Here is a 55,105-nt window from a genome sequence, read left to right as displayed (position 1 = left end):
CAAGATCGCCGATATCGAGCGCATGCAATCGGACATCGTCGCGGGGAAAACCGCTAAGCCACGCGGCGAGGGCCGAGGCGGCGCGACCACCGGGGGGCCTGGCGTCGCCGCGCGCACCGTGTCGACGTTGCAAAGCATCCTCGGGCACGCAGTACGCCTCGATCGCATCGAAGCTCATCCGAGTAAGGGTGCGCGGAAACTGGCCGGGAAGAAGAAGAACCGGCGTTTGAGCGTTCCCGAGATCGTGAAGCTCGGCCAGGCGATGCGTCATGCGGCGCTCAAGGAGACCGAAAGCCCCATCGCGCTCGCCATCGTGCGGCTTCTGCTTCTGACTGGGTTTCGGATTTCCGAGGGGCAAAACCTCGAACGTGAATGGGTCGCCGCCGCGGAAGGCTATGTGGGCTTCCCCGACACCAAGGGCGACGCTCAGGTCAGGGCGATTGGCTCCTCTGCCGTGAAGCTGATCGCACAGCAGCCGATGCGTGTGAATTCGCCTTATGTGTTTCCGTCTGAGGTCGGCGAGGGGCACTACACCGCCGCCAAAGCTTGCCTAGAGCGGCTGTGTGCGTCGGTCGGTATTGAAGGCGTTACGCCCCACACGTTGCGGCACACGTTCGCGAGCGTCGCGGGAGACCTGGGCTTCTCGGAACTGACCATTCGGGCCTTGCTCGGTCACGGCTCCCAGAGCGTGACCCAGGACTACATCCACATCGACGAGGCTCTGAAGTTGGCCACGGCGCGCACATGCGAGGAAATCGCGTCGCTGCTGGACAAGGGGGAGTCGGCCAAGGCTGCCAGCGCCTCCAAGAAGGCCGCCTGACCTTGCGGCTCAACAATCTCTTGACCCGACATAGCTTAGAAGCTATATAAATGGCGTGGGATGTTGCTTTCCATGACGAGTTCGTCCCGGAGTTCAAAGCGTTCGAAGCCTCTGTCCAGGATGGTTTGCTTGCTGTTGCCAAGCTGTTGGCCGACTACGGCCCCCAGCTCGGCCGGCCGCATGCGGATACGCTCAAAGGGTCAAAGCACGCCAACATGAAGGAGCTGCGGTTCGAGGGAGCAGACGGCGAATGGCGCGCTGCGTTCGCTTTCGATCCGGAGCGGCGGGCGATTCTGCTCGTCGCGGGCGACAAGTCCGGCGGAAGTCAGAAACGCTTTTATCGTCAGCTTATCGCCAAGGCCGATTCCCGGTTCTCCGCTCATGTGGAAAGCCTGAAGGCCGGAAAGAGGAAGGTGTGAGATGGTCCGGAACCTGAACGATATGCTTGCCGACCTTCCGCCTGAACGCCAGGCGGGGGTGGAGGCGCGCTACCAGGAACTCAAGCAGGAAGTTGAAGGCCTGCGGGAGCTGCGGCAGATCGCCGGGAAGGCGCAACTCGAAATCGCTGAGGCGTTGAACATCAAACAGCCGTCCGTGTCGAAAATCGAGAAGCAGGCCGACATGTATCTCTCGACATTGCGCAGCTACGTCGAGGCCGTCGGCGGGAAGCTGGAGCTGGTCGTGAAGTTGCCCCGCCGCCCGGCGTTGCACCTCCAGCATCTGGGCGAAGCGTCAGCCACCCCTTCGTCGTCAGTCGCTAAGCCGCGCGGCCGCCGCCGTGCCGCCGCATCCTGATCGTCGCACTACACCGAACCAAGTGCGGCCGCCAAACGCCCACATAGCATCGTGGTTCCCGGCTGAGCGTCGCCGACACCTTCCTGTGCCATTCTCACATCGAGAAACGGCGGATGGAGGCGCAGATGTGCCTAGGATCACGCTTGCGGCCACACCCAAAGCCTGACCCTTCAGGGGTGGCTGGAAATCCCGCTCTTCACGGCACCGAGCGAAAATGGTCTGATCGCAGATCAGCCGGCGGGAAGGTACTTATCCCAGTTTAGCATGACATAGTCCGCCATTCCCTTCGCGGGCGCATAAGAAGGGTAAAGCGTCTGAAATGCCCGCACTGCCTGTATGTGCTCCTTCACACCAAGGGCATCAGTATGCTTCAGCAGATACAAAAGCGCGATTGCGGGCGAGCGTGACATACCCTGGTTGCAGTGAATCAGAACCCTTGACGATCCAATATTGTCCCGGACGGCGTTCAGTGCCGCGTTGATAATTTCCGGCGCGATGAAGCTTACCTTGTCAACGTCGACCAGGTTCAAGATCAGGCAGCCTGGACGCGCAGCGAGTAGATATTCCGGATGATTCTTCGGCGCACCGGGCGTGGTGTAGCCGAGAGCATGCCGATGATAGGGCTCCTTGCACGCGTGAATAACGAACCAACCGCTCTGGCCGCGAATGGCGACCTCGTCTGTCTGCGCGCCCACAAATAGATTCTGGTAAACCTCAATCATGTGACAGCATGGCCTCCAGCCGAACTGGGAAAGGTTGGCGGGCGCGCAGGCGCCAGACGCAGTAATGCGCCAACAATGGGCATATGCACAAAGAGGTCAGCACAGCGCTGTCCTGTCGCCGCCTGCACGGCCTCAGCGTAGAGAGCCAGTTGCGGCGCGTATCGGAGCGCCCGCTCGGTCCACAGATCCGGCGCACCGGGAAAACTCTTGTGATCGATGATCGCAAAGCCGCTCGAGGTTTCTGCCAACAGGTCGATCCGTCCGCGGACCAACTGATCGCCTAGCGTGGCAACGACGGGAACCTCACGCGTTAGCTTGGCGCCCGGCCAGCGCCCCGCCAATGCTGCATGGAGTCGATCTGACGCCGCAATCGCGTCGACGGCGGAGAGGCCCAGGATTCCCCAGCGTTCAAGTGTCGCCTGAGCATCAGCCCAGCGGATTTCCACCGACCGAGCCGGGTCGTCGTAAGCGAGGATGGCATGCACGGCCTCGCCGAGACTCGCCATGTCGGTAACGCCATCGATGCGTAGGCGGCCACCGAGACTCATGCTCTCGACAATGGTCCACTCGGCCTCACTCTGGGTCTCGCTAGGGCGTAGGTGCAATGGCCTCGGCACGCTCACGTCGGCGGCGGGCCACCGCACGTGCGTAAGCTGAATCGCCCGTAGGGTCTCCTCCTCGGAGGCCGCAAGCCGACGAACGTCCGCGACAAACGTCTCGGCACCCACGCGGATAAGGTTGTCGCCCTCGGCGGGGAAGTTCACATGCGGCGAACCACCTGGATCATCGAGGACCTTCAGCCAATTCAGCGCGCCTTTCGCCGGTGGGGCCAGCACGAGGTAATCGCGCGCTCGGGTGACACCAACATAGAGCAGGCGCGTGTCCTCTTGCGCGGCTCGGCGCCATGCTTCCTGTCCCGGTTGCGAGGCTGCGGCGTTCACGTCCAAGTCGCAGCCGGATCCGGACAGCCCATAGGGCCAGGGCCAATAACGGATCCACCGGTTCGCCAGGGGACAGCGCCAATCGAGCTCTCCATCGACTTCTGCGGTAGGCTCGAACAGCCGTGCCCTGGGCTCCCACGCCAAACCGGTAAGGACGACCATCGGCCACTCGAGGCCTTTGGCCCCGTGATAGGTCATTATCTGGATCGCATCGGCGGCAAGACTCGGCGGCCGCTGCGGGTCGGCGCCCTTCAGCGCGAGCAACAGGCCCGACGGTGTCGCCGGCGCACCCGAGGCCATACACTCCGCCTCGTAGGCGTGCGCGTAGCCGCGTAGCGCCTCCAAGTCGTCTAGGCGAATGGCATGGTCGCCCCAGCGCTCGATTCGGCCGACCACCTCCGGCAAGACCAAGACCGCGTCCAGGAGTTCGGCCGGCGTCAGGTTCAATATCTGATCGCGAAGGGCCGAGAGCGCTGAGGCGATGGGGACCACGGCCTGCAGCGCATCATCCGACTCCTGAGCGGCCGCCTGCAGCCACGCGTCAGATTCCGGATCGACGGCGAAGAACCGAGCCAATTCCGCAAGCGCTAGGCGATCGGTGCGGTCGGCAATCCAACGATAGGCCGCCAGGGACAATTCCACGTGCGGGGTACGCGCCAAGCCTGTCCTCTCGACAGCCACCGGCAGTCCTTCGCGGCTCAAAGCGGCGGCATAGCGCGCAACATCGGTATTGGTGCGGCAAAGGACGGCGATGTCGCCGACACGTAACGGCCGATGGACCTCCCGGGGTTGTTCGACGCTCCAAGACGCGCCTTCTGCGAGGACGCCGCGCAGTCCCTGTGCCAGTGCGGCCGCCTGCTCGTCGACCTTGCCGATCAACGGCCAGTAGCCCAATGCATGCCGGTCGAACCCGTTATCCGACCGCGCGGCGCGCGAAAAGGCATGGCGCGTCACAGGTAGCCCCATACGTTCGAAGGCCGGCCCAAACGCCGCATTGGCGAGGCGTACGATGTCCGGCCGACTGCGCCACGAGACGGACAACACATCGCTCGTCGCTGAATCGGCCGCGCCGGCGAAGGCTGACTGCGTAAGGTCGGTGTCAGCACCGCGAAAGGCGTAAATCGCCTGTTTGGGGTCGCCGACCCATGTGCTGGCCTCGACAATCTCGGCCAAGGCGGTGAACACCGCGAGTTGGAGCGGGCTCGAGTCCTGAAACTCATCGACGAAGACCCGACTGATCCGTTCACGCAAACGCGCCGACAGCGCAGGATCCTGCAGTACCTGCAGGGCAAGCGCCTCCTGGTCCGTGAAATCCACAAGGCCGCGCTCGGCTTTATGCGTCTGGTAGGCTTGCAACGCCTCCGCCGCGCACAGGAAGATCTCACGAATGAAGCGGGCGCCGTCGGTGCAGAGACGAGGATGCTCGCCATGTCGGCCTGCGGCGGCAGCAACCTGGGCCAGGGCTTCGGCATAGCTGCGACCGTCCTTGGTCGGGGCGCATTTCACCTTGGTCAGAGCGGCCCAGGCTGACCAAGTCAGTCGTTCATCGCGTGAAAGTCGCGCGTGGGCGGCGCGCAGGGCAGGCAGGCCCCCGCTATTGGCCGTGGCACTCGGCGTGGTGGGGACGGCGGCGACCGCGGCGGCCACAGCATCGGCGAGCGCCGCATCGAGCGTTTCGCCGCTTGCCGCCGCCGGCGGGAACAGTGCTAAGAAGCTCTGCTCCGACCGCTGGGCGGACCTCGCCAAGGCTTCCGCGTTGATTCCGTTGGCGCGGGCAAGGGACAGCACCGAACGGACGGTTCGCCGCCAGTCCGGCGGCTCCTTGCCGGGCGGATGAGGGTCGTCGTGCCCGAAGGATTCCGCCAAGTCATTGAGGAGCGGTGCGTGGGCCCCGATCGCAGCATCGGCAGCGATGGCGAACACCAGGGATTCATTGGTGTCGGCGATCACATTCGTCGAAGTAGAGCGTCCGAGCTCCAGGGCGTACTCCGCAACGATTTGGCCACAGACCGCGTTCACGGTGCCGAACCGAGCGCCCAACAACCGCCCAGCTAGGTCGACCCGGCCCTGGCGGAACAATTCAGAACGCGTGCGCTGCACCAGCTCGTCAGCCGCCCTGATGGTGAAGGTGGTGGCAAGAATCTCTTCGGGCGGGCGGACGCCGACGTCCGCCGCGATATCGTCAACGATCCGTGTCGTTTTGCCGGCACCCGCAGCCGCAGTCACCACCTGGATTGTGCCAGACATCAGACCGCCTCCACGCGCACCCGGCACAGGCCGGTCAAGTCACAGAATTTGCAAGGGTCCTTGGAGGTCTCAAAAGCCAAGCCGGCAGGCCGCAAAGCATCCGCTCCGTCGACCCCGGCAGCGACGACAACGCCCTGATCGAGGAGGCCTCGCCATGTTCTCCAGTCGTCGATGACATCGCGAAGGGTGTCAGCCTGATCGCGTACGGTTTCGATGTCCTCGTCGGCCAGAAGAGTGCCCCGCCCGGCAAATAGCCTTCGCTGACGCAGGAGGAAGTATCCGCCTGTGGCCATGGCCGGCCCGTGTGGGTTGGCAATCGCGCCATAGACTGCAAGCTGCACTGCGCGGCCTTCGGCGATCTCATCGCGGTAACGTCGCACCGAGCGTGTCCATTTGAGGTCCACGATCGCGGAGGTGGACCCGCGGCGCACCAACAGATCAAGGCGGCCCTGCAGGGCCAAACCATCGGATGTTCCTTCCCGATCGAGCTCGGCGCCCACCACTTCGAGGCCGCGCTCGTGGAGCATCCGCACAAGCGCTTCTAGCGCGGCCGGCACGCGTTCGCGGGCGGCAGCCAGTTCACCGGCTAATTCGGGCTGCTGCAGAGGCGCGGCCATCCGAGGGAGAAGATCGTCGAACAGCGCGGCGGCGCGCATCCGGACGTCCGTCAGTGGTGGCGGCGGCCCGGGCGGCAGGAGGCGGTTAGCGATCTCATGGGCGAGGTTGCCGAACAGTTGGTCGGCACCCGGGATTTCAGCGAATCGGCCAAGCCGCAGGCGCAGAACATCTTGCGCGAACCAACTCAACTGGCAGTTCAAAAGACGCCCGAGGGCGGTGGCGCTTTCGCGCCGTCCCTCCAGACGGACCAACGCCGCGGCCGGTACGCCCCAACTGGGGCGGCCGAGGGGCGCGTCGATCAGATCCACCGGTTGGCGTGTGAGAACACGTCTCGCCACCTGGCCTCTGGCCTCGCTTAACAGACTTTCCGCCCGCCAGCGCACCCGCTCGTCCGCGGACTCGGTGAGGGGATGGAGCTGATGTGCAAGCGGATGGGCCACAGTTTCGTCAGCGCCCGAGAGGGCGGGCCGTACAAGCAAGACGCGCTCGGTGACCCGCATCAAGGCGTCAGTATAGCCCGCCCCGATTCGGCGCGCGGCGTTGGGCGCAGTCTCCAACTCGACGCCAGCCTTTGCCCAAGCCGCCAGTTCAGATCGACTCCACGGGATTGGCGCTACTTTTTCGCCTGGGCCGACAAAATTCCACCAGACCAGCCGCTGTGCCGGTGCCCAAAGTGCTCCAGGCGCATGTACGGCTCGGAGACCGCCAGCCTCCGCCACATGCTCGGGATTGGCCACCCCTTCGGCCAGGACGTCGCCCAAAATACGCTCGATCAACAGGGCTGGCAGCAAGTCCTGGCGCAGCGTATCGACCGCACGGACGAAACCGGCGGCAGCAGCGGCGACAGCGAGGAATAGGCGGTCGCCGTTGCCGGCATCGGCCGCCATTGCCCAGGCGGCCACACGTCCGGCGATCTGGCGGGCGTCGGCGGCGCTCATGCCCTGAACCCGGTCAAACTCGCCACCGGCCGTCCAATCGCGCCACCGCGCCATCTGGCGGGCGATTTTGCGGTCCGCTTCGGCGGCGTCGGCGTCCGTCTCGCGGGCGAGCAGATACGCCGAGATGTCCTCCCACGCCTGCGTCCAAGCTCGCCCTCCAAGCCCGGGCTCGGCCACGAGCGCGCGTGCCAGTCGCCCGGCCGCAAAGCCACCGATCGGCGGGCGTGGAAGCATCAAGAGGTTCAAGAGTGTCTTCGGGTCGAAAGGTCGCCAAGCGACGGCGAAGGCGAGCGGTAGGACCTGAAGCGCGCCCCGCCAAGCCGATGGGCTGGAAAGGCCAAGCGCTGGAAGTCTGCGCGCCGCCAGCGCGCGGTCCAGAAGGGCCGTGTCTCCATCGGGCGCCAATACGACCGTCCCGGCGAGTTCTTCCTTCGGCCCTGCGGCCAACCAGTCGGCGACCGCCTCCGCCGCCATGAGGGCGGTGTCCGCCTCGACAAGCGTGAACGAGCCGTCGCCGAGCAGAGGCTCGGCCGCCGCGCCGCCCAAGGTCGCCTGGACGCGAGCGAGGTCCGAGCCGGGCGCGGCCGATGGGGTCGCCGGCCATTCCTCGATCGGCACACCGGCGGCTTCGAGGGCATCCACCAAGCGGCGCCAGGGCGGCGCCAAGCGGACGCGCGGCTCGATGAGGGTCAGGCGCTCCAGGCGTAACCCTGGCCGGTTGCCGATCGCCGCCAGCACAGCCGTCAGACGATCGGCGAGGCCCGGCGGCAGAGGCGCGCCGGCCCGCTCCACGGCCGCAAGATCATCCGGCCGCGTCGCACCGGCTGGCGCGCCTGACCAGCCCCCCGCCACAAGCGCGTCGCGCCAGCCAAGCAAGAGGACGGCGGTGGACCAGGCATCCTTGGAAAACGATAGGGACCAGAACTTGCCATCACCCGCGGCACGAAGTTTCGCGAGGTAGGCGGCGATCCGGACCGCCTTGGGCGCCACTGGACCGAGTAAGCCAAACTGGGCTTCCAGCGCCTCCACCAGACTGGCCGGCCCGACGAGCGCGCGGTCTAGCGCCCCATGCTTCGCGCCAGCGTGGTCCGGATAGGTTCGGCCATCGGCTGTGGCGCCGAAGATCAGTTGCATCGTTCACCCTCCCCCGTCAGGATTCATACTCCTCGGCACAGGTTCAATCCACGCGCGCTGCATTGGAGCCTGCTTCCTCGCCTAGTCGCTTCGACGCCTTCCAAAAGGCGCGCCCGATTGTGCAACAGGCTGCTGCACAATCGTTTGTCCCTAGGAAACCTCGTGCCGCGCCGCGCCTAACAGACGCTCGAAGAAGTCATTGCCAGCTACCGCCGCCACGAAGTGCTCCTCCGCCGTCAGTTGCGACCGATGATCTTGAGAATCCGCTTCCAAAGACGATGCCAGAAGCCCCGGTCTCGATCCAACTTGGCGTAGTATGCCACGCGCCGGGCCTCCTCTGCGCGACGGCCTGCGATCACAGCGTCCTCGGACCACGCGCCTGCCCACTCGATCCTCCCGTTGGTGATGACGTAGTGAGACCGGCAAGGCAGCTGCCAATTTCCGATGGACGGCCGCAAGGTTGGTCGCCCTGCCTTTTCGTGAAAGGTCCACTCTGTGGGCCCCAGCGGCACTATGACCTTGTTGCCGCAGCCGCAGGCGCAGAGGTGGCCGGCCACGCCATATTCCTCCGATACGTAGAGCACGCCGGGGGACAAATCCCTCGGCATGAATTCTACGCGCTTCAGGACAAGGGTTTTCACTCGGTACGCTCGGCGAAGATCCGCAGACTCTCGACGCCCATCAGCACATGGTATGCCGCGCTGTCGTCGACGTAAAAGCCCCGAAGCTGTTTGTACCTGATGATGGCGAGGCAGGCGTTCAACGCATTCAGCTCAGAGATCTGAACTGTCGTTCGATACAGGTCTTCGGGATGATCTGCCATTTCAGCCAACTGCATGTCTCGCACTTGCGAAGCCGTCGCCGTCGAATAGTAGGTGGCGCGCAGCGTGCCGGATAGTGCTCCCTGCTTCCGGTCAAGACCCATGCCCACGTCGATAAATGGGATCTTCAACCGGATCAGCAAATCGAAGATCTCTGAACGAGCGGACCCCTTGTCTACGCAGACGAACGCAAACGTCACGTCTACGAGTTCGTTCGCCGACTCCTCTGTGATGTACATTTGATGGACAGTCAGGCCTTCGCGGAAGTTTTCGTAGCGGAGACGGTAGACATCCGCCTTCCCCTTGCCGAGCTCGTCTTCTTGCAGCCGGCCAGGAGAGCGATAGGCGTTGTGGACATAGTAGGCGTCGCCGTCGAACCCCCGGATCTCCTTCACCGGTGTCTTAACAAGGAAGTCGAGCAGATAGGCGCCTGTGCCACCAAGCCCGATCACCGCGACGATGTCGTTCTTAAATACGGCGGCAAGATCGCCGAGCTCCGCCCGGCTCGTGAGAGTGTCATGGAACTTAAATGCCGATCCGGCGGCGACGTCGTGATCAACCCGGAAGGTCAGCGGGGTCACGTCATGCAGTGACATCGCCGGCCCCGAAATCAACTGCACGTAGTGCTCGATCTTGTCGGAGAAGTTCGCGAAACCTCCGGACGGCTTGTTCGAGAACGATCGCTGAACGACAACATCATTCTTCTCGAGGGGGATGCGACGTGGCCCGCCGGCGAGGTTCGGAACGGGCTTGCCGTCCAAGCCATGGGGGACGGATCCTGCAAAATAGACTTGGTGGTCGTCCTGCTGCACCCGAACCTTATCGATGAAGACAAGCTTCGCGACGAAAGCGCCCCATTGCAGCGCTTTCGCGGCGTCAAGGTAGGGGATGTCCCTTACGACCAGGGAGCCTCCGTCGACCCTTAGAGCGTAGCCCTTGTCCAAGAGTCGACGGATGTCTTCGTTATGATTGGCCAGTTCGATTAACACGGAACACCATGCCTTCCTTGACCTTGACGCTGCCACCCGGAGACAGGATGCCTTCGGGCTTCTCGACGGGCCCCTTGGTGTAGGTGACCGAATACGTGATTTCGGGGTGCTGCGGGTAGTCAGGGTAGGCCAAGGTCACAACCTCGGCGTAGGTGATGTGTTCGCGCCGCCGAACCTGATGCGGCGTCCCGTCGACGATGATGGTAACCGTGGGCGGGTGGCGAAGCGCCTCAAGCTCGTGCTCGGCTTCAACAAGGTCCTCAGCCTGCTTCTCAACGGCCTCTTTCGCGATCTCACCTTCGCGCGCCGCGTCTTTTAGCAGCCGCTCGACATCCTCTAGTTCCTTACGTTCAGCGCCGTCCTCGGCGTCATCGTCGATCATCTCCCGATCTCCTGATCAAGGTGGGCCTGGGGCGACGCGGGACCGCCCCGCGGCGTGAGACCTATATCGCCGAGATTCTTGTTGTCGTCAATAGTCACATATAGATGTGCTTGTTAATCACAATTGTGCGCACCATTGACAGTCCCTTCGGCTGAGCGCAAACATATGGAATGATCAGAAACCCGATCAACGTCGCCTTCGGTAGGGCCGTCGCTCAGCGCCGCGAAGAACTAGAGCTGACCCAGGCCGATCTTGCGGGCTTGGTCGGGATATCTCGAGCGTCCGTAGCGAACATCGAAAAGGGGAGGCAGAACGTGCTCTTGCATCATGTCTACGATCTCGCCACGGCTCTGGAGATGCCGAAAGTGGGAGACCTTTTGCCCGCACGGCCGAAAGCGGCGCTCGGCCCGTTGGAGGTAAACGTCACAGATGGTGCTATCTCGTCCCGCGACGTGGCTCAGGTTAGCGACTTGGTCGCGAGCGTTCTCGCCACCCATAGCGCTAAGGGCAGGCGGTGAGACAAGCAGATCCCACCACTGCGCGCGCGGCTGCATTGAAAATTCTCGCCGATTTTCCGGTTCGCGCGGTGCCGGTCCCAGTGGAACGGATAATCAAAGCCCGTAACATTGTGCTGCAATACGCTCCGCTCGCCGAAGAGCTTTCCGGAATGGCCTACATTAAGGATGGAGTAGCCATCATCGGTGTGAACGCGCTGCACCATCCCAATCGCCAGCGGTTCTCCGCCGCCCACGAACTCGCCCACCATGTCCTGCATGTGCCCGAAATCTCCGCTGCGGTTCACGTCGACAAAGGATTCCGTGTCCTGCATCGCGATGAGCTAGCCGCGCAGGGAACAGATCCACTTGAGATCGACGCCAATGCGTTTGCGTCAGAACTGCTCATGCCCCGCCAATTCTTGCTGGAGGCGGTGGGAGATGCGGGGCTCGACCTTGATGACGACGCCGCGATTGAGAGCCTCGCGAAAAAATTCAAGGTGAGTGTGTCCGCCATGCGTAACCGCCTCAGCGGCGGCTGGTTCTGAGGGGCCGCGCGCCATGGGCTATGTCTTCTTCGACACCGAGACGACAGGCCTAGATCCGGCCTTTGATCAGATCGTCCACTTCGCCGCGATCCAAACGGACCATGACCTGAACGAATCGGGCCGGTTCGAAATGCGCGCTCGCCTTCAGCCTCATGTGGTGCCGCATCCAAGCGCACTGCGCGCCAACGGCCTTCCCATCACGCGCTTGAACGACCGCTCAGAGCCCTCCCACTACGAAATGATGTCCCAGATTCGTCGGCAGCTCATTGCTTGGTCGCCTGCAATCTTTGTTGGATATAACTCGATCGGCTTTGACGAGCACATGCTGCGCTACGGCCTTTTTCAATCTCTTTTTCCTGCCTATCTCACGAGCCACCATCAGAACGGGCGCGCCGATGCCTTCGGATTGGTTCAGGCCGCTTGTGCGTTGACGCCTAGCTGCCTGATCGTTCCGCGAAAATCGGACGGTCGGCCCAGCTTCAAACTCGATCAACTGGCCCCCGCCAATGGCGTCGCGCATGCGGGTGCTCATGACGCGATGTCGGACACACTAGCGGTCGTCGATCTTTGCCGGCTGGTGAGGAGATGCTCAAACGAAGCGTGGCAGAGGTTTGTTCGGTTCTCAAATCGGGCGGCGGTCGCCGAATTCGTAGATGGAGAAGATGGTTTCGTCCTCACGGAGTTCTTTGCAGGGGAGCCGATTCACCGGGCCGTCGTCTGCATCGGCCGTAATCCCACCAACTCGAATGGACGGTTCTGCCTCGATCTCTCCATCGCCCCGGAAACGTGGCGCAGCATGACAGACGTCGACATCCGAGCCGAGATCGCGCGCAAGGGAACGCCCGTCCGGCGCATTCGCGTAAACGGCGCTCCGACCCTGACCAGTTTCTATGACGCTACCGATGGTCTGTTAAACGGGGTTGATCCCGCGATCGCTGAAAGGCGAGCGCTACAGTTCAAGAACGATCCTGGTCTCTGCGGCAAGATCATTGCTCTCTATTCGGCATCTTGGGCAGACGTCCCGCCGTCACCCCATGTTGAAAGGCGTCTCTATTCCGACGGGTTTCCCTCGGACGCTGACCAGCAACGCATGTTCGATTTTCACGATGCTAACGGATGGGAGAGGGTGCAGATCGCCGGCCACTTTGAAGACCAACGCCTGCAGGCCTTCGCCCAGCGCCTGATCCATTACGAACATCGCTCGCTGCTCGATTCAGACTCCCAGCGAACGGCAGACGTTCGCCTCGCCCGGCGTCTCATCGAAGACAGCGGTGGACCGCTGACCCTTCCACATGCTCTTGCAGAGACCGAGAGACTGATAGCCGATCCGATCGGAGATCCGCTCGGCCTTTTGATGGATTATCGCGACTACCTAAAGGCGCGAATTGATAAGATCAGCGCCTTCCAAGCCATCCACAGCCAATTGACCATCGTCTAAACCGAACCTGCGCTTGCGTCGGCCGCGATCGATTGCCACAACCTTTACGTCAGCGGACGCTAGGCGCGCTCTCATCTCGGCAAACTCCGCGGCCCGATTGCGTTGACCGACCTCTCCGCTTTATTGATCGACGTCTGAGAAGACCGACCGCTTCCCCTTGTCGGTAGGCAATCGCGCGGCTTGCCTCGGGGCCTGGGGGGCCGACGCCATGTAGGTCCACTCCTTGGAATGGTCCTCCTCTTCTTGTTCCTTAGCTCGTTTGCGCTCCTCGAGATCCGTGATAGCTGCCCTAACGGCATCGCGAGCCTCTTTGATCAGCTCGGCGGTCGACAGATCCGACGACGCCAGGTCCTCCAAAGTGCTGAGAGCATCGTTGATTCGCTCGAAATGGCTTTCTGGATCTTCTGATAGGTCCGCTTCCTCACCGGTAGTTGAAATTTGCTCGTTAGCGTTCGGCAGTAAATCGGTCCTGAGGCGAATGCCGAGCGAGACGAGGTCCATCGGAGGAATGAGCGCTAGAACGTCCTTTCGATCGAAGAAAGAGAGATCGAAATCCTGGAGCGCGCTCGATTCCAGACGCCGAGCGGCGTCCTCACGAAGCTCATCGGAGAGCAACCCGAACTGGTGGGCGCGGGCCAGCGTACGGAGTTTCGGATCACCGCCGGTTCGGTAAAACACCCAAGCTTGACGTTGCAGAATCTCAGGGTCGACCGCCAGAAGGCGTTGGACGACATCGTCACTCGCGCGGTGGGCCAAGAACGAAAAGAGTGTCCAGTTTGATGAGGCGCTGTCCTCGCAGGCCGACAAGCGTTTTACCAGAACCTCGTTCAGGGTCGCAGGGACGACCGGTGCGTCGAGCACAAAATCAGCTCCCTCACAGACGAACCCGTTTAATATCGTGTCGATTGGCGCGCCCCGGAGAAGGGCGGCGATCATATGAGAACGGTCCTTCAGAATGTCAGTGAGAGCTGGCCGGGTTCGTCTGGACAGATTTCTGCTCTTGATAAGTGGGTTCTCTGCCGGTTGGCGTCGCGGTGTGCCGTTGTCGGGTCGTCACGCAGGGAGGGCGTAGCCCGACGGGAGTGACGACCCGACAACGGCGGCAAAATTTTCGGGGCCACCTGTCGGGTCATGCTGCCGCCCGCTGCGGCAGGTGGTTAAAGTAGGTTTGGTCCGGCGTCCGGGCGTCAAGGCTCGAATGCGGGCGCTTGGCGTTGTAGAAGCCCAGGTACCGGCCGAGCGAGGCCCGTGCCTCGCTGACGCTGTCATAGGCCCGCAGATAGACCTCTTCGTACTTCACCGAGCGCCACAGCCGTTCGACAAAGACGTTGTCCCGCCAGGCGCCCTTGCCATCCATGCTGATGGCGATGGCGTTGTCCTGCAGCAGGCCGGTGAAGGCGGCGCTGGTGAATTGGCTGCCCTGGTCCGTGTTGAAGATCTCCGGCTTGCCGTGCTTGGCCAGCGCCTCCTCGACCGCGTCCAGGCAGAAATCGACCTCCATCGTGATCGACAGGCGCCAGGCCAGGACCCGGCGGCTGAACCAGTCGACCACGGCCGCCAGGTAGACGAAGCCGCGCGCCATCGGGATGTAGGTAATATCCATCGCCCAGGCCTGGTTCGGCCGCTCGACCGCTACGTCGCGTAGCAGATACGGGTAGATCTTGTGGCCCGGCGCCGGCTTCGACGTGTTCGGCCGGCGATAGATCGCCTGGATGCCCATCCGCTTCATCAGCGTGGCGACATGCCGGCGGCCGATCCCGACACCCTCGCCACGCAAAAGATCGCGCAGCATCCGGCTGCCCGCGAACGGATAGTCCAGATGCAGCTCGTCCATCCGCCGCATGATCGCCAAGTCGGCCGGCGACACCGGCCGGGGTTGGTAATAGAGCCCGCTCCGGCTGAGCTTCAGGATCTCGGCCTGCCGCACGAGCGGCAACTCATGCTCTCGCTCGATCATCGCTTTGCGCTCAGCAAGCCGGCCTTGGCGAGCGCGCCGGACAAAAAATCATTCTCCAGCGCCAGCTCCCCGATCTTGGCGTGCAGCGTCGTCAGATCCACTGCCGCGGCCGCCGCCGGGATGGCCGAGCCGCCGCTGAAAACCCCAGCCGCCCCGTCCAGCAGCTGCGCCTTCCAGCTCGTGATCTGGTTCACATGCACATCGAAGTGCTGCGCCAGATCGGCCAGCGTCTTGTCACCCTTCAACGCGGCCAAAGCCACCTTCGCCTTGAAAGCCGGTGTGTGGTTCCGGCGGGCTCGCTTCGCCATCTTCTCTCCTGATCCGCAGCAAAGATCGCCGCATTCAGGCAGAAAATCCACTTATCCTACCGTCCAGATTTCCTGGGCCGGCTCTGTGAGCGCGTCGGCAATTGTCGGATGGGCAAACCCCCACACGTCTTTGCCACTCACTCGCGCTACCCGGAGGAATGACCCCTTCAGCTCGGACATGCGCTCATGAATGCGCGGGAGCGATTCGCCAACCAACTCCGCGACAGCTCTACAAGCTTCGTCGTCACCCTGGTCGCTGCTCAGCGCCCCCTGATGGACGTAGACAAGGATCAGTGCCGCCCGGAGTGGTTCGTCGAGCGCATTGATTGTGTCGATCAGATGCTCGCGGGGCTCCTTCATGAAGCGGATCAACTCGCGCTCCGAAGTGCCGAGCCCCTTCGTGAACGCAGGATCGCCGAGACGTTCGGCGATGCCGGGCAGAAATCCCTCCACCTTCGCAACGGCGTCTAGAAAGTCACGCACCGATCTCTTCCAGCTCTGCGTCTGCGCTCCGTACGTGATGTGGTTATAGAGAATTTGTGTCTTCTCCTCGGAGGAGAGCTCACCGACATCAACGACCGCGCGACCATCCAGAAAGGCCGGATGGTTTCGTTGACCCAGGCCGCGTTTGGCAGCCTCATAAATATGCCGACGCGAAGTCAACACGAAGCGATTCCCATGCCCGATGGCCGCTTGCACCTTTCGGAATGCTGAGGTCCAGTCTCGCACATACTCGTCACGCACTGCATTTGAGCCGAAGGCGTCATCGACCCAAAAGAAGCGCTTGCGGTCCGCCGGATTCCAGTTCGCTTCGAAGTCACGTGGGCTGGTGAGGTGTAGGACGGTATGGTCGGCGTCTTCGCTCGCGATCGTAGAAAGGATTGCCCCGATCGTTGATTTGCCAGTCGACGGATTGCCGAGCAGGAGGACGATCCCGTATTCCGTCAACGCGCGAACGGCTTTTCTGTGCGCTGATGTTGGGACATAGAGCTTCAGTTTCTGAATCCAGTGGTCGAGCAAGGCTCTGGTCTGCTGAATCAGCCGCTGATCAAGGATCGCGCCGAGATCGCCAAGGCCGTAGACCTGCGGGACAAGTGCGCGGAGGCGAGCACTTGCTCGGATTGCTCGCACAAGGTACTCGCGGCCGAGTACATGCGGCTTTCGAACCCCCAGCGCCCGTAATTTCGTGCGGATTTCAACAGCAACAGCGGCATCGACGCCCATGCTGGTTATCAAGAAGTAGGTATCAGCTTGGTTGGCGGCAACCAACTCGGCGACCGTGTCGAATTCGCCATTGAGATCTCCCGCCTTAAGCCGCCTGCGCGGATCAGCGGAGTGCTTGCACTGCACTGTCGCATCGACCGCCCCATTCGGCCCCTCCACGATGAAGACTGCATCCTGACCACCGTCCTGAGCCTCCCGATAAATCTGCACCGGCCTTCTCAGCACCTCCTCGCAAACCTGCGAGCAGAGATCCTGGAAGGCTTTCCAGCCGATAGTTTCCAGAGCAAGACTCGACCACGGCCCCTCGGCGCGCGCGCCAGAAACATCGCTCTCCCGGCCTCCGTCCCTCACGCCCATTTACCCTCTCCTGACCGCAATGCTATGTCCTCTGGCCCAGGGATTTGTAGTAGCGAGGTGGGCTGCCAGGGGGATCGGAGAATCGAAAGCAATCGGCATAAGCATCGATCGCGCTCATGACACCCAGGAGTGCTCCAGCACTGAAGCTATGGGCAGAGCCGGTTCCCCAATGAGCAAGGTAATTGCCGGTAATGGTCGCGACGTGTGTAGACAGAGAGGCTTGCTGGGCAGCGTCCAAGACTATCGTGCCGGCCTTCCTGTTGAGTTCGACGGCAGCGTCAATGGCGTCGAGATAACCTTGGGCGAGCTGCTTGTTCTCATTAAACGCCAAATCAAGTGGGACAGGAATCCGGCACCTTTGCGCGACTTCTTCAAGCCTAAACTCGAGATATTGCCGGATGTAAGGAGCGGCATCGTCGACCCGACCAGCATTGAGGAAGTCCCGCGTTCTGTCCCCTACCTTATCGACGGCATTGTTCTGCGGGAGCACTGCCGTTCGTGCTGTTCCCTGCAACCTCTGATGCCACCAGCCTCCGGAGGTTACATTCTTGTTGAACAGCTTTTCGAGGAGCGTGTCGTGGCTCAGAAGGATCACCTGCGGGCCGGTGGGAACGACTGGCCTCGCAAACTGCGTCCGAATGACCTCAACCAGATGGTATTGATGGCCGGCGTCGAAGCTGGAAGTGATGTCGTCGAGAACAAGAAATTTCGGAGCCCCACCGTAAAGCTTCGCGGCTGCTAGATAAACGGATGCCGAGAAGGCGTTGCGAAAACTTTCGGAGAGGAGAGCCTGCGCTGAACCGCCGTTCAACGAAAAGAACTTCGATAGCGATATAGACAGCTCTTCGGTGCCCGCCCGCTTCTTGAGGGCCGGAACAACGGGCTCGTGCATGATCGCGGCGAAGAGGGTCTGGCAGAGAGGCTCGACGGCCGCGAGTCTCCGCACGCCTGCGTCCGATTCTGCCGTTGAGAACAAAGTGCAGGCTTTGTCCAGGAAGCCCTTGAGCCGCGCTGTCCGTTCGGCCCACGTGGTCTCTAGCCCCAATTCAGCTTCGGCTTCTTCCAATTGAACCCAACTGCGCTGGAGGCGACGCGCCGCTTCAACCGTTTCTGTTACTGCCACCAGCGAAGGGGGCAAGCTTGCCGACAGCGCCTCGTGTTCATTGGCCAGGGCATCTTGCGCCTCCTTTGCCCGAACCCGAATGATCGACAGGCGCTCGGCAAGCGCATCGACTTCAGTTTCGGTCAGACTGCGTTCGCTTATCGTTGCATCTACAGCCTTAAACCGGTTTGTCTCACCTTCGGCGAGAACCTTCTGTTCGAGGTTGGCCAGAGCAGGCCAGCCATCGCCGGCCCATGCGATAGAGAGCTCCTCGGCCGCCGCCTCAACGGCGGTGTAGTGGTCCAGTTTCTCTCGGAGGGCCGCGAGAATAGATGTATCACCATGATTGTCACAGGCGGGGCACAGGTTCTTGTTGTTCCAGGCATCGTCGCCAGTGATCTTCTCTCCAAGCTCGTAAAGCTGGCGAAGGAGGTCCCCCTTAGTGCCGGCAAGAGCCAGATCTCTTTTGCGCGCGAGCTGCTTGAGACGATCAACAGCTCCCGAGTCGGGTTGATCGCTGACGAGTAAATTCCAGGCCCCCTCTTGCTGAATGATCTGCGCGAGTTTCTGTCGGTCGGGGCCGGCTTCCGCGTCCTTGATAGCGGTCGTGCATGCGTCTACGTCAATTTCCTTGAACAGCTTTCCTTTGCAATGGTCCGCAAGCAACGCGATCTGGGCCAGGGAGCTGTGCGCTCTGTCATGAGCCGCCTTCGTGGAAGCGACGTCGGCGATCGGCTCTTTCACCAAGGCCAGATAATCCGCGGTCACGGCCTGTCTGTGTTGCGCGACGCGTCGCTCGGCGCCTGAGCGTGCGGTCTTGTGACCTGCGTCCCCAAAATGGTTGTTGAACGCACGGGTGTTTGAGATCGACTGCAGCCCCTGCCGCAACGCTGAATATGAGGCAAGACCGAGAAGACCCGCGAAGCTACGCCCACGATCCAAGGGGGCGCGGGATATGAAATTTTGAAATGTCTCTGCATCAAGCAGCACGAACTCACGATTAAGTTCGGCGAGCGCCGCTTCTGCATCTGCCCCATCAGAGCAGGAACTGGTTCGTGACCCATCCGCAGCGCGTGCGACTGTTATGGTCCGACTATTTCCACCGAGGTCAGGTACGAGGGTCAGCTTGATCGTGCCGATCCCACCGGAGTGAAATTTATTGAGATAGTAACTGCTGCCAGCTTCAGCCGCTGGAAGGTCTTCCAGCTTAGGAACACGGCCCGTCAACGCATACGTGAGTGCGTCGAATATGGAACTCTTGCCTACCCCGTTGGGAGCGGAGATAGAGTTGACCTTGTCAGTCTTAAATTTGAGGACTAACGGCGCGTTTTCATTGTTGATGCCCCGAAATCCTTCGATTTCGATCTCTTGGAGAAGCCAGCCGGTCATTGAGACGGTTCCTCCCTTTGGTCAGAGTCAGGTTTGACTTCAACGTCGAGAACAGCTCTCAACTTGGTAAGCATGGCGCTCTTGTCGCCGTTAGGCTCCTTCATTAGGGACGGCAGGAGGCCCGCCAGCAGCGGACCCAGCTCAGGATCGATCTCTTTGAGCTTTTCTTTGTAGGCTTCGACATTTTCCAAGACTGATTTATCGTCAGAAATGTCGTAACTGATTACAGGCTTGGCCAATTTCGCTCCCCCACTATTTCGTCTATCGTAACTCAGTCGGCAAATCGGATCATCGCCTCAACCCCATAGACACGATAGCGGTGCTGCTGCCAGCTTGTCGCCGAAGGGCACGACATCCGTGCTGTCATAGAGCACCACGCCATAGGCGAATCGCTCCTTGCACGCTTCGGCCAATGTGCGCAGCCCAGCGAAGTCGCCGGATTTCACCGTTGCGGCCGCCTTCACCTCGATGCCGACAATCATGCCGTCGTCGCGCTCCAGCACGAGATCTACCTCATGCATCTGCTGGTCCCGGAAATGATACGGCGTCAGCCGCAGATCTGAGCCGGTCATGAGCTTCAGGACCTCGGAAAACACGAAACTCTCGAGCAAAGCGCCGAACTCGCTGCGGTCGGCCTTCACCCGCTCGAAGCTCAATCCGCGCGTGGTGGCGAGCAGCCCGGAATCGAGGAAATGCAGTTTCGGCGTCTTGGCGATCCGCTTGAGAGCGTTCGTGTACCAGGGCTGCAATGTCGCAACGAGGAACACCTGTTCGAGCAGCGCGACGTAGCGCTGCCCGGTCTTGTGGCTGACATTGATGCTGCCGCCGAACTGCGAGTAGTTGACCAATTGCCCCGAATGCTCCGCCAGGAGGCGGACGAATTTCGGCAGCTCCGTCAGCTTCTCGATGTCAGCGATATCTCGCAGGTCGCGGGTGAGAACTGAGGTCAGATAGGACCGCATCCAATCCTGGCGCCGCCGCTCGCTCTCGCGGCTGATCGCTTCAGGAAAGCCGCCGACAAGCACGAGCTTGACGAGATCGTCGCCGACAATCGCTGCCTGGTCGCCCTGCAGCTTGCCGTCGAACAAGCGTTCCAGGAATCGCGGCGTCTTGCCTGTCACCTCGGCGCGGGCCAGCGGCAGCATGTGGATGGTTTCCATCCGCCCGGCCAGGCTGTCGGCGACGCGCGGCAGCGTGAGGATGTTCGCGGAGCCGGTCAGCAGGAAGCGGCCAGGGCGATAGTCCTCGTCCACGGTTTTCTTGATCGCCAGCAGCAGGTCGGGTGCCCGCTGAATCTCATCGATGATCGCCTGGTCCAATCCTCGAATGAATCCCACCGGATCAGACTGTGCGGCGTCGAGCGTCGTCTGATCGTCGAGGGTGATATATGTCCGCCCGGCGTCGCCCATCTTCCGCACAAGCGTCGTCTTGCCGGCGCGGCGCGGGCCGACGATCAGCACCACCGGGGTGTCTAAAAGGGCTTCCTCCGCCCGCCGTTCCACAAATCGCTCATACATGCCGATTCCAAGGTCCAGTAAATTGGAACTATGAGCCATGACAATTGGAAGTCAAGGATGTGATCGTTGGAACCGGAGTCACTGCGATTTCGAAGTGAGCCTGTTGGGGGAAAGCTTTCCCCCTGACCGGCGCCGCGGTCGCCGGCACACCCCTTCTGGAAGGACACCCCGCAACGCCCCGACGCGCACGGGGATCAGGGACACGCTGTCACCGCCACCAGAGCTTACATCCCTGATCGCACCATCGTCCGGCTCCCGCTGGCGCTCACGCCGGGCCGGTTTCGCTAAGGGCTCCGCCCTCGCGCGGGCAAGGGTGAAGCTCCGGCAAGCCGGCGCCGTCCAGGGCGGTCTCCCCAGCCTTCCGCGCGGATACGACTTTCGGCACTTCTGTAACTGCGGAAATCCGCTTGTGCAGGCCGGGTGATCCCCCTCCGCCCCGGCCGCCCTTGCCCTTGCTACCCCGGTCTCGCCGACGGGCAGGGTTGCAGCGCGCGCTGCAACCCAAACCCATAGGAGAAAGACCATGACTGACACTGTGAACATTGAAACCGTCACCGTGAGCGGGACGGAAATCTTCGTGCCGCTCAACAAGCTGAAGAAGTCGCCCCGGAACGCCCGGAAGACCCCGCACAGCGAAGCGCATATCGAGGCTCTGGCGGCGAGCATCGCCGTGAAGGGGATGCTGCAAAACCTTGTGGTCGAGCCGGAACAGGACGCGGACGGCGGGCCGACCGGCAGCTATCTCGTCACGATTGGCGAAGGCCGCAGGCTGGCGCAATTGCTGCGCGCCAAGCGCAAGCAGATCAAGAAGACCGAGCCGATCCGTTGCGTTCTCGACACCGAGAACGACCCGCAGGAGATCAGCCTGGACGAGAACGTCACGCGCGAGGCCATGCACCCCGCCGATCAGTTCGAGCGCTTCCGGGAGCTTTCCGAACGGAAGGGCTGGGGCGCGGAGGAAATTGCCGCCCGCTTCGGCGTGACGCCGCATGTGGTGCGGCAGCGCCTGCGCCTCGGCGCGGTATCGCCCCGCTTGATGCAGGTCTATCGCGACGGCGGGTTGAGCCTCGACCAGTTGATGGCCTTCGCCATCGTGGAGGATCACGACCGGCAGCAGCAGGTTTACGACAACCTGTCCTATAACCGCGATCCCTCGCTGATCCGCCGCGACCTGACCCGCATGAACATCGCGGCGACGGATCGGCGTGCCGTCTTCGTCGGCCCGGATGCCTACACGGCGGCGGGCGGGACCATCCTGCGCGACCTGTTCACCGAGGATCGCGGCGGTTTCTTCGAGGACGTGGCCTTGCTGGACCGGCTCGTCATCGAGAAGCTGGAAGGCATCGCCGCCGAGGTGCAGGCGGAGGGCTGGAAGTGGACCAGCGTTCACATCGACTATCCGCATGCCCATGGCATGAGCCGCTACTATCCGGAGATGGTGGAGCTTTCGACGGAGGACGAGGCCGTCCGCGAGGCCGCGCAGATGGAATACGACTCCATCAGCGAGGAATATGACGGCGCAGACGAGTTGCCGGATGATGTAGACGAACGGTTTGCGGAGTTGGAAGCCGAGATCGAGCGTATCGACGCCAAGCGCCATGCCTACGATCCCGACAACATCGCGCGCGGCGGCGTGTTCGTCGTGTTGAACCATGACGGGACGGCCCGGATCGAGCGGGGTTTCGTCCGAGCGGAGGACGAGGCGCCCGAGCCGGAACCGGAGGCCGAGCCGGAAAGTGAAGGCTACGCCGTCACCGAGGATGGCGAGATCGTCGAGAACGGCGACGACGAGGACGGGACGGCCTCGGAGGCTGAGGACGAGGACGCGGAGGACGACGGCAAGCCGCTGTCGGACCTTCTCGTCCGCGACCTCACCGCCCATCGCACCCTCGGCCTACGCCTCGCCTTGGGTGAACAGCCGGACATCGCCCTGATCGCCGTCATCCATGCGCTGGCCGCGCAGACCTTCTACCGGGCGTCGGAAGCGCATTGCCTCGATATCCGTCCGGCGAGCGCCTACCTCGCCGGCCACGCGGACGGGATCGAAGACACGGCGGCGGGCAAGGCGCTGGCGGATCGTCATGCCGCCTGGGCGGCGGACCTGCCGCGTGACGTGGCGGACCTGTGGGGCTTCATCGCCGGGCTGGATCAGGCAAGCGTCATGGCGCTGTTGGCGCATTGCGCCTCCCTGACCATCAATGCGGTGAAGCAGCCTTGGGAGCGCAAGCCCCGCGCCCATGAGACGGCTGACAGGCTGGCGACGGCGCTGGCCCTCGACATGACGGCGCATTGGACGCCCACGGTGCGGACCTATCTCGGCCGCGTCACCAAGGCGCACATCGCCGCCGCCGTGCGCGAGGCGGTCAGTGATGAAGCCGCTGACCGGATCGCGGGGATGAAGAAGCAGCCAATGGCCGAGGCCGCCGAGCAGTTGCTCGCCGGGACCGGCTGGCTGCCCTCGCTCATGCGGACGCCGGAACCCGCGTGGCTGGCGGCGGAGCAGCCGGAGCCTTCCAAGGCAGAGAATGTCTCGCAGAGACAAGACGGTGACGGCTATCCCATCGCCGCCGAGTGAAGGGCGAGCCGGGGCCGCACAGGCGGTCCCGGCTTTCCTTCCCGGCAGATGGAAATCCGGCCGCGCGGCTTGGGCCGCGCGGCCGGATGACCTCGACAGCAGGACATCACCATGCCGACTCATACGAAAGGGTGCGCTACGCTGACGCGCCTGGAGAGGGCGCGCGCCGAGACCGCCCGCCATCTCAACATCATCGAACACCAGATCGCGGCCCGCGCCGAGCGGATGGTCATCACCTTCCGCACCAAGGCCCGGCAGTTCGGACGCGGTAAGAGCACCTGGACACCGCCGGATGAGCACCTCTATCGCGAGAATCTCGCCATCTTGCGCTTCGAGCGGCGGGCCGAAATCGACGCATTGGCCCGGAAACTCGCCCGGCAGAGCGCCGCCATGGAGGCGTTTCGGTTGCGGCCGCACCCCGATCCAGGGGCGATGTCACAGGGCAACGCCACCTTTCCAGTCGACAGAGGCATCCGTTGGAGAGAGAATCTTGCCGTTCAATCCCAAGCAAGTCCGACCCGGCGAAAGGCGGTCGGCGGCAGTAAAGGAGGCGGATTATGATCATTGCGATCATCGCGTGTGTGGTGCTGATCGGCATGCTTTGCATGCTGGCCTTCAATCTCGCCACCTACGCCGTACCGTTCATGGCCGGACTTGCGGCCGCCCGGTTCGCCTATCACACCGGCTCCGGGCTGATCGGCGCGGGCCTTGTCGGCTTCTTTGCCGGACTCGCCGTGTTCGGGGTGTTGGTGTTCCTGTTCGCGGCCCTGCGCCCGCCGATCCTGCGCATCGCCATCGCGCTGATCTTCGCCGCACCTGCCGCCGTCGCGGGCTATCAACTCGTGTGGGGCATCGCCCACGAATACGTCCCCTCGGCCATCTGGCAGCAACTCTTCTGCATCATGGGCGGTGTGTTCGTGGGCGTCTCGGCGCTCTTGCGATTGATGGCTGCCGGCGATCCGCTTGCGGACCAGAGGCTGAGCCGACCCTGACATAGAGCAGGTCGCGGTTGGGCGTTGCCCTTCGGGCCGCGCTCTTGGCTGCGCCGGAACCATGTAGGCGTGTTTCCGCCATTCGGCTTCGATCGCTAACGCACGGGTAGCGGCCGGGTTCTCTCGCATGACGAAGCCCCACTCGGATGATCGAGCCTTTGGGGTGTTTGGCCTCAATCGCCGTTGCGACAGGACTCATGAGATCGGAGCACGCCATCCTCGGCCTCGACCAGGCTGATGTAGAGCGCCGCGCAGCGGACCGGCAGCAAGACGGGACGAGATCGTGGCCGCAACTCGCGGACATCTTCTGCCGCATCACCGCACTCGATGGCGCCGCGAAAGCATCATGCCACGACCGCGCTCTCATTCGCTCAAGCATACGGGGTCTGCTCTTGTCGTTAAAGGCCAGGGTCTCAAACCAGCTCGGTTCCGCCTGCCGGTCTTGGAGGCAACCGATGTTGTTGCCTGTCGTGTTTCGGAGATTTCCATGCGCGCCGCCCATCTGCGGCCTCGAATGGATTGGGTCTGACCGAAGACCGGCTGCGCCTCGCTCGTCTTCCCGCAACTGCCGTCGCCAACTTTTTTCCGCCGCCTGCGGCTTTGCATCGCGAAGCAAAAAAGCCGTCGCCGGCCGCCTTTCACTGACGTTCCAGCCCTGCCGGGTGCGGGCCGATCGTCCCCGGTCGGCCGACCCCCATCGAGGCCGCGATGGGCGCGGTCCGAATGGAAAAGGAACACGACAATGGCAACCATCGGCAGCTTCACCAAGACCGACAATGGCTTCGCAGGATCGGTCAAGACCCTGACCCTTAACGTCAAGGCCAAGTTCGCCCCCGCCGAAGGCGAAAACGAGCGCGGCCCCGACTACCGCATCTTCGCCGGCGCCACCGAGTTCGGCGCGGCCTGGAAGAAGACCGCCCGCGAGACGCAGCGCGAATACCTCTCCGTCAAGCTGGACGATCCGAGCTTCCCGGCGCCGATCTACGCCAGCCTGGTCGAGGCCGAGGACGGCGAAGGCCACAATCTCATCTGGTCCCGCCGCAACGGCGACTGAGGCCGAATACCTCAAGGAGCCCCGCTCACCCGAGCGGGGCTTCGTCATGTTCAGAACCCCACCGCCTCTCAGTGAATACGGAAATCAGGATGTCAGGTTTTGCGCCGTCCCGGCTTTGCACATCCTGATCGGCTCTTGATCCCGGCTCCCGCCGGCCCGGATTTCCTAGGGGCTCCGCCCCCGCGCGGCGCAAGGGATCGCTCACGCTCGGCCGGGACGGTCTCCCCAGCCTTCCGCGGCTTCGCCTTGTGCAGGCCGGGCGATCCCCCTCCGTCCCGGCCGCCCTTGCACCTTGCTACCCCGGTCTCGCCGACGGGCAGGGTTGCAGCGCAGCGCTGCGCTTCAACCCAAGCCCACTAGGAGTAAAGACCATGAACACCTTGACCCTAAACCAGCAGCCTGTTTCCTCCGGCTTTCGCGTGGACGTATCGCGCGGCGAGCGGATCGGCCGCGTTTCCTCGGAATGGTTTTCCCGGCCCGATGACGAGCGCTATCTGAACCTCACCGAGCTTTACGACACGGTACGCCGCCGCGCCGAGCGCGCGCATGCCCGTACCGTGGAGAGCCGCGCCGTGCGAGTGGAGGCGAGCCGGGACGATGCGGAACGCTTGTCGCTGATCGTGCCGGGCCGTGACGAGCCGGTCTCCCCGACGCATTGGAGTTTCGGGCAGTTGTGCAGCCTTGTGAGCGCGCCCGCGTCCTACATGCGCCAGCTTCCGGCACCGCTGGCCGGGATCAACCTGCAGCATGGTTTGCTGTCGCATCGCGCCGAATTGGTGAAGACGCTTGAGGCAGACGATGGGCGGATAGAGCTACGCGCCGTGACCGGCCCGGATTATGGCCGCATCTGGGATCATGAGCTTGTCGCCGCCGTGATGAAGATCGCGGGCAATGGCACGGGCGATACCCGCTGGAAAGTACCGGGTGTGCTGGATTGGGCGACCATGATGCACAATCCGTTCGTCGACGTGACGAAGGACACGACGACTCTGTACGCCAGCGACCGCGATGTGTTCCTGTTTCTGGTCGACGACACCCATCCTATCGAGGCGGGCCGCCTGCCGAATGGCGAGCCGGACCTCTATTTCCGGGGCTTCTATGCGTGGAATAGCGAAGTCGGATCGAAGACCTTGGGCATCGCCTCTTTCTATCTCCGCGCGGTTTGCCAGAACCGCAACCTGTGGGGCGTCGAGGGTTTCGAGGAAATCAGCATCCGACATAGCAAATTCGCCGCGCAGCGTTTTGCTCATGAGGCCGCGCCCGCGCTGACCAGCTTCGCCAACTCCTCCCCCGCGCCGTTCGTCGCCGGGATCAAGGCGGCGCGGGAGCGTGTCGTCGCCCGCACCGACGAGGACCGGGAAAGCTTCTTGCGCAAGCGGGGGTTTTCCAAGCCGGAAACGACCAAGATCATCGAAACCGTGCTGGACGAGGAAGGCCGCAAGCCGGAAAGCATCTTCGATTTCGTGCAGGGCATCACCGCGCTCGCTCGCAGCAAGACCAATCAGGACACCCGCCTAGACCTTGAAGGCAAGGCGAAGAAGCTGTTGGACCGCGCCGCCTGAATTCGGCAGAGCCGTGCAGCCGTAAACCCGGTTGCACGGCTTTACGCCTTTCAGCTTCCCCGCATCATCAAATTTTCCGCCGATCCGCAAACCCGGATCGGCGGGTACGGCCGCGCCCGTGCCACGGCCGCCGCTCGCCGGGCTGCGCCCGGCTCGCGAATGCACGTCGCTCACGCTTTGTACTTATGGCGACTCGGTCGGCGCCTTCGGCGCCGACCGCTGGATCAGTTCAGCCGCTTCAACATGGAGCGCCTGCGCGATCCGTCCCAGCACCGTCACGCTGGCGGACACGTCAGCACGTTCGATCGCGCCGACATACCGGGCGCTCAATCCAGCACTCTCTGCCAGCTCTTCCTGCGTCATTTGTTTCGCATGACGTAACCGACGCAGATTGATCGCCATGACCTCCTTGAGATCCATGGCGACAAGGGAGCCGAATTAGGAACTATCGTTCCAGGAACGATAGTTCCGATTCGTCAGGAGCCGTGCTAATCTCGACCGAGCCGAACGCCGCTCTTGTCGGCATTGGTGATGCACGCGATGCCTCATACGCATCAGTATAGTGCCTCGAATCGGCACATCACTTGCGTAGTGTTGTGATTATTTTGTGGTAAAGTTTTGCTGATTGGACCTTGGGGGAGGCCCGACATGGCGACGCTATCCTTCGACGACCACCCACCCCAGACAGAGCGCGTGAACGCTTACGACGAACGGCACTTCGTGACCTATCTCCGGCTCCTTGACGCCAATGAGGAAGGCGCGGACTGGCGCGAAGCAGTCCTGATCATCTTCGGCCTCGACCCGGCACGCGAACCGGATCGGGCCAAAAGGGTCCACGACAGCCACTTGGCGCGCGCCCGCTGGATGACGGAGTGCGGTTACAGGCATCTTCTTGAACCGCGAATGCAATAGCCGCCGACAATCCGAGTTGCTGTCGGCAACTTTAAGTATGTTACGCAACCGGCAGTCGCGCGCGATGCAACCTTCGGGTCTAGTTTCAGCTCGCAGTTTCAAGATCGTGGGTGTTTCCCCTCGCCGAACGAGGGGCCAGTCAAGGGAGGCACCCATGCCCATATCCTTCTGGCGGTCATCGGATGCGATCGAACAACTGAACCGCCTCGAACGTCCTGGCTTCGCGCTCGAATTCCTGCGCCGCAACGCCGGCTATCGTCACGACTACAAGCGCACCCTTCGTCAGATCGCGCGCGGCCAGGCCGATCCGGGCAGCGCCCGGCCCGAACTGGCGCGCCGCTGGGGGTTGCGGTTTCGTCCACGACCCTGACGCGCTCGCCGGGCGGGAGCCGGCGCTCTGGCGGCCGGAAGTCTCGCCCGGCACATTGATCCTCACGCCGGCCCCGCCGGGGTTCGATACCGTCGCCGTCTTCGACCCCGCCGTCCTGGGACCGGTTCTCGCCGATCATATCGACGCGGATGGTCGCGAGGTGACTATCGGCGCCCCCTCTGGCGAGCTGCACATCTGGCTACAGGACGCCCATGCTGCGAGCCGCCCGGCCGTGATCCTTCCGGTCGACAGCATGTTCGAGATGCGCCTCGACATCGCCCTGCGCCTCGTTCGGCGGCTTCGGGGCCGGCGGATCAGTCTGATGCCGCGCGCCCTTCATCTCACCCCGATACAGAAAGCCCGGCTGATCCAGCTCCTGCACGCCTTCGACCTGCGGGCGGAGGGAGGCAAACCGCGGGATGTCGCCACGGAGGTGCTCGGCGCGACCGTTGACGCGGCCCTTCCCTCGATCGAATGGAAAAGCTCGGCCGCCCGCCGAAAGGCGAACCGCTTGATCAGCGATTCCGCCGCCCTCGTGAACGGCGGCTATTTGCGCTTGCTGCGCGGCGACTGACACCGGGTTCGCATTCTCCCCTCTACACCATTCTTCTACGCCGGGCCGCGTCGGGATCTGCCGAAGCCCCCACGTATTGTCCTGGCCGCGCGCCAGGGGGGACATCACTCCGCGAAAATCTTCGTCCTCCTCCTGCGCCTGTCTTCTTCGCCACCGTGATCCCGACACGCCGCGCTTTGGCTGCGGCGTCCTCGACAGACACGGAGGCTACCAATGCCCGACAGGCTCGCGGAGATCTCGGCCCGCTACGTCAGGACCCACGAGGCGGCGCGCCTCCTCGGCCTTTCGGCACGCACGCTGGAGAAATATCGCTGCCACGGCAGCGGCCCGACCTTCCGCAAACTCGGCGGGCGCGTCGTCTACGCCATCGACGATCTCGAAGCCTGGGCCGACCAGGCGGCGTGCCGTTCGACCTCCGACCCGCGCTACGACGAGGCGCGCGCCGCCGGGCGGGTCGATGCGAATAGCCAAGCCGCCGGCCATCATCCCAAACCATCGGCGCCGGCTTCCGCCGGCCAATATCGCCGCTGAGGACGCGCACCGATGTCGCGCCGCCTCATCACGCCCAGCGAGCGAAGTAAACTCGACCCCTTCGTCGTGGTGACCGGCGACGCTTCGCCGCGCGATCAGCGCGACTTGATGGAGCGCCCGTTCTTCTCATTGGGCAAGGCCAAGCGCACCACGCCAATCCTCTATGAGGCCGGCGGCGCGCGCGTCGAGGTCTATGCCGTGCCCGAGCATGGCATGGCGACCATTTGGGACGCCGATGTGCTGATATGGGCGGCCAGCCAGATCGTCGAGGCCGAGAACCTCGGCTTCAAGACGTCCCGCTTCCTGCGATTCACGCCCTACCAGCTCCTGATGGCGATCGGGCGGCAGACCGGCGCACGCGACTACAAGCTCCTGAAGGGAGCGCTCGCCCGCCTGCAATCGACCGTCATCCGCACCACCATTCGACAGAACGAGCATTGGCGGCGCCACCAGTTCTCCTGGATCAACGAGTGGGAGGAATGCACGACCCGCGAAGGCCGCGTCGAGGGCATGGAGTTCGTGCTGCCCGACTGGTTCTACCGCGGCGTCATCGACCGCTCGCTGGTTCTGACCATCGACCCGGCATATTTCCGGCTGACAGGAGGCATCGAGCGCTGGCTCTACCGCGTCGCCCGCAAGCATGCCGGCCGCCAGAAGCAGGGCTGGCTCTTCGACATTCCCCATCTCCACGCGAAATCCGGCAGCCTGGCGAAGGTCGCGGATTTCGCGTTCGACATCCGCCGCATCGTCCTGCGTCAGCCGCTGCCTGGCTACCGACTTCGGATCGAGCGCGACGGCCGGCGCGAGCTGCTGCGCATCCTGCCCGCCCGGTTATCCACAGGGCCTGTGGATGGCGCTGTGGAAACGCTCGGGACTTCGGGCGTGACCGCTATCGGGACTTCGGGAGTGGCCCTATCGGGATTTCGGGAGTGCCGAGGGCAGTTAACGCTTTGGCCCGAAACGGCGATTCCGGGCCTTAACTTAGAGTCTAACCAAGAATCTAACTCTTCTTTGTTGTTAGGCGATGTGGAAAACATCTCCACCCGGCGTCAGCGCAAGCCGGACGCCGTGCCGGAAAGCAATGCATCCGACACGTCTTTCCGTAAATCCGGTTTTACGGCTGACAATACTTCAGAGGCGTCGCGTCTCTCCTTCGGCCCAAAGCCGGGAGGAACGAAGTGATCGTCGCGCTCCTCAACCAGAAGGGCGGTGTCGGCAAGACGACGCTGGCGCTACATCTCGCCGGCGAATTGGCTCTGCACGGCCGGCGCGTCACCTTGATCGATGCCGATCCCCAGGGCTCGGCTCTCGATTGGTCGCAGCAACGCGCTCGGGAGAACCTCTCACGGCTGTTCGGGGTGATCGGCCTCGCGCGGGACACGCTTCATCGCGAGGCGCCCGAACTCGCGCGAACCGCCGACCACATCGTCATTGACGGGCCGCCGCGCGTCGCCGGTCTGATGCGCTCGGCGCTGCTCGCTGCCGACCTGGTGCTGATCCCGGTGCTGCCGTCGCCATTCGACGGCTGGGCCTCGGCCGAGATGTTGGCGCTGCTCCGCGAAGCCCGCATCTATCGACCCCAGCTTGCCGCCCGCTTCGTGCTGAACCGTTGTGGCGCGCGCACCGTCATCGCCCGCGAGACGGCTGAAACGCTCGCCGATCATGACCCGCCAGTGCTCACCAGCACCATCGGCCAGCGCGTCGCCTTCGCCAACGCTGCACAGACCGGCCGCCTTGTCTTCGAGAGCGCAGAGCATGGACCCGCCGCCCGCGAGATCGCTGCGCTTGCCGCCGAGGTCGGGAGGATCGCTCCATGACGATCTTCACCGACATGGTCGTGACGGGCGACTGCCGCGCGCTCATGCCGGCGCACCGCCCGTTCGATCTGATCGTCGCCGATCCGCCCTATGGCGACACGTCGCTCGCCTGGGACCGGCGCGTCGATGGCTGGCTGCCACTCGCTCACGCTGCGCTGAATCCGTCCGGCTCCATGTGGGTGTTCGGCTCACTCCGGTGCTTCATGGCGACGGCTGCGGCACTTCATGACGCCGGCTGGAAATACGCGCAGGAGATCGTCTGGGAAAAACAGAACGGCTCCAGCTTCCACGCCGATCGCTTCAAGCGCGTACATGAGCTGGTTGCACAGTTCTATCGCGCCGACACGGCCTGGGCCAACATCTACAACGATGTCCAGACGACATCGGACGCCACGGCCCGCACCGTGCGGCGCAAGCAACGTTCGCCGCACACCGGCCATATCGAGGCCGGTCATTATGTCAGCGAGGATGGCGGGCCGCGCCTCATGCGCTCGGTCATCTATGCCCGGAACGCACACGGCCACGCGATCCATCCGACCGAAAAACCCTCGGGCCTGATCGAAATCCTCGTCCGCACGAGTTGCCCACCGGATGGCTTGGTCGGCGATTGGTTTGCTGGCTCGGGCGCAGCAGGCGAAGCGTGCCGGCTTTCCGGACGCCGTTATCTCGGCTGCGAAATCGATCCCGACATGGCCGAGCGTGCGCGCTGGCGCATCGCCGGCGTGCTGCCCTTCCGTGACGGAGGGGCAGCATGAGTGAGCGTCCGAACAGGCGCGGCTTCGCCTCCCGACCGGGTGACGCGGAAAGTTGGATCAAGGCGCCCGATGCCTCGTCGCCTCGCGCGACTGACACCGCTGGTTTCACCGCGCGTCTGACGATCGACATCACGCCGGCGCTGCGCGGCCGGATCAAGATCGTCGCCTTCCAGCGCGGCGTCACGGTCGCCGACATGCTGCGCGACCTCTTCGCCCGCGAATTCCCCGCCGATCCTGGAGAGTCGTCATGAACGACAACGAAACGCCGCCCGTGTTGCGCATCGTGCCGCCGTCACATCGGCGCACCTTGCCTCTGACCCATGTCGAGCTGACGTGGATCGAGAAGAAGATCGAGTTCTGGCTTCGCTTCGGCCGCCGCGCCGAGGAAAAGATTCTCGATCGCCGCCGTAGCATCTCCAGCTTCAAGCCCGGCAGCATCTTCGCCTTCGTGCGATGGGCGTCGAACGACTTCGGCACGGTGCTTTCGCGCATGGACATCGTGCGCACCGTCGCACCCGGCGAGCGCTATCAGACGCTGCCTTTCGTTCGGCCCGGCGGCGAAATCCTGCTGCGCGTCGACGGCTGGCCCAAAGTCGAGCGGGTGCTGCAGTTCATCGACACGGTCGAGGCGCTCGATGTCGATCCGGCCGACGCGGCTCCCGAATATTGGCGTCACCTCCACAACCGTCTCGCCGCCGACCACGAGCCGCGCGCCTATAGCCGCGAGCAGCATGACGCCTGGCTCAAGCGCCGGAGCGTCACGCTATGACCCGCTTCGGCTACGTCATGACGACGTACTTCGCCATGCTCGCGATCGGCGTTCATCCCGCGCCCCGGCTGATCTGGAACGCCACCGCGAGCACGCCGACCGGGCTCTATGCGCTGCGTCCGGTCGGCCGCCTCCATACGATGGAGCTGGTCGCGGTCCGGCCGCCCGAACCGATCGCGAGCTTCCTCGCCGATGGCGGCTTCCTGCCCAAGGGCGTGTCGCTGCTGAAGCACGTCATGGCGCTGCCCGGACAGACGGTCTGCCGAACCGGCAACGCCATAACCGTTGACGGCGTCGCCGCCGGCGATGCGCGCGACCGCGATCATCTGGGCCGCCCGCTGCCGAAGTGGGACGGCTGCCGGACCATCCACACGGGCGAAATCTTCCTCATGAACCCGACCGTCCCCGACAGCCTGGATGGCCGCTACTTCGGCCCGCTTCCCGCCACCTCGATCGTCGCTCGCGCGGTCCCGCTCTGGACCGACGAGGACGGCGACGGCCGCTTCGTCTGGCGCGCCGCCACCGACTGAACCCGTCATTCAACTCACCGCCAAGGAGGCAAATCATGGCACAGATCGGTCAGTTCACCCGCAGCAAGTCCGGCTATTCCGGCCGCATCCATACGCTCTCGCTCGACGCCGAGCTGGTGCTCGTTCCCGCCGAGCACAGCGATACCGAGAACACGCCGGACTATCGCATTCATCTCGGTGACGGTGACGGGCCGGAGGTCGGCGCCGGTTGGAAACGTACCGGTGAGAAGGCCGGCGACTACGTCTCGCTGGTGCTCGACGATCCAGCCCTCACGCAGCCGGTCCGCGCCAACCTGTTCCAGTCGACCGATGACAAATCGATCTGGATTCTGAACTGGAACCGTCCGCCCAAGCGCGGCGAGCGGGACTGACGGCATGCGATACGTGTTCCTGATCGCGTGCGGGATGGTCCGCCGAAACCCCATCCCTTTGTTCGCGGAAAGACCGTCTCATCCCTTCGTCCCGCTCGACGATCCGTCGGCCGTCGGGCGCAGACGAGGTCAAGGGCGGCCATCGGCCGGCGCTTACGCCTTGCCCTTGACGGAGGCGAGCACGATGGCCCGCTGGCGTCGTGGCGGAGACAGGGCGTGCTTCCGTTTCGCGCTCTACCTCCTTGTCGGCCTGGTCGCGATCGGCGCGCCCATGCTGTCCGCTTCCGCACAGGCGGCGCCGGCGGAACGGGCTGCGGTAAGCGATCCCTATGCCGCGCATGTGGCGGAAGCCTCGCAGCGCTTCGGCATTCCGGCCGCCTGGGTAAGCGCCGTCATGCGCATCGAAAGCCGCGGTGACAGGCGCGCGATCTCGTCCAAAGGTGCGATGGGCCTCATGCAGCTCATGCCGGAGACCTGGGCGGGATTGCGCGCGCGGTATGGCCTCGGCCGTGATCCCTTCGATCCGCACGACAACATTCTGGCTGGCGCGGCCTTCCTGCGCGAGATGTACGACCGCTACGGTTCGCCGGGCTTCCTCGCGGCGTACAATGCGGGTCCCGGCCGTTACGAGGATTTCCGCGACCGACACAGGCCGCTGCCGCCCGAGACGCTGGCCTATGTCACGGCCCTCGTCCCTTTTGTCGAGGGCGGCGAGATCGCTGGGCCTGTCCTCCTGGTAGCCTCCGATCCGTCGTCCTGGACACAGGCTCCGCTCTTCATCGTGCGCGCTGACGGCCCAAGAAGCGCAGATCGAGCGTCGCCCGATCGTCCGTCACCTGGCGCTCCGGCTGCCGTCCCGGTCCGCGATGTCTCAGCTATCGCGCCGCAGTCGGAGGGCCTGTTCGTCGCTCTATCAACGACGGGGCATCCACAATGACCGGCCATCGTTCGCACAATCAGGCAGGCGATAAATGCGCTTCCGTCCGCATCGACGTTGCTGCGATCGTGCATGTATCCGTCGGGCCGCGGGCTTCGGCCTCCGGTCAGCGAGAATTCGTGCTCTGGCGTATATTGGCGCGGATTGGCGCAGAAGAGACAGCAGGCAGGGGAGACGAGCAGGCACCAACCGAACGAGGGCAGGATAAAAGCCGGCAATGTGCGGCTCGGTCGGGGGTTTGTTTTTCCAGGGTTTTTTCACTATTCGGGCAATGTGCGCCCGATCCGCGCAATGTGCGTGTCGATACCAACTCATTGCTGAGATTGTCCTTTCCGCACATTGCCGAGGCCGGCGATGGCGCGTGAAGACGATTTCCAGGTCCGTCCGGGCCGCATCCGATCATCCCGCGCTCAACGGACAAAGCCGTTCATCGCCCAAGCGCTCGCCGCCACCCAGAAGGCGGGCGGGCGGATCGGCCGAGATGGCTCGATAACAGGCCGTCGCGGCTCCCGATTTGGCCGGGGCCGGGTCGCTGCCGTTCAGGCCAACCGGCTGCTCACCAGCCGCTCGCGTGGCGCCGTCGTCAAGGGGCGCTTCCTGCGCCATGCGACGCAGCGCGGCAAGCTCACCACCCATCTTGGCTATCTGCGCCGCGAGGGCGTCACTCGCGACGGGGAAAAGGCGAAGCTGTTCGGTCCAGGCACCGAGGATGCCGACCCCAAGGACTTCGCCGAGCGCTGCGAGGATGATCGGCACCATTTCCGCTTCATCGTCTCGCCCGACGACGCGGTGGAGATGGCGGACCTCAAGGGCTTCACCCGCGACCTCATGGCCCAGGTCGAAAAGGACCTCGGCACGAAGCTCGATTGGGTCGCCGTCGACCACTGGAACACTGAGCATCCGCACGTCCACATCATCATCCGCGGGCGTACCGACGACGGCCAGGATCTGGTCATCGATCGGGACTACATCAAGCAGGGCATGCGCGACCGCGCCCAGGACCTGATCACGCGGGAGCTGGGGCCGCGCACCGATCAGGAGATTCGGCGGACACTCGAACGGCAGATCGATAGCGAGCGCTGGACCAATCTCGACCGGCAGCTTTCCCACGACGCTTATCGTTCCGGCGTCATCGACATGGCGCCGCATGCCGATCGCCAGCCCGATGAATTCCATGCGCTGAAGGTCGGTCGGTTGCGGAAACTGGAGTCGCTCGGCCTCGCCGATCAGGTCGGTCCGGGTCAGTGGGTGCTATCGGAAAATGCCGAGGCGACGCTGCGCGACCTCGGCGAGCGCGGCGACATCATCAAGCGCATCCACCGTAGTCTGACCGAACGCGGCATCGAGCGCGGCACGGCGAGCTTTGTGCTGGCCGGCGAAAGCCTCGACGTCCCGGTCGTCGGCCGCCTGGTCGATCGCGGCGTCGACGACGAGCTGAAGGGCACGGCCTATGCCGTGGTCGACGGCGTCGATGGCCGCACCCACCACGTCAAGCTGCCCGATCTCGACGCCGCCGGCGATAGCGCGCCGGGCTCGATCGTCGAGTTGCGCAAGTTCGATGACGCGCAAGGGCGGCGGCGGGTAGCCCTTGCTGTCCGCTCGGACCTCTCGATCGAACGGCAGATCACGGCGACGGGCGCCACCTGGCTCGACCGACAAGCAATCGCGCGGGAGCCGGCGGCCCTCGGCCAGGCCGGATTCGGCGCTGAGGTGCGCGACGCGATGGAGCGTCGTGCCGAGCAGCTCATCGGGCAAGGCCTCGCCGAGCGGCAGGCCAGCGGCATCACCTTCAGCCGCAACCTGATCGATACGCTGCGCAAGCGCGAGGTTCAGGCGCTTGGAGACAAGCTCGCTGCCGAGACCGGCCGGCCGTTCAATTCATCTGCCACCGGCGAGTATGTCGCCGGCACCTATCGGCAGCGCATCGCGCTCGCCTCGGGCCGCTTCGCCATGATCGATGACGGGCTCGGCTTCCAACTCGTGCCCTGGTCGCCGTCCCTCGAAAAGCAACTCGGCCGCCACGTCTCCGGGGTCGCCCGCGGCGACGGCGGCGTCGACTGGGATTTCGGCCGGAAGCGGGGGCTCGGCCTGTGACCAACCCACCCGTCCAGCGACTTCACGAAAGAACAACCGCCATGTCCGCCACCAAGATCCTCTGGGGCCAGGTCCTCACCGTCTTCGCCATCGTCTTGCTGACGATGTGGGCCGCAACGGAATGGACAGCCTGGCGCCTGGGCTTTCAGCCCGAGCTTGGCCGTCCCTGGTTCGAGGTGCTCCACTTCCCCTTCTATCGGCCGCCAGCCTTCCTGTGGTGGTGGTTCGCCTACGACGCCTATGCGCCGTCGATCTTCATCGAGGGCGCCTACATCGCCGCATCTGGCGGCATCATCGCGGCCGCCGTCGCGATCGGCATGTCGGTTTGGCGCGCCCGCGAGGCGAAAAACGCTGAGACCTATGGTTCGGCCCGGTGGGCGCAAACGAAGGAGATCGAACAAGCCGGATTGCTCGGACCCGACGGCGTGGTGCTCGGCCGGCACGAGCGCACCTATCTCCGCCATGACGGGCCGGAGCATGTGCTGTGCTTCGCGCCGACCCGTTCCGGCAAGGGCGTCGGCCTGGTTATCCCCTCGCTGCTGACCTGGCCGGGCTCGGCCATCGTCCACGACATTAAAGGTGAAAATTGGCAGCTCACCGCCGGCTTTCGCGCCCAACATGGTCGTGTCCTGCTGTTCGATCCGACCAACGTGAAGTCGTCCGCCTACAATCCCTTGCTGGAGGTCCGCCGCGGCGAATGGGAGGTGCGCGACGTACAGAACATCGCGGACATCCTGGTCGATCCGGAGGGGAGTCTGGAGAAGCGAAATCACTGGGAGAAGACCAGCCACGCGCTCCTCGTCGGCGCGATCCTGCATGTCCTTTATGCCGAGGCGGACAAGACGCTCGCCGGCGTCGCCGCCTTCCTCTCCGACCCGAAGCGGCCGATCGAGTCGACGCTCGCCGCCATGATGAAGACTCCCCATCTCGGCGAGGCTGGCGTCCATCCCGTCGTCGCGTCGGCTGCACGCGAGCTGCTGAACAAATCCGCCAATGAGCGCTCGGGGGTCCTGAGCACCGCGATGTCGTTCCTGGGATTGTACCGCGATCCTGTGGTGGCGGAGGTGACACGGCGCTGCGATTGGCGCATCGCCGACATCGTCGGCGGAGATCGCCCGACCACGCTCTACCTTGTGGTGCCGCCATCCGACATCAGCCGCACCAAGCCGTTGATCCGTCTGATCCTCAACCAGATCGGCCGCCGGCTCACCGAGGATCTGCAGGCCAAGGCCGGGCGGCGGCGGCTCCTCCTGATGCTCGATGAGTTCCCGGCGCTGGGCCGGCTCGACTTCTTCGAGTCGGCGCTCGCCTTCATGGCGGGCTACGGCATCAAGAGCTTTCTCATTGCGCAGAGCTTGAACCAGATCGAGAAGGCCTACGGGCCGAACAATTCGATCCTCGACAACTGCCATGTGCGAGTGAGCTTCGCGACCAACGACGAGCGCACCGCCAAGCGCGTGTCCGATGCGCTCGGCACCGCGACCGAAATGAAGGCGATGAAGAACTATGCCGGCAGCCGGCTGTCGCCTTGGCTCGGCCATCTCATGGTCTCCCGCTCGGAAACCGCGCGGCCGCTGCTCACGCCAGGCGAGGTGATGCAGCTCCCACCAAGCGATGAGATCGTCATGGTGTCGGGCGTCCATCCGATCCGGGCGAGGAAGGCCCGATACTACGAGGACAGGCGTTTCCAGGAACGAATTCTACCGCCGCCCATGCTCGCGAGGCCGAAAGCTGCGCGGCCCGACGATTGGAGTTCGCGCCCGTTGCCGCCGCGCCCGGAAATCGCGGAGCCATCCCAGGGCGAACAGACGGAGGATGACGATCCAACAACGGCGGATCGGCGGCGGCAGCCCGAGTTGGACCCGACGAAATCCGTCGAGAAGAAAGAGCCACTCGATAACGAGTTCTCGCCGGATACCGCCGACGAGCTGGAGGAGGACGCTCCGCGCGTCCGACGGATGAACGATCTCATGCAGGGCGCTGCCCGGCTGGTACCGCTCGATCGCAGCGACGATCTCGGCATGTGAGGCAAGAATGGCCGCGCCGAAGAAGAAGACTCAGCTCTCGGTCTACCTCGATCCGGAAGTGATGAAGACCCTGTCGGCCTACGCCGCCCGGCGCGAGCAGCCGATGTCGTTGATCGCCGAGGCCGCCATCGCCTCCTTCCTCTCCCCCGACGCTGACGAGCGGCGCGAGGCCGCCATTGCCAAACGCCTCGATCAACAGGACCGGCGCCTGGCACGGCTCGAACGCGATGTCGGCATCGGGGTCGAGACCCTGGCGCTGTTCGTCCGGTTCTGGCTGACCACCACACCATCCCTCCCCGAGCCGGCGGCCCAGGCGGCGCGAGCAAAGGCCGGGGCTCGATATGACAGCTTCGTCGCTGCCCTCGGCCGTCGGCTCAATCAAGGACCGAAGCTGCGGCAGGAAATTCCCGATGATGTCCAAGCATCGGCGAATCAGGATCAGAGCGAAGTATAATTTCGCGATTGCGGCGCTCGGACAAGAACTGGCTAGACCAATAACTCCACAAATGGCCGTTCCGCACCCAGCAAGTATTTTTTCTCTGCTCTACGCTGGACTCCTACGACGACTAAAACCTTGTTGATCAACCTCATTATCTGCCTTTTCTAATCATCCCCGTCGCCAATCGCATGTCGCGATTGGCCTATGACGGGGACGATCGTGGCGGTCACTCCACTTCATTCCGAGGCTTTTTCCCGAGGCGCGCGCATGCTGCGCACCGCCCTCGGCCCGGCGATCGCAACCTTCCTCGAAGACCCTTCGATCGTCGAGGTGATGCTCAACCCCGACGGTCGGCTCTGGATCGACCGGCTGTCGGGAGGCCTGGAGGATACCGGACGGACGATGTCCGCCGCCGATGGCGAGCGGATCGTTCGTCTCGTCGCCCACCATGTCGGCGCCGAGGTGCATGCCGGACGCCCGCGCGTCTCGGCCGAGCTACCTGAGACGGGAGAGCGGTTCGAGGGTCTTCTGCCACCCGTCGTCACCGCGCCGGCCTTCGCCATCCGCAAGCCCGCTATCGCGGTGTTCACCCTCGACGACTACGTCGCCGCCGGCACCATGACGGCCGGCCAAGCGGTCTTGCTGCGCGAGGCCGTCGCCGCCCGCAAGAACATCCTCGTCGCCGGCGGCACCGGCACCGGCAAGACGACGCTGACCAACGCGCTGCTCGCCGAGATCGCCGGAACGAGCGATCGCGTCGTGCTGATCGAGGATACGCGCGAGCTGCAATGCCGGGCGCCGAACCTGGTCGCCATGCGCACCAAGGACGGGGTGGCGTCGCTCTCCGACCTCGTGCGCTCCTCGCTGCGGCTGCGGCCCGACCGCATCCCGATCGGCGAGGTGCGTGGGGCCGAGGCGCTCGACCTCCTGAAAGCCTGGGGTACGGGGCACCCTGGGGGCATCGGCACGATCCACGCCGGCACCGCGCTCGGCGCGCTCCGCCGCCTGGAACAGCTCATCCAGGAAGCCGTCGTCACCGTCCCCAAGGCGTTGCTCGCCGAGACCATCGATCTCGTCGCCGTGCTGCGCGGCCGCGGCAGCGAACGCCGCCTCTCCGAACTCGCCACCGTCGCCGGTCTCGATCCCGCCACCGGCGATTACCGCGTCCTGTCCGCCGGGGCGGGCGGCGAACCCATGCTTCCTGGAGAGCCGTCATGATCCGTTCCGTTGCCGCCGTCCGCCGTGCCCATCGGCGCCTCGCCGACCTCGTCTTCATCACCGCAATCTCGCTTACCTTCGCACCGGCGGCCTATGCCTCGGGTTCGTCCATGCCCTGGGAGACGCCGCTCAACTCGATCCTGGAATCGGTCCAAGGCCCCGTCGCCAAGATCATCTCGGTCATCATCATCACCGTAACCGGCCTGACGCTTGCCTTCGGCGACACCTCCGGCGGTTTCCGCCGGCTGATCCAGATCGTGTTCGGTTTGTCGATCGCCTTCGCCGCGTCGAGCTTCTTTCTGTCCTTCTTCTCCTTCTCCGGCGGGGCGCTGATCTGATGGCGACGATCGGCGATCCGGACGTGCCCGGCTTCTTCGCGCCCGTGCATCGGGCGCTGACGGACCCGATCCTCATGGGCGGCGCGCCGCGTACTGTGGCGATTGCCAACGGCACGTTGGCGGCCGCCATCGCTCTTGGCCTTCGCCTCTGGATTCCCGGCGCGCTGATGTGGGCGGTGGGGCACACCGCCGCCGTCTGGGCGGCCAAGCGCGATCCGCAGTTCGTCGACGTGGTGCGGCGGCACCTGCGCTACCCGCCCTATTTCGGCGTGTGAGGCTCCGATGCTGAACCTCGCCGAATATCGCAGCCATCCCGCCGGCCTCGCCGATTTCCTGCCCTGGGCTGCGCTGGTCGAGAAAGGCGTCGTCCTCAACAAGGACGGCTCGTTCCAGCGCACCGCGCGGTTCCGCGGACCGGATCTCGACAGCGCCACGCCGGCCGAGCTGGTCGGCGTGACCGCCCGCCTCAACAACGCGCTCCGGCGCCTCGGCTCCGGTTGGGCGGTGTTCGTTGAGGCGCAGCGCGTTGCCGCCCAGACCTACCCGCACAGCATGTTCCCAGATGCGGCGTCAGCGCTGGTCGATCTCGAACGCCAGGATGCGTTCGAGGAGGCCGGCACGCATTTCGAGAGCCGCTATTTCCTGACCTTCGTTTGGCTGCCGCCGGCCGAGGACGCTTCGCGCATGGAAGGCTGGCTCTACGAGGGCCGCGCGCAGACCGGCGTCGATCCGTGGGAGCTGCTGCGCAGCTTCGCCGATCGTACCGATCGGGTGCTGCAACTGGTCGAAGGCTTCATGCCCGAAATCGGCTGGCTCGACGATGGCGAGACGCTGACCTACCTGCATTCCACGATCTCGACCCGGCAGCAGCGTGTCCGCGTCCCCGAGACGCCGATGCACCTCGATGCGCTGCTGGCCGACGAGCCGCTGACCGGCGGCCTCGAGCCGCGGTTGGGGCGCGCGCATCTGCGCATGCTGACCGTGGTCGGATTCCCGACCGCGACGCATCCCGGCATCCTCGACGAGCTGAACCGGCTGGCCTTCCCGTATCGCTGGTCGACGCGCGCGGTCCTGCTCGACAAGACCGAGGCGGTAAAGCTGCTGACCAAGATCCGGCGCCAGTGGTTCGCCAAGCGCAAGTCGATCGCCGCCATCGTCAAGGAAGTGATGACCAACGAGGCTTCAACCCTCGTGGATTCCGACGCCGCCAATAAGGCGATCGATGCGGACATGGCGCTGCAGGAGTTGGGCACCGACGATGTCGGCCAGGCCTATGTCACCGCCACCATCACGGTTTGGGACGAGGACGCCGGCGTCGCTGCCGAGAAGGCGCGGCTGGTCGAGAAAGTGATCCAGGGCCGCGACTTCACCTGCATGTCCGAAGGCGTGAATGCGATCGAGGCCTGGCTCGGCTCGCTGCCGGGGCACGCCTACGCCAATGTCCGCCAACCGCCCATCAGCACTTTGAACCTGGCTCACATGATTCCGCTCTCGGCGGTCTGGGCCGGCCCGGCGCGCGACGAGCATTTCCAGGCGCCGCCGCTGTTCTTCGGCAAGACCGAAGGCTCGACGCCGTTCCGCTTCTCGCTCCATGTCGGCGATGTCGGCCACACGCTGATCGTTGGCCCGACCGGCGCCGGCAAGTCGGTGCTGCTGTCCCTGATGGCGATGCAGTTCCGGCGCTACCGCGACAGCCAGATCTTCGCCTTCGACTTCGGCGGCTCGATCCGCACCGCCGCGCTCGCGATGGGCGGCGACTGGCATGATCTCGGCGGCAGCCTGTCGGCGGGATCGGACCATTCCGTCTCGCTTCAGCCGCTCGCCCGCATCGATGACGCGGCCGAACGCGCCTGGGCGGCCGAATGGGTGGCGGCGATCCTATCCAAGGAAGGCGTCGCCATCGATCCTACCGTAAAGGAACATATCTGGTCGGCGCTGAATTCGCTCGCCTCGTCGCCCGTGCAGGAACGGACGATCACCGGGCTCGCGGTCCTGCTGCAATCGACGGCGCTCAAGCAGGCGCTGCAACCCTATTGCGTCGGCGGTCCCTTCGGCCGGCTGCTCGACGCCGAGGCCGAGCATCTCGGCTCGGCCTCCGTCCAGGCCTTCGAGACCGAGGGGCTGATCGGGGCCGGTGCGGCGCCCGCCGTGCTCACCTACCTGTTCCACCGGATCGAAGGCCGGCTCGACGGCCGCCCGACGCTGCTTATCATCGACGAGGGATGGCTCGTCCTCGACGATCCCGCCTTCGCGCAGCAGCTCCGCGAATGGCTGAAGACGCTGAGGAAAAAAAACGCCTCCGTCGTCTTCGCCACGCAATCGCTCTCCGACATCGATGGCAGCAGCATCGCGCCGGCGATCGTCGAGAGCTGCCCGACGCGCGTTTTCCTCCCAAACGAACGCGCGATCGAACCGCAGATCACCGCCATCTATCGCCGCTTCGGCTTGAACGACCGGCAGATCGAGATCATCGCGCGGGCGACCCCCAAGCGCGATTACTACTGCCAGTCGCGGCGCGGCAATCGCCTGTTCGATCTGGGGCTCGGCCCCGTCGCGCTCGCCTTCTGTGCCGCGTCCTCCAAGGCCGATCACGCCGCGATCGAGCGCGTGCTCACCGAGCATGGCCGCGACGCCTTCACACCCACCTGGCTGGCGGACCGCGAACTCCTGTGGGCCGCCGATCTCATCCCCGACCTGACCAATCTGGAGGTGCAATCATGATTGCCCGCAAAACGCTGCGCGTGGGTCTGCTCGCCGCCGCTCTCTCGCTTCCCCTGTCGATGTCGCCGCTGATGGCGCCGCCGGCTTCGGCGCAGTGGATCGTCTACGACCCGACCAACTTCTCGCAGAACGTCCTCACGGCCGCGCGTGAGCTGCAGCAGATCAATAATCAAATCCAGATGCTGACCAACCAGGCCCAGAGCCTGATCAACCAGGCGAAGAACCTCGCCAGCCTGCCGATGTCGACGCTGAGCCAGCTTCAATCGACCATCGCGCGGACTCAATCCCTTCTCACCCAAGCGCAGAATATTTCCTTCAACGTCCAGCAGATTCAAACCACCTATTCGTCCACCTACGGCGCGGCGCCGACGACAGGGTCCAACGCAACGCTGTTTGCCGCCGCCCAGACGCGCTGGCAGAACTCCGTCGGCGCGTTCGAGGATAGCCTGAAGGTGCAGGCCGGCGTCGTCGGCAACATCTCCACCAACTCGACCGCCATGACCTCGCTGGTCTCGGCCAGCCAGTCCGCTTCCGGTGCGCTGCAAGCCGCACAGGCCGGCAACCAGCTCCTCGCCCTGCAATCCCAGCAGCTCTCCGACCTCGTCGCGGTGCTTTCCGCCAAAGGACGGGCCGATGCCCTCGAACAGGCGCGCACGGCCGCGTCGGAGTCGCAGGGTCAGCAGCAATACAAGATCTTCTCGACGCGCAGCGGCTACCAGCCCGGCAACGTCACCATGTTCAGCGGCAATTGAGGCGCGGATCGTGGGGCGGCCCGACCCCTTCCGCTTGGCAGCGATCGTCGTGCTGATCGGCGTCTTTATCGCGACGCTCTTCGCGATCAATCGGCGCCCTGCCACGCCCGCTGCGCCCGACGTTCAGTCCACCTTGTCGCCTGATGATCTTTCGGCCGAGCTGCGCCGGTGCAGCGCGCTCGGCCCCCAGGATGCCGAAGACCCGCGCTGCCAAGCGGTCTGGGAGGAGAACCGCCGTCGCTTCTTCGGCAGGCCGGTGCGGTCGTTGCCCCCGTCGGCCGCGCCGGCCAACCCAACACCAGGAGACGCGCGATGAACAATGTCGGCGTCATCGACACCTTCCTCAATACCTTCACGACCTACATCGATTCTGGCTTCGGCCTGATCAAAGGCGAAGTAACCTATCTGTCGTCGACGTTGATCGTCATCGACATCACGCTCGCGGGCCTCTTCTGGGCCTGGGGCGCCGACGAGGACATCCTCCAGCGGCTGGTGAAGAAGACCCTCTATATCGGCTTCTTCGCTTTCATCATCACCAACTTCAACAATCTCTCCGCCATCATCTTCAACAGCTTCGCCGGGCTCGGTTTGAAGGCTGGCGGATCGTCGATCTCGACCGCCACCTTCCTGCAACCCGGACATCTTGCCCAAGTTGGCCTCGATGCCGGTCAGCCGCTGCTCGACGCGGCGAGCCAGATGATGGGCTTCACCTCGTTCTTTGCGAACTTCGTCCAGATCGCCGTGCTGATGGTGTCGTGGCTGCTGGTGCTGATCGCCTTCTTCATCCTGGCGGTCCAGCTCTTCGTCACGCTGATCGAGTTCAAGCTGACGACGCTGGCCGGTTTCATCCTCATTCCCTTCGCGCTGTTCAACAAGACCTCGTTCCTCGCCGAGAAGGTGCTCGGCAACATCGTGGCGTCGGGCGTCAAGGTGATGGTGCTCGCGGTGATCGTGGGGATCGGCACGGGGCTCTTCTCCCAGTTCACCACCAGCTATGCCGGCGGCCAACCAACCATCGAGCAGTCGCTGTCGGTCGTGCTCGCCGCGCTGGCCATGCTTGGTCTGGGCATCTTCGGCCCCGGCATCGCGACCGGCCTCGTCTCCGGCGCGCCGCAGCTCGGCGCGGGTGCCGCCGTCGGCACCGGGCTCGCCGTTGCCGGCACGGCCATGGCAGGCGCTGGCGCGCTGGGCCTGGCCGGAAGGGGAGCGATGGCCGCGGCCTCGGGCACGGCTGCCGCCGCACGCGGGGGCGCCGCAATGGCGGGCGGAGCATCCTCCGCCTACAGCCTTGCCTCGGCTGGGCGGTCTGGTGCATCCGGCGTTGCATCCGGTGTCGGCGGCGTGGGCCGTGCCGCCGGTGCCGCGGCTGCTGCCCCCATCAGGCGGGCCGCTGCACGCGCCGCCGGGGCCATGAAAGAAAGCTTCGCCTCCGGCGCCCGCTCCAGTTTCGCCAATACCGGCGGCTCCTCGACCATGGGCACGGTCGGAGGTGGCGAAGCTTCCGGCGGCGCTTCCCCCGCGTCGTCGCCATCCGGCCCTTCCGACTCCGGGCCGCCCGCCTGGGCGCAGCGCATGAAGCGGAACCAGGCGATCAGCCACGGCACGCAGACCGCGGCCCAGGTCCTCAAATCCGGCGACAGCCATGGCGGCGGCCATTCCGTCGATCTCTCGGGAGGGGAATAGTCGATGTCGATCTTCCGCCGATCATCTGTCCGCTACGGCCGGACCCCGGAACCGGAAACCCCCTACCAGAAGGCCGGCCAGATCTGGGACGAGCGTATCGGCTCAGCCCGCGTTCAGGCCAAGAACTGGCGGCTGATGGCCTTCGGCTCGCTGATCCTGTCCTGCGGTTTGGCCGGCGGCCTCGTCTGGCAGTCGACACACGGCACCGTGGTTCCCTGGGTGGTACAGGTCGACAAGCTCGGGCAAGCGCAGGCGGTCGCGCCGGCAACGGCGGACTATACGCCGTCCGACCCCCAGATCGCCTGGTATCTGGCGCAGTTTATTCAGGATGTTCGCGGCGTGCCCGCCGATCCCATCGTGGTCAGGCAGAACTGGCTCCAAGCCTACGACTTCACGACGACGGCCGGCGCCACGGCGCTGAACGAGTACGCCCGCGCCGACGACCCTTTCGCCAAGCTCGGCAAGCAGCAGATCGCCATCGACGTCTCCAGCGTCATCCGCGCTTCGCCCGACAGCTTCCGCGTCGCCTGGGTCGAGCACCGCTACCAGGACGGCGCGCTTGCGGACACCACCCGTTGGACAGCGATCCTCACCGTCGCGATCCAGCCGCCCACCGACGCCGACCGGCTGCGCAAAAATCCGCTCGGCATCTTCGTCAACGCCATCAACTGGTCAAAGGAGCTGGGACAATGACCCCGCCGATTTCCTTGGAAGCCGGCGGTCCGGCTTCGCGCAATCTCGTAAATCAGCAGGCCCGGAAAGGCAGAGGCACGCTTTTCCGTAAAGCCGGCTTGGCGGCTTTGCTGATGTCCGTCACCGCGCTCGGTGGCTGCGCGCACCCCTTCATCCCGCCGGACATCAATTATGACGAGGCGACGCCAGCAAAGCTCACCGTCGATGCACCCGCGCCGGTGAAGATCGTTGAGCTGCCGAAGCTCTTGCCGCTGCCGGGCCAGTTAAAGCCGCTCCCCGGCAGCAAGGCACCGCCCGAGGTGGCTGATCCCACCGTCCGCGTCAACCAGGCCAATGCCGCAGCGCGCATCCAGCCCATGAGGGCCGGCTTCATCAACGCCGTGCAGGTCTATCCCTTCTCCGGCGGCGCGCTTTATCAGGTCTATACTGCGCCGGGCGAGATCACCGATGTCGCCTTGCAGGACGGTGAGCAACTCGTCGGCTCCGGTCCTGTCGCCGCCGGCGACACTGTGCGTTGGATCATCGGCGATACCGAAAGCGGGGCCGGAACGACCAAGAAGGTTCACATCCTCGTCAAGCCGACCCGGTCGGATCTGGTGACCAACCTGATCATCAACACGGATCGGCGCACCTATCTGCTGGAGCTGCGTTCGACCGACAAGACGTACATGGCCTCGGTCTCCTGGCAGTATCCCGAGGATCAACTCATCGCGTTGCGTCGCCAGAACCAGGATGCCCAGGCCGCGGCGCCCATCGCCTCCGGCGTCGATCTCGCCTCGATCAATTTCCGCTATGCCATCCAAGGCGATAGCCCGGCATGGCGGCCGCTGCGCGCATTCGACGACGGCCAGAAGGTCTATATCGAGTTCCCGAGCGGCATCAGCCAGGGCGAGATGCCGCCGCTCTTCGTCATCGGCCCGGCCGGCGGCTCCGAGCTGGTGAACTACCGCGTCAGCCGCAACTACTACATCGTCGATCGCCTGTTCGGGGCCGCAGAACTGCGCCTCGGCGACAAGGACAGCGAGCGGCGTGTCCGCATCGTCCGCACCGACGGAAGGCCGCGGTCATGACAGCGGGCGACGAACAGGAGCAACAAAGCGCCCCCACGCCCGAAGTGCCGCCAGACTTGCGGCTTCGCGGAGAACGGCCGCGAGTCACCCGCCTCTCGCGCAAGGTACTGGTCGGCATGGGCTTCATCTCAGCGCTCGCCGTCGCTGGCGCGCTCGGCTATGCGCTTCAGACTCACAATAAGACGGGTGCCGGCCAGGAGTTGCTCAGCACCCAGAATCGCCCATCTGCCGAGGGCCTGGCGGGCCTGCCGAAGGACTATACCAGCTTGCCGCGCCAGGCCCCGCCGCTCGGACCGCCGCTGCCGGGCGACCTCGGCCGACCGATCCTCAACGCGGGCGCTGCACCGAACACCGCGGTTCCGGCAACGAACCCCGACCCGGAGGCGCAGCGCCGTGCCCAGGAGATCGAGGCGGCGCGGGTCAGCCGCCTCTTCGCCCAGACCGACCAACAGCCACAGAGCGTTACCCAGGTCGTCCCGGGCGCGTCGGCGGCAGCGACGGCGACCCCAGCCACGACACCGCCGGTCGATGCCGGTTCCGCCCAGAACATGCAGGACCGCAAGACGGCCTTTCTCAACGCTTCGACCGACAAGCGCACGGTCAGCTCGGATCGGCTCGAAGCCAAGGCTTCACCCTATGTGGTGCAGGCCGGCACCGTCATCCCGGCCGCCCTGATCACCGGCATCCGCTCCGATCTGCCCGGCCAGATCACCGCCCAGGTGACGGAGGCGGTCTACGACAGCCCGACCGGCAAATATCTGCTGATCCCGCAGGGCGCGAAGCTGATCGGCCAGTACGATAGTTCGGTCGCCTTCGGGCAATCTCGCATCCTCCTGGTCTGGACGCGGCTGATCATGCCGGATGGCGCCTCGATCGTGCTGGAGCGCCAGCCGGGCGCAGACACAGAAGGCTATGCGGGCCTCGAAGACGAGGTCGACAACCACTGGGGCATGTTGTTCAAGGCAGCCGTGCTCTCGACGCTTCTCAGCGTCGGCGCCGAAGCCGGCACCGGCAGCGATGAAAACAATCTCGCCCAGGCGATCCGCCAGGGCGCATCCAACAGCATCAGCCAGACCGGCCAACAGATTGTCCAGCGTCAGCTCAACATCCAACCGACGCTCACCATCCGGCCAGGCTTCCCGGTCCGCGTTATCGTCACGCGCGACCTGGTGCTGGCGCCCTACGGGCAGGGAGCAAAGCCATGACGAAGCTAAAACTCGGGCCGCTCGCAGACGACAAGCCGGTCAAGGTCACCATTGAACTTCCCGCCGCCGTCCATCGTGATCTCATCGCCTATGCTGACGCGCTTGGGCGCACGACGGGACACGCGGTAGCGGACCCGGTAAAACTGATTGTGCCAATGATCGAGCGTTTCATGGCAACGGATCGGGCATTCGCTAAGGCGCGACGCGACTCTGCTCAGCCCAGAGCGAGAGCACCCGAGATATCTGGATAGCGCTCTCGGAGAATATCAAGAAAGGGTGCCAACGAAGGATTGCCGTTGGCTTGGCGCCAGTAGGCTCGGAAGGCCAGGCGAGCTGGCCCATTCGTGTCATGCACTTCCCGATAAGTGACGCCTGGATAAGCCGCTCCAGTCGCGCCCTCCAGTGCAAGCAAAATGCCCCAACCCGCGCCGACCAACGTGAGGAGCCGATCCAGTCCGACATCGTGCCGAAGAATGCGACAGGGATCAGGATGTCTCTTTTTACTAGCGAGCAGCTTTAGGAATTCGGAGCCAGGGCCGCGTTGCGGTACCAGCAGTGCCTCATGTCTCAGGTCACTCCAATGCACAACGTCACGGCTTGCGAGCGGATGATCTTCCGGCAGGGCGACGACGACCCGCTCGCTCCAGACCGAAAGCGACTTAGCGTCTCGTTCGGGGTGGTTATCAGCCAAAAAGGCAACATCGATGGCGGAGTTCGCGACTTCGGAAATCAAGTGTTCGCTCGATCCATCGACAAGATGAATTTCGACGTCCGGGAACGCGCGGCGGTGCTCAATCAGCGTGGCCCTGAGATTGCCAGCCGAAAGCGACGCATGAACGCCGATGGTTAGGCCGCCGCTCTCACCTCTTGACCGGGTTTGCAGGCGGGCCACCATGACCTCGGTCTCGTCGATGATCCGTCGCGCCGCCTCAAGGAATTCCTGGCCAGCCGGCGTGAGTCGAGTCCCGCCGTTCGTGCGTTCGAATAGAGTAGCGCCGACCTCCTGCTCAAGGTCACGCATTCGTCGGCTCAACGTTGATTGCCGCACATTCAATTTCTCGGCGGCTTGCCGCAAACTTCGAAATTGCGACACAGCGATTGCCCACTTCATTTTCTGAAGTTCAACAGTCACCGCGCCGCCATTTTGAATTTGTTGTCATCCGACGCTCATAGCGAGCGTTCGGCTCATCGACGTGAGATCGAGACCGGATTGTTCCGACCACTGATTCAGCGCTGCCTGGATCTTCGCAAAATCGCCTTTTCCGGTGGGGCTTTTGCTGAGCACCTGTTCGCGAATAAGAGCTTTCACGACATCGGGCATCGTGATGAAGGCTGGCTTCCCGATCGAGCGCAGGAAATGCATTCCTGTTTCGCCACCGAGCCGGCTCCCATTCTTTTTGAGAAAATCGAGAAGCCCGACAAAGTCGTCGTCGGGCCATTCCGCCAGAAACCGGGCGGCGGCGCCATGCTTCTCGGCCAGCTCCGTCAGAAAGTGCCCGTTTTCCTGCACGGATTTGATCTTCGCGCCGTTCCTGACGATATCCTTGTCCTTGAGCAGTTCGTCGAAGCGCTCCTCGGTCATCCATGCACAGCGGGCAGGATCAAACCGCTCGAAAGCGGACTCGAAAGCCTGCCACTTCGCGTTGATGACCTTTGAGGAAAAGCCGGCGCAGAATACACGCCGCGTCATGGCCGCGAGGATGCGATCGTCGGGAATCGCGGCGATCTCCTGCGGCGCCAAAGGCCGGGTTTCAGCGAGCATTTGATCGAACGTGTCTCGGCCGCCGTGGCGCTCGGCCGCCAAATCGATGATTTCGTCGAAGCGCCGCATTTCCACCTACCCGTGGATTGCTATCGCCGCGGCGGAGACCGCCATCAGGACCGCAGCGACCGGCAGGTGCCCCCAGTCGCGGCTACGGATCAGCGTCGCGACGGCGGCGAGCATGAAAATGGCGCTCGCGATCGCCCCAACCCGCGACGTCGCCGGGATCACCAGAAGTAAACCGATTACGACTCCGAGGCTGCCGGCCACCCGGTGAAACCCGGCCGGATAGCCCCAGAGCGCGAAGTTTTCTCGGGCCAATGGAGGGCCGGCGAAGTTGAGCCCGCCCGTCCCGATCATCACGACGCCAAGTGCGATCGGAAGCCCGACAGTGATAAATTTGATTACCGGCATAGTCCGGTCCCCGCTTTCAATGTTCGGGCGCAGCGGCGCTCGCGATGTGGGCATCGCCCGCCTCCGGATTCCGGTTTTGGCGCAGCTCCTCCTTCAGTCGTCCCACCTCTCGCTCCAGGCGTTCGATGCGATCGAGCGTATAATCGAAGCTGGTCGACTCCATCGCCTGCAGGAAGGCCCAGACGGCCGCAACGGCGCGGCGAAATTTCCCCGGCTCCGGGACGGCATGGTTTGCTGTGTGTGTCATCAGAGGCTCCTCGGGAAATGACGTTGGGCGCGGCGCTAAATCCTTCGGGCTAGACAGCCGTCAGGCCGCCATCGACGGGAAGGTCGATGCCAGCGACGTAGCTGCTGAGGTCTGAGGCCAGGAACAAAGCTGCGCAGGCGATCTCATCGGGGTACGCCAGGCGCGCCAATGGCGTCATCGCGACGATCTGCTTTCTGGCTTCGGCCGCGCCCTCTCCGGACGGGAACTGGCTGTCGAACATGGGCGTGTCGACCGCGCCAGGGCTCAACACGTTGGTCCTGATCCCCCGATCCTTGAGTTCGCTGGTCCAGGTCCGCGCAAATGACCGGATCGCGGCCTTGGTCGCGCTGTAGGCGCTGCGGCCCGGGAGGCCTTTGTTCTTTCCGGCCGCCGCCACGAGGATGATTGACGCACCATCATTCAGGTAAGGCAGCGCCTTCTGAACGGTGAAGTAAGTGCCGCGGGCGTTGGTGTTGAAGGTCTTGTCGAAATGCTCGGGCGTCGCTGCGGCGGTCATCGTCTTTTCGACGAAGGCCGCGCCCGCGAAAAGCACATCGATCTTTCCCTTTTTCGCGACGATCTCGTAGAGGCGGTCGAGGTCATCGAGCTTTGAGATATCCACCTTTACGCCGGTGACGTTGTCGCCGATCTCGGCGACGGCCTTGTCGATCTCGGCCTGCCGCCGTCCGGCGATGAACACATAGGCACCTTGTTCAACGAACCTCGTTGCGGTCGCGAGGCCGATGCCGCTGCTGCCGCCCGTGACGACGGCGATCTTGCCTTCCAATAACGACATGGCCCGCGTCGCCCTCATAGTTGCGACCAACCCCCATCGACCGGAATCTCAAGGCCGGTCGTGAAGGTCGCATCGAAGGCGAGGAAGAGGACGGCCTTCGCGATCTCCTCCGAGGTCCCGAAGCGCTTCATCGGGATGATGCCGACGGTGTGCTCCTTGACGTGAGTACGCATCTCTTCCGTAGGGAACACCTTGTTCAGGATGCCCGTGTCGATGGGGCCGGGCGACACCGCGTTGACGCGGATGTCCTGGGGAAGCAGCTCGACTGCGAGCACCCGAGCGAAGGATCGCAGCGCAGCCTTGGCGGCGCCGTAGGTGGCTTGGCCCGGCAGTCCCTTGACGTTGGCGACCGAGGTCGTGAGGACGACCGAGCCTCCCCGATTGATCAGCGGCGAAAGCTTTTGGACCGCAAAGAACGGGCCCTTGGCGTTCAGATTGAACATCTCGTCGTAGATGTCCTCCGTCACGTTCGCGAGAGGCGTTGGGATGCTGAACCCGGCGTTGACGAAAAGGAGGTCGATGGTGTCGAACTCGGCCTTCACCTGAGCGGCGAGGGCATCAATGTCCGTCAACGATCGCGCGTCGCTCGAAACCACGATGGCGTCCGTCCCAAGCTCTTGCCGTGCGGAATCCAGGCCGGCCTGTGAGCGACCCGTCACCAGAACGCGTGCGCCCCCCTCGAGGAGCGTCTTCGCCGTCGCGAGACCCATACCGCTGGTGCCACCGAGGATCACCACCTTTTTATCTTGATACCGTGCCATTCGTATTCTCCTCGGGACGCCCTTGGCGTCTATGGGTTTTGGACAATTTCATATGAAAAGTTTGCGTGACGCTGGTGATCAGGTGGATTTCAGACCACTTATTTTGAATGCCGAAGGCACTCCTGGGCACCTGTAGCTCCGCATCACCCGCTGAGTCGGGTCGCCGTGACCGGCGCTCCTTCAGGACACCGCGCTTAAGGTTGCGGGACGAGACAAGTCGATGCCGGAGACCTTGACGACGGCCTGCCACGCAGCTTCCTGGCTGGCGCGATCGTGGAGGTGCGGCTCGCGCTGCACCTCGACTGGGCCTGAGAACTTCCCTTTGGCCGAAGCGAAGAATTGCCCCGAGACGTCGGTTCCGAACTCGGATGCCTGGATGTACCGACTGGCCGCAGTCTCCGGCGTCTGGTTCATGCCGGGAATGAGGTTCACGATTGGGATAAACACATACTTCAACATCGGGCTAGCGCTTCGCACCACGTTGGTGGCGGTCGCCCCACCGGGCGATACGGCGTACACGGCCATGTCCGACGGCAGCCGGCGCGCCAGCGCCGCGACCCACCAGGCGATAATGAGCTTCGCGTCGGCATACGCATTGTTGGGCACGTACTTCACGTTCGGCCCGTTGCGGATCAGCTCTTCCACAGCGGCGGTTCGGTTGCCGTGATGGTATTTGGCCGCGAAGGCGGGCAGGTCGGTGTATTTGAACATGGGCACGCCCCCTCGGGCAGGCTCCGCGCCGGCGATAACAATCCGCGCGTCGGGACTCAGCAGGTTGGCGTTGAGCAACCCGACAGTCAGCTCATGATGACCAATTAGCGGGGCCTGAGATGCCTCGACGCCCGCCGCGGTAATCTCGCGCTGCTTGAAGGGAACCAGCCCCGCATTGAGCAGCAGGAAATCGACCGGCCGACCTCGTTTGACCAGCTCGGCAACCGCGGACTGGGCGCTGGCGGCCTTGTTCAGATCAAGCTCCAGCGGCGTGAACACCCGTTTCTTGGTCTCATCCGCAAGCTGAGCGGCGGTTTCCTTGGTCTTGGCCAGGCTGCGTCCCGTTACTATGACCTCCTGCCATCCCCCGTCGGCGAGCAAGCGGGCCGCGGCATAACCGAGCCCGGACGTAGCGCCGGTGACCAGAGCGATTGAATGTCTCATATTTGGTTCCACGGTGAGAGAGGTCGGTCGTGAGGCCAGAAGTCAGCTTGCGATTTTTGGACTGTTTCCTTATATATTCTTATAGATCATGCGGTCAAGGATTTTTGGACTAAATGCTGACAAATTCAAACAGGCCGCGCGGACGGCCGCGAAACTTCGACGAGAGCGAAGCGCTGAACAAAGCGACGCAGATCTTCTGGTCGAAAAGCTACGACGGTGTAGCGATCGACGATCTCATCGCAGGCATGGGTGTGGGACGGCAGAGCCTGTATTCCGTCTTCGGGGACAAGCGGACGCTCTTCCTGCGTGTCCTGCGGGCGTACGCTGAGCGGAAGGGTGCCGGCGCGGCAAAGGCACTCTTCTCGCCCCCGGCTCTTCGCGACTCGATTGCCGGCTTCTTGAGGCACGCCGTGGAAGTTGCGACCGAGGAAGGGTCCGTCCGAGGATGTCTAATGGTGTGCGTCGCGCCCCTCGTGGACGACCCCGAGGTCAAGCAGTTCCTGAAGGACGCCGCAGCTGGCGGCTTGGCGCTCGTGGAACGCCGTTTCTGCGACGGGATCAGCGCGGGAGAAATCCCGTCTGACTTTCCTGTCGGAACGCGCGCGCGCCAGGTCCTCGACCTTGCTCGCGGTCTGACGATGCATGCGCAGTTGGGCGCGCCACGCAAGGTGCTCCTGAAAGACGCCGAGGAAGCGGCCGACTTGGTGCTCCTGCCGCGGCGTGCAAATGCGACGCCAGGACGTTGATGTTGGAGGGCGTGAAGGTCGGAGCGAACAACTTCTGCTAACGCCGCCACTCTGTCTGCTCGGAGCAGCAAACGGTGATCGACGGACGTCCATATTAGCCAGTGGACTTTAGAATAAGGCGAAGTGGACGCGCTTAGTCCCAGTGTTTGATGATGAGATGGCGCGCCCGACACGATTCGAACGTGTGGCCTCCACCTTCGGAGGACAACGGTAGACGCAACGCCCAGGATCGGCCTCTGACGACCATTCTGTTGTGGGGGCAGGATTTGAACTTGCCCGGCGAGCGTCCAGTACCGGATCGGGAACCGCCTTGGCCGGCGGCAAGGCGGTAGTCGCTGCCATCCAAGCGGCCTTGGAACCGGCCGCATAGGCACGCCAGAGCACGCCCAAGTCGCACCCAGCTTTCGCTGGACTGCTTACATAGTGCTTACATTTTTTTGATAACCAGAATGTAAGCACCAAAAGCGAAGGGCCGCCTCGCGGCGGCCCTGTCA

Annotated in this window: 58 protein-coding genes (1 of these 58 cut by a window edge); 38 read left to right on the top strand and 20 right to left on the bottom strand. The window is 64.0% G+C overall.

Going from position 1 to position 55,105, the window contains the following annotated elements:
- The 3 genes in view from CWB41_RS05580 to CWB41_RS05570 are tightly spaced (at most 50 nt apart) and all read left to right on the top strand, a layout consistent with a single transcriptional unit that may run on beyond the window.
- Positions 1–820, top strand: the 3' portion of a protein-coding gene (locus tag CWB41_RS05580) for a tyrosine-type recombinase/integrase (protein ID WP_245411133.1). 446 nt of this gene lie to the left of the window's left edge; the window shows 820 of its 1,266 coding nt (coding positions 447–1,266); its start codon lies off the left edge, out of view; it ends in the stop codon at positions 818–820.
- A 50-nt stretch (positions 821–870) separates the two neighbouring features.
- Positions 871–1,239 carry a type II toxin-antitoxin system RelE/ParE family toxin gene (locus CWB41_RS05575; protein ID WP_115835199.1) on the top strand — a complete coding sequence of 123 codons (369 nt, stop codon included), beginning with the start codon at positions 871–873 and terminating at the stop codon, positions 1,237–1,239.
- Between the two features lies 1 nt (position 1,240).
- On the top strand, positions 1,241–1,615 hold the full coding sequence (locus CWB41_RS05570; RefSeq protein WP_115835200.1) for an XRE family transcriptional regulator: 375 nt from the start codon (positions 1,241–1,243) through the stop codon (positions 1,613–1,615).
- Positions 1,616–1,845: 230 nt separating this feature from the next.
- Here CWB41_RS05570 and CWB41_RS05565 read toward each other — a convergent pair whose 3' ends face one another.
- From CWB41_RS05565 to CWB41_RS05540, 6 genes are all read right to left on the bottom strand, one after another.
- Positions 1,846–2,337, bottom strand: a complete 492-nt coding sequence (locus CWB41_RS05565) for a protein-tyrosine phosphatase family protein (protein WP_115835201.1) — start codon at positions 2,335–2,337, stop codon at positions 1,846–1,848.
- Entirely contained in the window at positions 2,334–5,525 is a 3,192-nt protein-coding gene (locus tag CWB41_RS05560) for a UvrD-helicase domain-containing protein (protein ID WP_115835503.1), read from the bottom strand. Before CWB41_RS05560 ends, CWB41_RS05565 begins: the two co-directional genes overlap by 4 nt.
- A complete protein-coding gene (locus CWB41_RS05555; RefSeq protein ID WP_115835202.1) occupies positions 5,525–8,215 on the bottom strand; it encodes a RecB family exonuclease in 2,691 nt (896 codons plus the stop codon). The genes CWB41_RS05560 and CWB41_RS05555 overlap by 1 nt, the downstream gene beginning before the upstream one ends.
- Positions 8,216–8,451: 236 nt before the next feature.
- Positions 8,452–8,823 (bottom strand): ubiquitination-like system serine protease family protein, encoded by a 372-nt coding sequence (locus CWB41_RS16340; protein WP_115835504.1) that lies wholly within the window; start codon positions 8,821–8,823, stop codon positions 8,452–8,454.
- A gap of 29 nt (positions 8,824–8,852) precedes the next feature.
- On the bottom strand, positions 8,853–10,025 hold the full coding sequence (locus tag CWB41_RS05545; RefSeq protein WP_115835203.1) for a ThiF family adenylyltransferase: 1,173 nt from the start codon (positions 10,023–10,025) through the stop codon (positions 8,853–8,855).
- Positions 10,000–10,407, bottom strand: a complete 408-nt coding sequence (locus tag CWB41_RS05540; RefSeq protein WP_115835204.1) for a multiubiquitin domain-containing protein — start codon at positions 10,405–10,407, stop codon at positions 10,000–10,002. Before CWB41_RS05540 ends, CWB41_RS05545 begins: the two co-directional genes overlap by 26 nt.
- A gap of 170 nt (positions 10,408–10,577) precedes the next feature.
- Here CWB41_RS05540 and CWB41_RS05535 point away from each other — a divergent pair, with 170 nt between their 5' ends.
- The 3 genes from CWB41_RS05535 to CWB41_RS05525 are packed head-to-tail and all read left to right on the top strand — an operon-like array spanning position 10,578 to position 12,887.
- Positions 10,578–10,925 (top strand): helix-turn-helix transcriptional regulator, encoded by a 348-nt coding sequence (locus CWB41_RS05535; protein WP_115835205.1) that lies wholly within the window; start codon positions 10,578–10,580, stop codon positions 10,923–10,925.
- A complete protein-coding gene (locus tag CWB41_RS05530) occupies positions 10,922–11,449 on the top strand; it encodes an ImmA/IrrE family metallo-endopeptidase (RefSeq protein ID WP_115835206.1) in 528 nt (175 codons plus the stop codon). Before CWB41_RS05535 ends, CWB41_RS05530 begins: the two co-directional genes overlap by 4 nt.
- A 13-nt stretch (positions 11,450–11,462) precedes the next feature.
- On the top strand, positions 11,463–12,887 hold the full coding sequence (locus CWB41_RS05525; RefSeq protein ID WP_115835207.1) for an exonuclease domain-containing protein: 1,425 nt from the start codon (positions 11,463–11,465) through the stop codon (positions 12,885–12,887).
- 120 nt (positions 12,888–13,007) lie between these two features.
- On the opposite strand, the gene CWB41_RS05520 is transcribed toward CWB41_RS05525, so the two are convergent.
- The 6 genes from CWB41_RS05520 to CWB41_RS05495 form a co-directional block, all read right to left on the bottom strand.
- Positions 13,008–13,823: a hypothetical protein gene (locus tag CWB41_RS05520; protein ID WP_115835208.1), complete on the bottom strand. Its 816-nt coding sequence runs from the start codon at positions 13,821–13,823 to the stop codon at positions 13,008–13,010.
- 193 nt (positions 13,824–14,016) lie between these two features.
- Positions 14,017–15,152 (bottom strand): IS3 family transposase gene (locus tag CWB41_RS05515; protein ID WP_115835209.1). Its coding sequence is split into 2 segments (ribosomal slippage): positions 14,017–14,885 and positions 14,885–15,152, totalling 1,137 coding nucleotides; the frame shifts between segments, so codons are not numbered across the junction.
- A gap of 51 nt (positions 15,153–15,203) precedes the next feature.
- Positions 15,204–16,733 carry an nSTAND3 domain-containing NTPase gene (locus CWB41_RS05510; protein WP_181902936.1) on the bottom strand — a complete coding sequence of 510 codons (1,530 nt, stop codon included), beginning with the start codon at positions 16,731–16,733 and terminating at the stop codon, positions 15,204–15,206.
- Positions 16,734–16,755: 22 nt separating this feature from the next.
- Positions 16,756–19,224 (bottom strand): ATP-binding protein, encoded by a 2,469-nt coding sequence (locus CWB41_RS05505; protein WP_115835210.1) that lies wholly within the window; start codon positions 19,222–19,224, stop codon positions 16,756–16,758.
- Positions 19,221–19,463, bottom strand: a complete 243-nt coding sequence (locus CWB41_RS05500; protein WP_129396414.1) for a hypothetical protein — start codon at positions 19,461–19,463, stop codon at positions 19,221–19,223. Before CWB41_RS05500 ends, CWB41_RS05505 begins: the two co-directional genes overlap by 4 nt.
- A 57-nt stretch (positions 19,464–19,520) precedes the next feature.
- Positions 19,521–20,741 carry an ATP-binding protein gene (locus CWB41_RS05495; protein ID WP_115835212.1) on the bottom strand — a complete coding sequence of 407 codons (1,221 nt, stop codon included), beginning with the start codon at positions 20,739–20,741 and terminating at the stop codon, positions 19,521–19,523.
- 523 nt (positions 20,742–21,264) lie between these two features.
- Between CWB41_RS05495 and CWB41_RS05490 the strand changes: the two genes are divergently transcribed.
- From CWB41_RS05490 to CWB41_RS05470, 5 genes are all read left to right on the top strand, one after another.
- Complete coding sequence (locus CWB41_RS05490) at positions 21,265–23,316, top strand: ParB/RepB/Spo0J family partition protein (RefSeq protein WP_115835213.1); 2,052 nt, start codon at positions 21,265–21,267, stop codon at positions 23,314–23,316.
- Positions 23,317–23,427: 111 nt separating this feature from the next.
- The gene (locus CWB41_RS05485) at positions 23,428–23,877 is read left to right on the top strand and encodes a hypothetical protein (RefSeq protein WP_245411135.1); all 450 of its coding nucleotides are present in this window, start codon (positions 23,428–23,430) and stop codon (positions 23,875–23,877) included.
- On the top strand, positions 23,874–24,308 hold the full coding sequence (locus CWB41_RS05480) for a hypothetical protein (protein ID WP_115835214.1): 435 nt from the start codon (positions 23,874–23,876) through the stop codon (positions 24,306–24,308). Before CWB41_RS05485 ends, CWB41_RS05480 begins: the two co-directional genes overlap by 4 nt.
- A 742-nt stretch (positions 24,309–25,050) precedes the next feature.
- Positions 25,051–25,362, top strand: coding sequence for a DUF736 domain-containing protein (locus tag CWB41_RS05475; protein WP_115835215.1), 312 nt, complete (start codon positions 25,051–25,053; stop codon positions 25,360–25,362).
- 371 nt (positions 25,363–25,733) lie between these two features.
- On the top strand, positions 25,734–26,924 hold the full coding sequence (locus tag CWB41_RS05470) for a DUF932 domain-containing protein (RefSeq protein WP_115835216.1): 1,191 nt from the start codon (positions 25,734–25,736) through the stop codon (positions 26,922–26,924).
- Positions 26,925–27,107: 183 nt separating this feature from the next.
- On the opposite strand, the gene CWB41_RS05465 is transcribed toward CWB41_RS05470, so the two are convergent.
- Positions 27,108–27,344 (bottom strand): helix-turn-helix domain-containing protein, encoded by a 237-nt coding sequence (locus CWB41_RS05465; RefSeq protein ID WP_115835217.1) that lies wholly within the window; start codon positions 27,342–27,344, stop codon positions 27,108–27,110.
- 228 nt (positions 27,345–27,572) lie between these two features.
- Between CWB41_RS05465 and CWB41_RS05460 the strand changes: the two genes are divergently transcribed.
- The 26 genes from CWB41_RS05460 to CWB41_RS05335 all read left to right on the top strand — a co-directional run bounded on the left by CWB41_RS05460 (position 27,573) and on the right by CWB41_RS05335 (position 48,981).
- Entirely contained in the window at positions 27,573–27,836 is a 264-nt protein-coding gene (locus CWB41_RS05460) for a DNA -binding domain-containing protein (RefSeq protein ID WP_115835218.1), read from the top strand.
- 154 nt (positions 27,837–27,990) lie between these two features.
- Complete coding sequence (locus CWB41_RS05455) at positions 27,991–28,206, top strand: transcriptional regulator domain-containing protein (RefSeq protein WP_115835219.1); 216 nt, start codon at positions 27,991–27,993, stop codon at positions 28,204–28,206.
- 55 nt (positions 28,207–28,261) lie between these two features.
- Positions 28,262–28,780: a DUF2285 domain-containing protein gene (locus CWB41_RS05450; protein WP_115835220.1), complete on the top strand. Its 519-nt coding sequence runs from the start codon at positions 28,262–28,264 to the stop codon at positions 28,778–28,780.
- A 213-nt stretch (positions 28,781–28,993) separates the two neighbouring features.
- Entirely contained in the window at positions 28,994–29,311 is a 318-nt protein-coding gene (locus CWB41_RS05445) for a helix-turn-helix transcriptional regulator (protein ID WP_115835221.1), read from the top strand.
- Between the two features lie 12 nt (positions 29,312–29,323).
- Positions 29,324–30,493 carry a replication initiator protein A gene (locus tag CWB41_RS05440; RefSeq protein WP_115835222.1) on the top strand — a complete coding sequence of 390 codons (1,170 nt, stop codon included), beginning with the start codon at positions 29,324–29,326 and terminating at the stop codon, positions 30,491–30,493.
- Positions 30,490–31,128 (top strand): ParA family partition ATPase, encoded by a 639-nt coding sequence (gene parA, locus CWB41_RS05435; RefSeq protein WP_115835223.1) that lies wholly within the window; start codon positions 30,490–30,492, stop codon positions 31,126–31,128. The genes CWB41_RS05440 and parA overlap by 4 nt, the downstream gene beginning before the upstream one ends.
- Entirely contained in the window at positions 31,125–31,883 is a 759-nt protein-coding gene (locus tag CWB41_RS05430; protein ID WP_115835224.1) for a DNA-methyltransferase, read from the top strand. Before parA ends, CWB41_RS05430 begins: the two co-directional genes overlap by 4 nt.
- Entirely contained in the window at positions 31,880–32,134 is a 255-nt protein-coding gene (locus CWB41_RS05425; protein WP_115835225.1) for a hypothetical protein, read from the top strand. Before CWB41_RS05430 ends, CWB41_RS05425 begins: the two co-directional genes overlap by 4 nt.
- Entirely contained in the window at positions 32,131–32,652 is a 522-nt protein-coding gene (locus CWB41_RS05420; protein WP_115835226.1) for a DUF2840 domain-containing protein, read from the top strand. Before CWB41_RS05425 ends, CWB41_RS05420 begins: the two co-directional genes overlap by 4 nt.
- Complete coding sequence (locus tag CWB41_RS05415) at positions 32,649–33,182, top strand: S26 family signal peptidase (protein ID WP_115835227.1); 534 nt, start codon at positions 32,649–32,651, stop codon at positions 33,180–33,182. The genes CWB41_RS05420 and CWB41_RS05415 overlap by 4 nt, the downstream gene beginning before the upstream one ends.
- Before the next feature lie 35 nt (positions 33,183–33,217).
- On the top strand, positions 33,218–33,553 hold the full coding sequence (locus CWB41_RS05410) for a DUF736 domain-containing protein (RefSeq protein ID WP_115835228.1): 336 nt from the start codon (positions 33,218–33,220) through the stop codon (positions 33,551–33,553).
- A gap of 184 nt (positions 33,554–33,737) precedes the next feature.
- Positions 33,738–34,490 carry a lytic transglycosylase domain-containing protein gene (locus CWB41_RS05405; RefSeq protein WP_245411136.1) on the top strand — a complete coding sequence of 251 codons (753 nt, stop codon included), beginning with the start codon at positions 33,738–33,740 and terminating at the stop codon, positions 34,488–34,490.
- A 354-nt stretch (positions 34,491–34,844) separates the two neighbouring features.
- Positions 34,845–36,584 carry a relaxase/mobilization nuclease domain-containing protein gene (locus CWB41_RS05400; RefSeq protein WP_115835230.1) on the top strand — a complete coding sequence of 580 codons (1,740 nt, stop codon included), beginning with the start codon at positions 34,845–34,847 and terminating at the stop codon, positions 36,582–36,584.
- A 41-nt stretch (positions 36,585–36,625) separates the two neighbouring features.
- Positions 36,626–38,611, top strand: a complete 1,986-nt coding sequence (locus CWB41_RS05395; protein WP_115835231.1) for a conjugal transfer protein TraG — start codon at positions 36,626–36,628, stop codon at positions 38,609–38,611.
- Between the two features lie 7 nt (positions 38,612–38,618).
- The gene (locus tag CWB41_RS05390; RefSeq protein WP_115835232.1) at positions 38,619–39,065 is read left to right on the top strand and encodes a CopG family transcriptional regulator; all 447 of its coding nucleotides are present in this window, start codon (positions 38,619–38,621) and stop codon (positions 39,063–39,065) included.
- Positions 39,066–39,254: 189 nt separating this feature from the next.
- The gene (trbB, locus tag CWB41_RS05385; RefSeq protein WP_115835233.1) at positions 39,255–40,268 is read left to right on the top strand and encodes a P-type conjugative transfer ATPase TrbB; all 1,014 of its coding nucleotides are present in this window, start codon (positions 39,255–39,257) and stop codon (positions 40,266–40,268) included.
- Positions 40,265–40,606 (top strand): TrbC/VirB2 family type IV secretion system protein, encoded by a 342-nt coding sequence (locus CWB41_RS05380; RefSeq protein WP_115835234.1) that lies wholly within the window; start codon positions 40,265–40,267, stop codon positions 40,604–40,606. Before trbB ends, CWB41_RS05380 begins: the two co-directional genes overlap by 4 nt.
- On the top strand, positions 40,606–40,881 hold the full coding sequence (locus CWB41_RS05375; protein WP_165204030.1) for a VirB3 family type IV secretion system protein: 276 nt from the start codon (positions 40,606–40,608) through the stop codon (positions 40,879–40,881). The genes CWB41_RS05380 and CWB41_RS05375 overlap by 1 nt, the downstream gene beginning before the upstream one ends.
- A gap of 7 nt (positions 40,882–40,888) precedes the next feature.
- The gene (trbE, locus tag CWB41_RS05370; protein ID WP_115835236.1) at positions 40,889–43,327 is read left to right on the top strand and encodes a conjugal transfer protein TrbE; all 2,439 of its coding nucleotides are present in this window, start codon (positions 40,889–40,891) and stop codon (positions 43,325–43,327) included.
- Positions 43,324–44,079, top strand: coding sequence for a P-type conjugative transfer protein TrbJ (gene trbJ / locus CWB41_RS05365; RefSeq protein WP_115835237.1), 756 nt, complete (start codon positions 43,324–43,326; stop codon positions 44,077–44,079). The genes trbE and trbJ overlap by 4 nt, the downstream gene beginning before the upstream one ends.
- Positions 44,080–44,113: 34 nt before the next feature.
- Positions 44,114–44,395, top strand: coding sequence for a putative entry exclusion protein TrbK-alt (trbK-alt, locus tag CWB41_RS05360; RefSeq protein ID WP_245411137.1), 282 nt, complete (start codon positions 44,114–44,116; stop codon positions 44,393–44,395).
- Entirely contained in the window at positions 44,392–45,762 is a 1,371-nt protein-coding gene (gene trbL / locus CWB41_RS05355; protein WP_115835238.1) for a P-type conjugative transfer protein TrbL, read from the top strand. Before trbK-alt ends, trbL begins: the two co-directional genes overlap by 4 nt.
- A 3-nt stretch (positions 45,763–45,765) precedes the next feature.
- On the top strand, positions 45,766–46,455 hold the full coding sequence (gene trbF / locus CWB41_RS05350) for a conjugal transfer protein TrbF (RefSeq protein WP_115835239.1): 690 nt from the start codon (positions 45,766–45,768) through the stop codon (positions 46,453–46,455).
- Positions 46,452–47,525: a P-type conjugative transfer protein TrbG gene (gene trbG, locus CWB41_RS05345; protein ID WP_115835240.1), complete on the top strand. Its 1,074-nt coding sequence runs from the start codon at positions 46,452–46,454 to the stop codon at positions 47,523–47,525. Before trbF ends, trbG begins: the two co-directional genes overlap by 4 nt.
- A complete protein-coding gene (locus tag CWB41_RS05340; RefSeq protein ID WP_115835241.1) occupies positions 47,522–48,730 on the top strand; it encodes a TraB/TrbI/VirB10 family type IV secretion system protein in 1,209 nt (402 codons plus the stop codon). The genes trbG and CWB41_RS05340 overlap by 4 nt, the downstream gene beginning before the upstream one ends.
- Positions 48,727–48,981 carry a DUF2274 domain-containing protein gene (locus CWB41_RS05335; protein WP_115835242.1) on the top strand — a complete coding sequence of 85 codons (255 nt, stop codon included), beginning with the start codon at positions 48,727–48,729 and terminating at the stop codon, positions 48,979–48,981. Before CWB41_RS05340 ends, CWB41_RS05335 begins: the two co-directional genes overlap by 4 nt.
- On the opposite strand, the gene CWB41_RS05330 is transcribed toward CWB41_RS05335, so the two are convergent.
- The 7 genes from CWB41_RS05330 to CWB41_RS05300 all read right to left on the bottom strand — a co-directional run bounded on the left by CWB41_RS05330 (position 48,945) and on the right by CWB41_RS05300 (position 53,865).
- Entirely contained in the window at positions 48,945–49,841 is an 897-nt protein-coding gene (locus CWB41_RS05330; protein WP_181902944.1) for a LysR family transcriptional regulator, read from the bottom strand. The genes CWB41_RS05335 and CWB41_RS05330 overlap by 37 nt on opposite strands.
- A 45-nt stretch (positions 49,842–49,886) precedes the next feature.
- Positions 49,887–50,561, bottom strand: a complete 675-nt coding sequence (locus CWB41_RS05325) for a DNA-3-methyladenine glycosylase I (protein WP_115835506.1) — start codon at positions 50,559–50,561, stop codon at positions 49,887–49,889.
- 6 nt (positions 50,562–50,567) lie between these two features.
- Positions 50,568–50,906, bottom strand: coding sequence for a DoxX family protein (locus CWB41_RS05320; RefSeq protein WP_165204027.1), 339 nt, complete (start codon positions 50,904–50,906; stop codon positions 50,568–50,570).
- Between the two features lie 16 nt (positions 50,907–50,922).
- Positions 50,923–51,153 carry a hypothetical protein gene (locus CWB41_RS05315; protein ID WP_115835245.1) on the bottom strand — a complete coding sequence of 77 codons (231 nt, stop codon included), beginning with the start codon at positions 51,151–51,153 and terminating at the stop codon, positions 50,923–50,925.
- Between the two features lie 49 nt (positions 51,154–51,202).
- Complete coding sequence (locus CWB41_RS05310; RefSeq protein ID WP_115835507.1) at positions 51,203–51,949, bottom strand: SDR family NAD(P)-dependent oxidoreductase; 747 nt, start codon at positions 51,947–51,949, stop codon at positions 51,203–51,205.
- 14 nt (positions 51,950–51,963) lie between these two features.
- Positions 51,964–52,710, bottom strand: coding sequence for an SDR family oxidoreductase (locus tag CWB41_RS05305; protein WP_115835246.1), 747 nt, complete (start codon positions 52,708–52,710; stop codon positions 51,964–51,966).
- A 180-nt stretch (positions 52,711–52,890) separates the two neighbouring features.
- Complete coding sequence (locus CWB41_RS05300; protein WP_115835508.1) at positions 52,891–53,865, bottom strand: SDR family NAD(P)-dependent oxidoreductase; 975 nt, start codon at positions 53,863–53,865, stop codon at positions 52,891–52,893.
- A gap of 113 nt (positions 53,866–53,978) precedes the next feature.
- On the opposite strand from CWB41_RS05300, the gene CWB41_RS05295 reads away from it, so the two are divergent.
- Positions 53,979–54,611, top strand: coding sequence for a TetR/AcrR family transcriptional regulator (locus CWB41_RS05295; RefSeq protein ID WP_115835247.1), 633 nt, complete (start codon positions 53,979–53,981; stop codon positions 54,609–54,611).
- Positions 54,612–55,105: the final 494 nt, after the last annotated feature.

The sequence above is a fragment of the Methylovirgula ligni genome (genome assembly GCF_004135935.1).
Lineage (GTDB): Bacteria > Pseudomonadota > Alphaproteobacteria > Rhizobiales > Beijerinckiaceae > Methylovirgula > Methylovirgula ligni.
Note: the sequence above shows the minus strand (reverse complement) of the source record. Positions and strands in the feature narration are given on the sequence as shown.

What these genes read in the sequence shown, in the direction of transcription:
- CWB41_RS05575 (WP_115835199.1), top strand. Translation starts at nt 871, where the DNA reads ATGGCGTGGGATGTTGCTTTCCATGACGAGTTCGTCCCGGAGTTCAAA.
- CWB41_RS05570 (WP_115835200.1), top strand. Translation starts at nt 1,241, where the DNA reads ATGGTCCGGAACCTGAACGATATGCTTGCCGACCTTCCGCCTGAACGC.
- CWB41_RS05565 (WP_115835201.1), bottom strand. Translation starts at nt 2,337, where the DNA reads ATGATTGAGGTTTACCAGAATCTATTTGTGGGCGCGCAGACAGACGAG.
- CWB41_RS05560 (WP_115835503.1), bottom strand. Translation starts at nt 5,525, where the DNA reads ATGTCTGGCACAATCCAGGTGGTGACTGCGGCTGCGGGTGCCGGCAAA.
- CWB41_RS05555 (WP_115835202.1), bottom strand. Translation starts at nt 8,215, where the DNA reads ATGCAACTGATCTTCGGCGCCACAGCCGATGGCCGAACCTATCCGGAC.
- CWB41_RS16340 (WP_115835504.1), bottom strand. Translation starts at nt 8,823, where the DNA reads ATGCCGAGGGATTTGTCCCCCGGCGTGCTCTACGTATCGGAGGAATAT.
- CWB41_RS05540 (WP_115835204.1), bottom strand. Translation starts at nt 10,407, where the DNA reads ATGATCGACGATGACGCCGAGGACGGCGCTGAACGTAAGGAACTAGAG.
- CWB41_RS05535 (WP_115835205.1), top strand. Translation starts at nt 10,578, where the DNA reads ATGATCAGAAACCCGATCAACGTCGCCTTCGGTAGGGCCGTCGCTCAG.
- CWB41_RS05525 (WP_115835207.1), top strand. Translation starts at nt 11,463, where the DNA reads ATGGGCTATGTCTTCTTCGACACCGAGACGACAGGCCTAGATCCGGCC.
- CWB41_RS05520 (WP_115835208.1), bottom strand. Translation starts at nt 13,823, where the DNA reads ATGATCGCCGCCCTTCTCCGGGGCGCGCCAATCGACACGATATTAAAC.
- CWB41_RS05510 (WP_181902936.1), bottom strand. Translation starts at nt 16,733, where the DNA reads ATGGGCGTGAGGGACGGAGGCCGGGAGAGCGATGTTTCTGGCGCGCGC.
- CWB41_RS05505 (WP_115835210.1), bottom strand. Translation starts at nt 19,224, where the DNA reads ATGACCGGCTGGCTTCTCCAAGAGATCGAAATCGAAGGATTTCGGGGC.
- CWB41_RS05495 (WP_115835212.1), bottom strand. Translation starts at nt 20,741, where the DNA reads ATGTATGAGCGATTTGTGGAACGGCGGGCGGAGGAAGCCCTTTTAGAC.
- CWB41_RS05490 (WP_115835213.1), top strand. Translation starts at nt 21,265, where the DNA reads ATGACTGACACTGTGAACATTGAAACCGTCACCGTGAGCGGGACGGAA.
- CWB41_RS05485 (WP_245411135.1), top strand. Translation starts at nt 23,428, where the DNA reads ATGCCGACTCATACGAAAGGGTGCGCTACGCTGACGCGCCTGGAGAGG.
- CWB41_RS05480 (WP_115835214.1), top strand. Translation starts at nt 23,874, where the DNA reads ATGATCATTGCGATCATCGCGTGTGTGGTGCTGATCGGCATGCTTTGC.
- CWB41_RS05475 (WP_115835215.1), top strand. Translation starts at nt 25,051, where the DNA reads ATGGCAACCATCGGCAGCTTCACCAAGACCGACAATGGCTTCGCAGGA.
- CWB41_RS05470 (WP_115835216.1), top strand. Translation starts at nt 25,734, where the DNA reads ATGAACACCTTGACCCTAAACCAGCAGCCTGTTTCCTCCGGCTTTCGC.
- CWB41_RS05465 (WP_115835217.1), bottom strand. Translation starts at nt 27,344, where the DNA reads ATGGATCTCAAGGAGGTCATGGCGATCAATCTGCGTCGGTTACGTCAT.
- CWB41_RS05460 (WP_115835218.1), top strand. Translation starts at nt 27,573, where the DNA reads ATGGCGACGCTATCCTTCGACGACCACCCACCCCAGACAGAGCGCGTG.
- CWB41_RS05455 (WP_115835219.1), top strand. Translation starts at nt 27,991, where the DNA reads ATGCCCATATCCTTCTGGCGGTCATCGGATGCGATCGAACAACTGAAC.
- CWB41_RS05445 (WP_115835221.1), top strand. Translation starts at nt 28,994, where the DNA reads ATGCCCGACAGGCTCGCGGAGATCTCGGCCCGCTACGTCAGGACCCAC.
- CWB41_RS05440 (WP_115835222.1), top strand. Translation starts at nt 29,324, where the DNA reads ATGTCGCGCCGCCTCATCACGCCCAGCGAGCGAAGTAAACTCGACCCC.
- CWB41_RS05430 (WP_115835224.1), top strand. Translation starts at nt 31,125, where the DNA reads ATGACGATCTTCACCGACATGGTCGTGACGGGCGACTGCCGCGCGCTC.
- CWB41_RS05425 (WP_115835225.1), top strand. Translation starts at nt 31,880, where the DNA reads ATGAGTGAGCGTCCGAACAGGCGCGGCTTCGCCTCCCGACCGGGTGAC.
- CWB41_RS05420 (WP_115835226.1), top strand. Translation starts at nt 32,131, where the DNA reads ATGAACGACAACGAAACGCCGCCCGTGTTGCGCATCGTGCCGCCGTCA.
- CWB41_RS05415 (WP_115835227.1), top strand. Translation starts at nt 32,649, where the DNA reads ATGACCCGCTTCGGCTACGTCATGACGACGTACTTCGCCATGCTCGCG.
- CWB41_RS05410 (WP_115835228.1), top strand. Translation starts at nt 33,218, where the DNA reads ATGGCACAGATCGGTCAGTTCACCCGCAGCAAGTCCGGCTATTCCGGC.
- CWB41_RS05405 (WP_245411136.1), top strand. Translation starts at nt 33,738, where the DNA reads ATGGCCCGCTGGCGTCGTGGCGGAGACAGGGCGTGCTTCCGTTTCGCG.
- CWB41_RS05400 (WP_115835230.1), top strand. Translation starts at nt 34,845, where the DNA reads ATGGCGCGTGAAGACGATTTCCAGGTCCGTCCGGGCCGCATCCGATCA.
- CWB41_RS05395 (WP_115835231.1), top strand. Translation starts at nt 36,626, where the DNA reads ATGTCCGCCACCAAGATCCTCTGGGGCCAGGTCCTCACCGTCTTCGCC.
- CWB41_RS05390 (WP_115835232.1), top strand. Translation starts at nt 38,619, where the DNA reads ATGGCCGCGCCGAAGAAGAAGACTCAGCTCTCGGTCTACCTCGATCCG.
- trbB (WP_115835233.1), top strand. Translation starts at nt 39,255, where the DNA reads ATGACGGGGACGATCGTGGCGGTCACTCCACTTCATTCCGAGGCTTTT.
- CWB41_RS05380 (WP_115835234.1), top strand. Translation starts at nt 40,265, where the DNA reads ATGATCCGTTCCGTTGCCGCCGTCCGCCGTGCCCATCGGCGCCTCGCC.
- CWB41_RS05375 (WP_165204030.1), top strand. Translation starts at nt 40,606, where the DNA reads ATGGCGACGATCGGCGATCCGGACGTGCCCGGCTTCTTCGCGCCCGTG.
- trbE (WP_115835236.1), top strand. Translation starts at nt 40,889, where the DNA reads ATGCTGAACCTCGCCGAATATCGCAGCCATCCCGCCGGCCTCGCCGAT.
- trbJ (WP_115835237.1), top strand. Translation starts at nt 43,324, where the DNA reads ATGATTGCCCGCAAAACGCTGCGCGTGGGTCTGCTCGCCGCCGCTCTC.
- trbL (WP_115835238.1), top strand. Translation starts at nt 44,392, where the DNA reads ATGAACAATGTCGGCGTCATCGACACCTTCCTCAATACCTTCACGACC.
- trbF (WP_115835239.1), top strand. Translation starts at nt 45,766, where the DNA reads ATGTCGATCTTCCGCCGATCATCTGTCCGCTACGGCCGGACCCCGGAA.
- trbG (WP_115835240.1), top strand. Translation starts at nt 46,452, where the DNA reads ATGACCCCGCCGATTTCCTTGGAAGCCGGCGGTCCGGCTTCGCGCAAT.
- CWB41_RS05340 (WP_115835241.1), top strand. Translation starts at nt 47,522, where the DNA reads ATGACAGCGGGCGACGAACAGGAGCAACAAAGCGCCCCCACGCCCGAA.
- CWB41_RS05335 (WP_115835242.1), top strand. Translation starts at nt 48,727, where the DNA reads ATGACGAAGCTAAAACTCGGGCCGCTCGCAGACGACAAGCCGGTCAAG.
- CWB41_RS05330 (WP_181902944.1), bottom strand. Translation starts at nt 49,841, where the DNA reads ATGAAGTGGGCAATCGCTGTGTCGCAATTTCGAAGTTTGCGGCAAGCC.
- CWB41_RS05325 (WP_115835506.1), bottom strand. Translation starts at nt 50,561, where the DNA reads ATGCGGCGCTTCGACGAAATCATCGATTTGGCGGCCGAGCGCCACGGC.
- CWB41_RS05320 (WP_165204027.1), bottom strand. Translation starts at nt 50,906, where the DNA reads ATGCCGGTAATCAAATTTATCACTGTCGGGCTTCCGATCGCACTTGGC.
- CWB41_RS05315 (WP_115835245.1), bottom strand. Translation starts at nt 51,153, where the DNA reads ATGACACACACAGCAAACCATGCCGTCCCGGAGCCGGGGAAATTTCGC.
- CWB41_RS05310 (WP_115835507.1), bottom strand. Translation starts at nt 51,949, where the DNA reads ATGTCGTTATTGGAAGGCAAGATCGCCGTCGTCACGGGCGGCAGCAGC.
- CWB41_RS05305 (WP_115835246.1), bottom strand. Translation starts at nt 52,710, where the DNA reads ATGGCACGGTATCAAGATAAAAAGGTGGTGATCCTCGGTGGCACCAGC.
- CWB41_RS05300 (WP_115835508.1), bottom strand. Translation starts at nt 53,865, where the DNA reads ATGAGACATTCAATCGCTCTGGTCACCGGCGCTACGTCCGGGCTCGGT.
- CWB41_RS05295 (WP_115835247.1), top strand. Translation starts at nt 53,979, where the DNA reads ATGCTGACAAATTCAAACAGGCCGCGCGGACGGCCGCGAAACTTCGAC.